Below are 55577 nucleotides of genomic sequence, written 5' to 3'. Positions count from 1 at the left end.
CGCCTCCTCCGCGAGACGTCCGGACAGCCGACCGGTCGTCTCCCGGTTGATCCGCATTCCCCGGCGCTCGATGATGGCGCAGATGAGCGCCAACTGATGCTCAAACGGCACCAGCACGGGGTTCACGCTCAACCGCTGAAGCTCTGCCTCCAGCTTCGGAACAAGGCGCGACGTCAAGATGACGTCCGCCCCGGCGTACGTCAGGTAGGACTTGTTCGTCAGGCTGATGTGCGCCCACCCGGTGTCTTTCGTCTTCCCGATCTTGTGGAACTCAGCAATCAGCTCCTTCTGCTGGTCGGGGGACAACGGGTCTATGTGATGTTCCGCGCGCTCCTTCAGCTTGTTGCCTACCCCGCCCTGGAGGCGCTGTCGGGGATCGCAGAGGTGGGCCAGGATGTAGCCGTCCGTCGTCTTCGGCCAGAGCGATTCGAGCGTGACCCGCGGAAGATGCCGTCCCATCACCAGGCAGTCGAAAGGAGCATTGAACATCAGCAGGCTCGGCAGCGTTTCCAGTGCCCACGCGGCAAGCTCCTGAAGCTGCCGGTTGTAGTCAACGGGAAGCACGTACGCGACGTCCTCCGTACCGAACTGGACCACCCGAAGGCGGAACCCGGGGCTGAAGGTGTCGAGCCCCGTGGCCTCCGTGTCCACCGCCACCCGTCGACCCTCGCGGGCCTGACCGATGACCCACTCCCGGAAAGCTCGGCGATCATCGTCGGACAGCACGACGTGGACCGGGACGAGCTGCTCCCGGACTGGGAACTCATAAGTGATCACGCTGTCTCCTTCTGCTGCCCGAAGATGTCCGTCCTGCCAGTGCTCAAGTCGGCCTGAGCCGTCTCCCCCGCCTCCGCCTGCCGACGCTCGGAGTCGCTGGCCAAGCGAATCCCGTCGAATCCCCAACGCCCGCTGCTCTTGCGCTTGCGGTAGCCGCGGGACTCCATCTCCACCCCGAGTGCCCAGCCGGAGAGCACTTCTTTCCGGCTCAGCCCGGCGTCCTCAGCCCAGTCCGCGTATGCCCGGCGAAGCTGCATCGGCTGGACGCGGGCGCCTTCCTCGCGGACGAGGCAAGCGGTGATGAACTCCTCCAAGCGGTCTTCCGACTCGCGGTAGTCAGTCGTCGCGGCCTGAACGGTGGACGGCTCTTCGAGCCCATGCGCGTACCACTCCGCGGCACCGTCAACGGCCCACGCGAGGATGCCCTCAGCCTCCCCCCGGAGCTTGGCTGCCAGCGACGGATCCGCGTTGGCGCCACGGAACACGGCTTCGAACGGGATCAGCTTGACCCGCCTCCACACACCGAGATCCTGCGAGAGGATGGCCGGCTTGTAGTTGCCGGCAACCATCAGCAGAAACCGCGGAACGTAGGTGAACGGGTTCTGATTCAGGAACCGGCACGTCACCGGGTCGCCGCCAGTCAGTTGCTTGACCAGCGCCTCAGCCAGGCGACTGTACTTCTCCGTCTCGGAGGCCGTGACCAGTCGGGCACCGCGCAGGGACGCCAGCTCCGGCGACGCCTGGCCAACGTTGACGCGCTGTTCGAAGGTGCTGAACTCCGTACTCTTCGTGATGCCGGTAAAGACGTGATTCAGCGCATCCAGGAACGCCGACTTACCGTTTGCGCCCTGACCGTGGAGGAAGGCGAAGCACTGTTCCGCAGTCGACCCGCTGACTCCATACCCAACGAGCCGCTTCATGTAGCCGGGCAGCTCCGGGTGGTGCGGGAAGACTTCCGCGAGAAACAGGAGCCACCGCTCCGCCGGCGCACCGGGGACATATCGCACCGCGAGCCGCTTCGTGATCATGTCCGCCGGGTCATGAGGGCGGAGCGTCTTCGTCGGCAGGTGCACCGTGCCATTCGCGACGCAGAGGAGTTCCGGGTCTGCGTCGAAGTCCGACGCGTTCGCCGGCACCCCGGGCACACTCGGCAGCTCCTTCAAGACGCCGTCGATGTGCCGGTTGGTGAGCGCCTTCAGCGCCAACTTCCGCTCCGCGTCGCCGCCCTCCGCGATCATTTCAGCGCCCATGCGGTGTAGCGCGCGACGGACAGCGTCCTGGCCCTGAACCCACACGGTGCCGTCCCAGACGAGATACCCGAGCCCGGACGCGTAGCGGACACCGCCTCCCGTCGACCGCATGTAGTCCCGAAGGCGCACGGCCAGGCCGACGTCCGTGCTGTCGAAGGCCTCCCGGGCCGACCCGCGCAGCACGGGGAGATCCGTCTCGTCCTCCACGAAAGCCGGGGCTGACGGGGTCGGAGGCTCCGGGTCGTCCAGATCAACGGGCTCCGCCAGGCGCACCGCGCGGTGCAGCTCGGCGGGGAAGGCGGCCGGGTCGTCCTCGCGCCAGTCCGTCAGGTCCCATCCTTCTGTCGGGATGGACAGACGCCTGCCCGCGATTCCCTCCGCCGTCAGCGCGCGCGACAGGCCTCCCGTGAAGCCCCTGCCAGCCCGGTCCGCATCCCCGGCGAAGACGACGTCACGCCCACGCAGCACGGTGACCAATTCCCGGACAACGTCCTTGTTTTGTGCGAGCCCGGCGCCGCGAATGATGACGGCGTCGTAGCCGCATCCCACGGCCGTCAGCCCGTCCCCCGGGCCTTCCGTGACGAGCACGGTGTCATAGCCGGAGCCGGCCGAGAGGAACCCCCATTTCGCCCACGTGCGCCCGTCCACGTTGGCGAGCGAGACCCATCGGGCTGGGCACCGGCCGGAGAGGTCACGCCCCTGGAGCCCCCGCACTACGCCGTCCACACCGGTCAGCGGGACCGTGATCCGCGGGAAGCGAGTGAATCCACGGCTCAGCCACTTCTGCGGGCGGTCGCCGGAGGCGGCGTAGCCGATGCCAAGTTCCTCCGCCAGTTCCAGGCCGACACCGAAGCGGCGCATCAGGTAGTCGACGGCCTCCGGTGACAACGCCAGCGCGGCAGCCGTCTCGTCCACGAAGAGGCGCAGCCCGGCTATCTCGCCCGGTCCGATCGACTCCGGCGGGGCGGCGGAGACAGTGCGGGTCGCGGTGCCTGGGGTGACGCCGAAGAGGTCCGACGGCGCCAGGCGGAGCGCCTTCAGGATCGCGTCCTTCTGACAGCCAGCCCGGCAGACGAGCAGGAGCTTCCCGTCTTCTCGCAGCGTTAGCTTCAGGCTAGGCGTCCGCCGGTCCGCGTGCACGGGGCAGAGAGCCAGGTAGCCGTCATGGTCCTCCGTGACGCCGGTCAGCCGGCCCAACAGGTCCGACAGTTGCACGTGCTCTCCTCTCCTCTGAAATGTGAAAGAAGGGGCGCCCTCCAAAGAGAACGCCCCGTGTTTGACGCGTGCGGCTCTAGGCGGTGGACTCTGTGAACGGAAGAGCCCCGACGGCTCCGGGTCCCAAATCGATTGCCCTGGGTGCCCGGAATGGTGTGGCATGTGGGCATGAGCAGAATGGCGCAGGTCATGGTGTTGGCCCGGTACGAGGACGAGGTGATGGAGCCGCTGACGCGGCCGGACGAGGCCCGCACCTGGCACGGCTGCTTCGTGCAGATCCCCTGGTTCGTAGGGGGCTGGCACATCGAGTTCGAGCGGTGGAACCGGCGCCACGGCGTGCTCAAGGACCTGGAGTCTCTGCCGTGGAATGAGCCCGCCTGCGTGCAGGTCATGCTGCACGACGAGGACGACGACCTGTTCGGTCTGTGGATGTTCCGAGGCGGTGCCCTTGTCGAAGTGGGCATCCCCGGCACCCAGCGGGTGCACATCGCTGCCCCGTCGCGGGACGCGGACCCTGGCTTCCTGGTCCGGATCGGCCTGGGCAGGGGAGAGGACCGACACTCGCCAGAGCACGTACAAGACCCGCGGTCGTGCTGGTGACCCGATCAAGACTGGGGTAGAACCGGATTCATCTAGCTCCGAACATGATCGCCCGGACAGGTCCTAGTCCGCGAACTCCAGATCCCAGTACTCCTGCGGAACCACGCGATAGGCCAGACCGGCGGATCCGCGTTCCAGACGGAAGATCGTCAGTACCGCACTGCGCCCTCGGTTGTACAGAATCGCCCGACGGGCGCCCTCCTTCGAGGGGTGTCCCTTCCACTCCTCGCGCCGCCACGACGAGTGGCTGATGTAGGTGTCCATGTCGGTCACTCCTCATGCGGGACTTCGTCCACGCTGACCACCTCGTCCAGAGTCAGCGAGTACTCGGCGTGCTTGTCGCCCCGAAGTAGTACGACCTCCACGACTGATTCCGAGCTGCGATCCCGTCGCCCGCCGTACATCAGCCAGCCCGTGAACCTGATCTGTGTCGCCATCAGTGCCCCTCTCCGTGGCGCTGGACATGGTCCGCATAGACCGTCGGCGCGATGGCCTGGAGGGTCTGCTCCGCGTCCCGGAGTCGGTTGATCAGGCGGGCGTCGGTGGCTACGTCCCGCACGACGTAGCCGGCCGCGACCCCTGCCCGGGGCCGCTTGACTACCGCGCAGCCGTATGGCTGGCCAGCGTGGATGGCTTCGCGGTTGGCTTGCGCGATGTAGTCGGCCAACGTGATGGAGCGCTCGGCCTTCAGCTCCGCGGCGTGGAGGTAGTAGCCGTCCACGTCGCCGATGTCCTTCGCGCCCATCTGGACGTTGCGGTGAGCGCGAGGATTGTGATGCTCGCGGACGTAGGCAGTCCACGCGGACTCCCATTCCGTGCCCTTGCGTTTCGATGGGTTAGCCATCGGCAGCCCCGAGAGCGATTCGCGCCGCGTCGTCGTAGCAGTCCCGTTCCTCGCGGCTGATGGGGTATTCCTCATCCTCGCGGAGCCGGGCGCCTTCGGCTGCAATCTCGCCCGCGATGTGCCTCCGGAGAACCGTCTCTAGCTCCTCCACGAAGTCCGCGTGGCGATACGCCTTGTCGCCGTACCAGCCTTCGAACGCCTCCCACACGGCCTCCGTGATGGCGCGCTCTTCGCCGTCGTCGGGGATGATGATCACTCCACGTCCTCCCACGTCGTCCGGGCCCGCTGGATGGTGGCGGAGAGAATGTCCTCTCGAAGGACGTACTCCCCGGCGTCGCGGTCGTAGCAGCAGGCGAGTGCGATCCGTTGCCCGGCGGCACTGCCTCGGGACTTGTACGGACCGGCGTAGGTGGTAACCGTCTCGCCGGAGTAGATACGCCGCGGGACGTCGGGGTTCCTGAAGTAGTGGAAGTCCGGGTTGTACTGCCACGCCCGACGCACGATCTTGACGCGGAAGACATCGCCTTCCGCCAGCATGGTGCGGCCCATCAGCGCTTCCTCTCCTTCAGGCACCCGCACAGGCGGTGCGCCAAGCCGAACAGCCCTGCCAGCAGCAGTACGACCAGCGCAAAGCAGCCGCCGGCCCAGAGCACGCACACGATGTAGATCAGCAGACCGTTCACTCCGGCTCTCCATCCGCGTGGATCACTCCTGCGCCGCGCGTGATCGCAACGCCGATCGCGTCCATGTAGCGCGGCCAGTCCCGGCGGTCCCGGGATCCGGCCGCGACGATGATCAGGTCACGCTCGCCGAGAGCCCGGACGTCACCGATTGCGGGGGCGGCGTCCGGGCTGATGATGGAGACGGCCATCAGCCGATGACCCTCGTCAGGGGGCCGAAGTTGTCGATGATCTCCGAGAGCGGTCGGCCCGTTCCGCGGGTAAGCGACACCTTCGGGCATCCGGCCGCGTCAGCGAGCCCTGTGAAGTGCCACACGTCGCCGTCCCGGTCGCGGTAGCTGGCGGTGAGGTCATAGGTGGTGTAGCGGTAGATGTAGGTCTCCGGGGCCTCGTCCACACGCTCCACACGGCGAGCGCTGATCCTGCCACCGTCAGGGAACTCCACCGTGAACGGGTGGAGTTCGCCCCCGCGAGGCGTCCACGATCCGTCGATGGCCGTGACGCGCCCGACGTGTCCGATCAGTTCCTCAGCGTAGGCGGCCTCGACCACCCGCACCCGGTCACCGATCTTCACCGGCTCGTCCGCCGGGGCCGGCGTCATGTACCGCACGGCGGACGTCTCGTGGCTGCCGTCCGGGTTCTCCACGACGTACCACGGCCGGCTGCTCTCGTACCGGTCACGGAACGGCCCGGCGGCCACCGTGCAGCGCTCCCCGTCGACCACCACGGCCGCGCCAATCTCGAAGGCTGGACGGGCCGTCAGCGAGTCACGATCGAACATCCCGTGCCGCCCGTGGTGGCTCTCCAGCTCCACGAGGTATCGGCACGCCTCGTCGGTGGCGACCGGCGCGAAGGGGCCAAACCTCACGACCCCCGCGCCGTACGAGCAGTGGTTCACCTTGTCGCCGACCTTGAACATCTGCTCCGTCACGCTGCGTCAATCTCCTCTTGTCCGTGCATGGCGAAGCCCCCGCATCGTCGGTGTGCGGGGGCCAGTGAAGCGGCTGGGTCAGGCAGTCGGGCTCTGGTAGCCCACCACGGCGAAGTGCTCGGCGGCGATCTCCACGACGTTGCGTGTCTTACGCTGGATGTCTCCACTGTCCCTGCCGGTGGGCTGGACCGTCAGCGTCTTGTGGGTCCGGCCCTTCGGGTCCCGGTAGGACGCGACTTGCCGGACGACGCCCTCAGACATGCGGACGCTGTTGGCCTGCCGGGTGCTGTAGACGATGACGGCGCCTTCGCGCACGTCCTGTCCGGTGAAGTCAGTCAACTTGCGTGCCATAGCTGTTCCTCTCCTCTTCGTGCTGCTGCATAAGCCACCGAAAGGCTTCGAGAGCCTGCGGAGGCACCACTCCGTTACCGATTTTGTGGAGCTGCTGCGCGCGGGTCAGACCCGGAACTCCGGTCACGTGGCCGTCGGGAAGCCACATCAGCCACTCCGCGAAGCACGCTGTCAGCCGTCGCCCTCCACGTGGCCCGATCTCGGTCGGGGCAGGCGCAGGGCGGTCTGACAACGCTTCCTGCCGTCGGATGGCGGGGAGGTAGTCGCCCCACCATTCGGCAGGAGATTCACGGCCGTTCTCAGGTTCAGTCCGCCGGCCCGGGTGGGGCTCGTCCCCGCTCCGCCCGCTCCGTCGCTCGCCGTCGGAGTAGGGAAGAAGGTATGCGGCTTCGTCCTCAAGGGTGGGGCCGTGCCCCCCCCTCTTCCGTCTGTCCGGGTGCTGTGGCGCACCGTTGCGCCCAAGGTTCGCGGTCGGCGTCTTCAGAAGAAGTGCCACCTCCGACAGGGGTCGACCGTTGGTCCCGAGGTTTGAGGCTCCCGACTTCCAGTCCCGCGCTGCCGGTGTCGGCAGCAAGTTGACCACTGCCCCGGGGAGCGCGTAGTCCCCACCGCTCCCCCGTTGGTTCGGACCGCCGTGCGGCCCGTCCGATGCTCGGGGAGTCGGGAGCATGGGGAGTTGCGAGTCCGAACCATCGGTCTCGGTGGTGAGCGGCTCCCACGGCGGAAGCCCGTAGACATGTCCACCGGAGGTCATACCCGATCGCGGCCAGGTCTTCAGCAACGACGTCGAGCCCGCGCGACCGGATCGCCGCGACGTTCTCCAGACACGCGAACCGGGGTCGTATGACGCGAACAGCTTCGGCGACGTTCTTCCAGATGCCGGAGCGGCCACCGCCGATCCCCTCTCTCTTACCCGCGTTACTGATGTCCTGGCATGGGAACCCTGCCGTGATGATGTCGACCCGGCCGACAAGCTGAGTCCAGTCGTACAAGGTGATGTCCCCGATGTTCGGCGCCTCGGGGAAGCGCTCGGCCAGCACAGCGGAAGCAGCCGGATCGGACTCAGCGACGAATGCCACCTGATCGCCGATCAGCTGCTCGACCGCCAACCCCAGCCCGCCGTAACCGGCGCATAGCTCTAGGATCGGCATGCTCTCCTCTGCTTCTGCACTACAGTTGAAAGCGCCCGGTCCTGCGGACCTCTACTCCGCGGGACCGGGCGCAGTCGTGGATCAGGCCGCGTCGGCCAGCTCCACCGGAACGGCGGCCTCGTAGGCGCCGAGAACCTTGATCACGGGCCTGGTGTAGTTCACGATCGTGCCCTTCTTCGGGCCCTTCTTGATCTTGAACTCGACCGGCTCCAGGGTGAGCGTCGCCCGTGCCGGCCCGCCGACCTGGTCCAGTGCCTCCAGCACCTCATGCAGGGTGGCGGCCAGGTCCCACGCGCCGGAGCGGAAGCGGAACAGCCCGAGATCCGGATCGTCCAGCAGCCGGAAGTTCGTCACGACGTTCGGCTTCGGAGCCCTGCCGATCTTCGCCTCCGCCTTGCGGGCCTGGAACGACTCCGGGCAGCCGCACGGCTGGCCCCGGCGCTCGTCATCCAGGAACTCCACGCCGTCGCAGTGGTGGATCAGCTCCGAACCGAACTGGCCGTACAGGCGCATGTCGGACGTGATCGCGGAGGCGCCGTCGATGATGATGTCCACGCTCGGCGTGTCGGTCAGCACCTCCAGCGTGTCCTCACCCTCCGTGGCCCACTCTTTGGGGGTGCCGCCGTAGAGAGCAGCGATGCGGGCGGCCACAACGGGATCGCCCGACGTCACCCGCCACTCGTCCAGGCTCTCCGGAGTCCGGCCGACCATACGGCCGGAGCGGAAGCGGCCCACCACGTCATCCGCAAACGATGCGCGGGGCTTCGGCTTGGCGTCCGGATCGGTGTCCCACAGTCGCAGTCCTGCCATGTTGTCTGCCTCTCGTTGACGTCTCGTCTGACGCGTTGCGCTCCCCGTTGGGGGCTGTAGCTGGGTTACTGTGCAGATCCGGATGTTTGTTTGCCTGGGCGGAAGGAAGTTCCGCTAGTCGACTAGCGCGACCTCACTCGTTGGGCCCCGTGTCCTTCAGTGCCTCGTCAGGGGTGATATCGCCGGCCGCCACGGCAGCGTGGAGGCACGCTGCCGTCCTCCAGCGGGTCATGCGCCAGATGGGAAGAGGCTCACCCGGATACCTCCGGGTCAATCAGGTCAGCCGCGTCCTCCGCGTCTGGAAGGTCTGCGCCGTGACCATTGCAGTTGGCGCGGATCTTCTCCGCCAGCTCGTGCGCGTGGGCCTGGAGAAGGTCGTCCAGCATCTCCGCCAGGCGGTCGTACTCCTCACCGAACCACCGGTCCAAGTCGCCATGGATCTCGGCGCGAACGGCTTCGACGGATCGACTCATCGGACACCCTTCTCCCAGAGCTCCCGGGCCTCCACCTGGCACTCCACACCGAGCCGGCGCAGGGTGGCCTGTGCGCGCGGCACCCAGTGCGAGGGCCAGTCCCCCACCTCCGCATAGGCCTGAACCTCCGCCGGGTCGACGCCCACAAGCCAGGCGAGGAAGCCAACGTCCATCGGCGGTCGCTGACGGATCAGAGCCTTCGTCGCCCCGTTGCTCCGGCGGGTGGTCGTCCCCTCCGAACGTTGGTGGGGATAGCGGGTCTCGCGGAAGCGACGGACAGGGGTCTGTGACTGCATTGCCGGTCTCCTCTCGGTGCCTCTATGCCGAAAGCCCCCGGCGCCGAAGCAGCCGGAGGCTCAAGGGGGTTGCAGTAGCGTCTACTTGGCGCTCACATTCGCGCCGCGGAGCATGCCCCAGCCGAGCAGGACGAGCAGCGTCGTCCCGTAGCCGAGCGCCGGGACAGCCAGCATGACGCCGTGGAGGGCGCCGACGCCGACCATGACGAGCCAGGCCCGGAGAGGGAGGAAGGCCAGGCCGACCACGCAAAGTGCGGCAACGCGCGCGAACGCCTCCGCCTGCGGGTCGGCCTTCTTCGCCGACTCCGCCAGGAACGGAGGCCAGCGAAGTTCGGCGGCCAGCTTGTCGAAGTCGTTCACGCCGCCCGCCTCTCCGTGCCGGTCTCCTCCAGGCCCGTGGTCCAGACCGGTCGGCCGAGCACCGTCTTCTTCCGCTCTCGCTCCCACTGAAAGATCGGCAGCAGAGAGAGGAAGACGTCGAGCAGATCGTCACTGCACGAGACCGGCACGAGCTTTGCGCCCTCCGGCCGGACGTGGAGGACGGCTGCCGCGTCGATGGCCGGCACCGGAATGGATTCGTTGGTGGCCGCGAGGATCATCCTGTCCGCCATGGCATAGGCCTTGAGCTGGAGTGCGACGTCCTCGTGTACGCCGGACCGGGTGGTCTTCCAGTCCAGAATCACCGTCTCGCCATCGATACGCGCGATGGCGTCGAAGCTGCCGGCGTAACCGTGCTCGTCCGACCAGACCGTCTCCTCCAGGTGCAGGAACTCCGGCTGCATCTCCTGCAGAAAGGCCGCGAAGTGCGTTGCATACCGGACCATGTCCGGGCCAACGCGTCCGACGCGCTCACCGCGGGCCAGGCGCTCGAAGATGTCGTGCGCCTTCGATCCGACGTCACCGGCCTGGCGGGTAACCCGGTCCGGCGCCCGCTTCAGGAAGTCGATCGCACCGTCAGGGTCGGTCCGGGCAATGCCCTGGACGTGCTCCCAGTGGGAAACTGCCGTCTCGGCGACGAGCTTCGCAGACCAGAACTTCAGGAAGTCCTTCGGAAGCATGCTGAGCACGCTCGTAACGCCGGGGACCTTCGTCGCCCCGTTATCCGGATCAATGTAGAAGCGGGACTGCCCCCGCTTGATGGTGGCTACTGCCATGCTGTCTCCCTCTGCTGTCGGGTGCAGAGGGGTTACTGTGCAACGCGGCCGGATGCGTTTGCCCCGGCGTCAAGATCTTTCGTCCTCCCCCGCCGGGGCCAAAAGGGTCCGAATAACCGCCCTTTTCCTATTCTTCTTAACACGCGTTAGAGAGACTAGAAATAAGGGGTTGGTACGGCACTTTTGCCCCTTCGGGCACGTCATCTCCCCGCCGGAGGGGGCGACGGGGACTATGTGTGACGAGTCAGGGGCAGAACGTCAGCGCTTGCCCGCCTTCCGGATGACAGCGCGGAGGCTCTGAGCATCTTTGATCAATTCGGCCAGCAAGGCGTCCAAGACGCCCCGTTGCTCCGGCGTCATGTCGTCAGCGATGACGTCGGCTTGCATGTCCCCGATCACGCGACCCAGCATCTTTGCCAGGCGAAGGTGGTCCGCAACCTGGCGTGCGCCCGGAGCCTCCCTCTGGCCGTCACCGTCAGGAACGAGCTGGCGCGACGTCTCCTCCGCTCGGGCCGAGACGACCAGGGCACGCGTAACGCTGCGACGATCCACCTGCCGCTCTTGGATCGATTTCTCTTTCAGGCCGAGCGCTGCAATCTCCTTCGGAGACACAGCTTCCCGCAGCACCTTCGAGATGTGATAGCGGACAGCCGTTTGCGTCTTCGCCTTGGCGGCTGGGGGAACGCCGGCGTCCCGGTAAATCTCGGCGGCCTTCTGCGTATACGCGTAGGACGAGCCAGCAGGATCGTCCATCGCGAGCCGGATCGACACCAGGACCACGGCGAGACTTCGTAGTACGGACGTATCCGCATGCTGGAGCTGGCTGTGCGCACGGATAAGGTCTTCAGCCTGCGACGTCAGCACGTCCACCGGCAGGGTACGAGCCTCGTCCAGTTCCACGAGAGCAGGAATCTTCGCCCGACGCGCAACAGCGCCACTGTTCCGGCGAGCAGGAAGTTTGGCCTCCGACACGGGGCCTCCATACATGATGTAGTAGGGGCGGCAGCCTACCAAGCACCTGCCGACGTACTGCACGGCACGGTAGTGCAGTTGGGTAGGTACGGCTCAGTCTTGGGCAGCCTTGAACGGCTGACGGCAGACATCACAGATGATCATCCCGCGGTCCAGTGTGCTGGGTGTCAGGGTGATTCTCCGGGGCTGCTCGCATGCGCATGCAGCCGTGATGCGCGTCCGTGTCTTGCCGGACTCCCGTCGTGGGGCAAGCGCCGGCAGCGTAGTGGTGATGGCTGCTTCCAGCTCCGTCAGAAGCTTCGGCGTTTCCGGATAAGCCCTGACCTGGTCGGATAGCACCACGTCTCGGAATCCGGATGATGCGGGAGCCAGCTTTCCGTCTGGCCAGGACAGACCGACGACTTCCGCAGCATCGGCGAACCTACGGTTGTGATAGCTGCCCCGGCGTGTTGTGTCGGAGACTTGGTTAACCCAGTTCAGCAGGTGGGCAGCGTCGTGCATCAGGGCTGTGAGCGTGGCCTCAGCCCCCTCCGCCAACGTGTCCCGGCTGACCACGACCTGTAGCGTAGAACCGTCGCCCCAGCGGGCGGGTCCATGGTCGGTCGACGGATGTTGATTCGTTACAGCGATGGCTGCTGCTGGGATACCCGGATGGCGCTCGCGGATGCTGTCCCATAGTCGGGCCAGCGCTTCCGTGAGAGGGCGGGCGGATGGTGGCGGCGTCATGGGCCGACAGTAGCCCTCTTGTGCTGCGCAGAACAACTACCGCCATATGGATGGCCTGAAAATGCAAAAAGCCCCGCCTTCCCGAGGACTTGGGAAGACGGGGCTTTCGAGACACTTACTCCTTACCCACGGGGGTCACCCGGGACCGGGTCTGCTCCCCCATGACTATCTGGAGAAGGAAGAGAACGACACCAGTGACCTGACCTGCGATGTTGCTGTTGGCCAGGGCTGGGACGAACACGGCCAGGGCGACGACTCCAGACATGACTGCTGCCCGCACCCGGGCCGGCTCGGTAGCGAGCATCGTCCGCAGCCAGGCCACAGCGTTTAGTGCGATGAGCTGAGATGCGGCCTTCATCCGCGCGAGGATCTTGGACATTTGGCCCCCTATTCGTAGGCCCGGCCGTAGTGCCGGGCGGATTCCGCGTCGTAGACGCGCTTGTGGAAGAGCTGGACGGCGGACTCCAGATCGGCCACGGACCCGGCGTTGATGATCGTGTAGTCCGCGTCCTCCGGCCCGAGCGCGCCCTCTGATTCGTGGACGAGGTGAGGGATTCCGGGACGGTCGATGTAGAGAAGGTGGAAGCCGTGGGAGCGCAGCATCTCCGCCTCGTTGCGGTACCGGACATCAGTGACCACGGCCGCGCGGCCCAGGTCGTTCATGACGTTGACCTCCGTCAGCGCGGCGTGAATCCAGATGCGCGGGTCAACCTGACGCATTGCGGCGCCAAGTTCCTGGAGGAGACGGCGGACTTCCGGGATGGCCTTCGCCATCTCCCAGCCGTCCCACCGCACAACCTCACTGAGCCGGTGCTCGGTGGTTTCGCAGCCGTCGCCGCAGGCGAACGTCTGAACCACCGGATCGACCCGGAGCGCCGCGTCCTTCAGCGCGTCAGCGAATGCCACCCGCTGGTAGCCGCGTTCCCGCACGAGCCAGGCACCGGCCGTGTCCTTGCCAACACGTGCCCTGCCGATGATGCCGATATTCATGCTCCGCCTTCCGTCGATGCCTGACGGAAGGCGTTACTGTGCAGCCCAGGGGATCCGTTTGCCCCGGCCTCAGTCTTCTGCCCCGCGGATGAGCAAGTGCTCGGCATCGTGTCCGGCCTGCCAAGCCCGCACGTCAGTGACGCTCTCGCGGATCTCGGCGACGTCGCTGCGCAGCTCGTCACGGACGGCGTCAATCCGCTCGGCCAGGGATGCACCCAGCACGGACACACTTTCGCGGGTGGCGGCACCCTCCGCCTCCGCTGCTCCCCGGGCGCGACGGAGGCCGAGCACGGCCGGCACCGTGGCAGCCACCACGACGCCGGCCGCACTGATGAAAGCAATCACGATCTCTGGGCTCAACCCATCAGCCTCCGCCAGGTCTCCGGGCCCGGGTAGCCGTCAGCCGCGGAACCGTGCCACCCCTGCGAGCGCTGGAATGCAGCCGTTGCCCGGCGGTCGGCATCGGTCCAGGTCGGACCCGGACCCTGCTTGTAGTAGGTGCCGTAGCCGTGACGGACAAGGGCCTGGCCGAGCCTCGTCACGTACGAGTTCACCGCACCGGCGTGGAAGTACCGGTCCCCCGGCCACGCGGTCGGTGCCGAAGCCGGCTTCGACGGTGCAGCAGCCGGGATGTCCCGGCCCTGGTCGGTGACGAGGAACGCCCAGGTGGTCGGCCCCGGGATGCCGTCCGCGTCCGCCCCGCTCCAGCCCTGAGCAGCCTGGAAGGCGGCGACGGCCTGACGGTCGGCGTCGCTCCAGCGTGGGCCAGCGCCAACGGAGTAGAAGCGTCCGCCACCCCGCTTGATCAGCATCTCGCCGAGCCGGGTGACGAAGGAGTTGTCGGCGCCCGGGCCGAACTCGTCAGTGCCGGGGAAGGACGACGCCGGAGCGGGAGTCGATGGCTGCGGTGCCGGGACCGGCGTCGGTGCTGGCGTCGGCGCCGTCGGGGAGGTTGGTACCTGCCCGGGAACGGCCGGCACGGTGACGACGTCGCCGGGCTGAATCACATCGGGGTGGCTCGCGAGAGGTGGATTCAGACTCAGGATCACCGACAGCGCGACGCCGGCAGCAGCAGCGATACCTGCGAGGGTCTGCCCGGCCCTGACAGTAACGCTCTTCGTCGCAGGAGCGGGTGCCTGCGTGCCGTCGAGCACCCACCGCGCCTCCACCGCCCGGCGCGGGCCCTGCGCGAAGTCGGGGTGGCCGTAGCCGTAGACGTAGGCATCCCGGCGACGGCGAACCTTGCGGTAGACGCCATCGCCCTCCGCGCTGCCGTTGTCGTTGGTGTTGCCTTCGATGGTGGTGATGGTGTTCTCGTCGTAGTCCACGACGAGACCAGTGTGCGACCCACCGCCAGAGCCAAAGAACACCTGCGCGCCAACACTCGGGTACTCGCTGAACCGGTCTCTCGTGCGGAACCATGCGACCCCGATCGAGCAGGAAGCCGTGCGCGGGTAGACATCGGCATTCCCCGACTTCAGCGCCAGCCAGGACACGAAGACGGCACACCACGGCTCACCGTCGTCGGACACCCATGCCTGACCTGGAACCTCGGCCGCGTACTTTTCACGATTGTTCCAGCTACCGTTGGCGTTTCGGCCCTCGTGGTACCCGACTTCGGGCACCGCCACCGCGATGATTGCTGCGGGGGACGTCGACATACTGGCCCTCCTCAGGGCATAGAAAAAGCCCCTGCGCCGGATGGCGGGGGCTGCAAGAGCAGGCGGTGCAGGGGTCAGGAGACGGCGTCGTACTCCATCTGGACACGGAGCGAACCACCGGGCGCCCACGCGAGCGAGCCGCTTCCGCCCTGGCCGGTGCCAGACGTGCCGGGGTAGACCCAGCCCATGTCCCACATGCGGTAGGTGAAGATGCTGGCTGTCAGGCCACCGGAGTCGATGACGGGGATCAGCGTGTGCCAGGCCGAACCGGTACCGTCGACATGTCGACCGGAGCCCTGCCGGTTCTTCGCCAGATCCAGGGAGTCAGCGGCCGGTGTCGGCAGCGCCAGCAGCACCGCACCGGTACCGAGCGTAGAGCCGGCACCACAGGCCAGCTTGGCCTCCAACTCGACTCGGATTCCCGTTCGGCGGTATCGGCCGGTGGAGAGGCTGGCACCCAGGTTCTCCATGGTCCAGACCGGCGTCCACGTCACCCAGTCGCCCTGTGCGACGAAGCGCGTCCATGCGGCACCGTCGTAGATCTCCTTACGCTTCTCCGAAACGAGCCAAACCTCCATCCCTGCAACGGGGTTCGTGATTGCAGCGTTGCGAGCGGCGGCATTGGCGAATCGCATGTTGATCTTCGGAGCGGCGGCTTCGACAAGTGCGCTGCCAGCCGCCTCCGCGTTCGGTGCGTCGCTCAGCTTCGGGTACGGCAGCCCCTGCTGAAGGGAGTCGGTACCGGGCATTCATCCTCCTTCAGAGGTCAGACGAGTGCGCCGACGACGAGCCACGTCCCGGCCGCGTTGCGGGTGGCCATGACGGTGTCACCGACGGTCGGGCTGTAGCTGGCGAGCCGGCGGACGTTGGCCACGGATCCAGTTGCGGTGCTGATCGTGACGACGCCGGTTCCGACGGCCGTCACCGTGGCGAGCATCCACGCGGCTGCCTGGTCTTGGACTGTGCGGTCCACGGTCCGCTGGATGGCTGTAGCGAGATCGGTCATGCGGGCTCTGCCTTACTGCCGCGGAGGGTCAGAGAGAAGTCGCCTTCGACGTCCAATGGGACGCTGAAGCTCTGCGCGAGCACTCTCTCCTGTCGCCCGCCGACATATGTCAGTCGAAGGCAGTCGCCCGCCTCCAGCGCGGGATTCGGGAGGCTGCTGATGGACGTCTCGACGTTCGGTGCGATGGCGTCGCGCAGCATGGAGGCCGCCACTGCGCTGCACTGCGCGGAGGACGTCAGCAGTCCGGAGCTGTAGAAGCGCGGGACTCGTCCGTACGGCCCTCCCCACCGTGTCGGGCTCGTGGGGTCGGTGTCCTGGACCATGGCGGATACGGGCGGGACCCCGGAGACGGCGCTCTCTCCGCTGGCTACAACGGCGTTGTAGACGCCGGCTCGGGCAAGCTTCCGGCTGGCAGCGATCAGGTTGCCCGTCGGCCCCTCCGCCACGTCCCACACCGGGGTGGCCGTGAAGAGGTCCGGGACATCAGCAATGACGAAGCGTCCCAGCACGTCTACGTAGCACTCGGCGTGCATGCTCGTGGCGAGTTGTCCGACCGCATCCCAACGGTCAGCCTGAGCGTCCCAGACCACCACGGCGCACGCCTGATCGCGGCTACCCGCAGTCAAGTTGACGACCACCGCGCCCGGCAGCGTCTCCTGAATCAGCGCGGTAATCGCTGCGACGGTCGAAGCGTAGCCAGCCGTCGACCGGGGCGCCGTGAATCGGTCGTCCTGGACGGCTGCCTCCAGGGTCTTGCCCGTCAGGGTGACCGGTCCCATGTCCACGTCGCCGCTCGGCTCGTCCAGGCGGAAAGTCCCCAGCGGGCAGAGCTCAACGGTCCCGTCGGGAAACTTGATTCCGCGGCTGACCACGAGTTGTTGTCCGTAGACGGCCAGCGGGTCTTCTGCGTCCCACGGCAGATACGCCGGGTCGGCGACGGTGAGGGAGAGCGTTCGGCGCACTTTGCTTCCCCGGTCCACGGTTACGGACCCGCCCTCGATGGGCAGGTCCGTTACGGTGGGGACTCCGGCCAGGAAGCCGTCAACCCGGACTACCACCTGGTGTGGCGTCGACAGCGCTGCGAGGAGAGCCGCGCTCACGGGATACATCAACTACCTCCCACTCCGGTGAGGACGTCAAGCCAGGTGCGGGATCCGGCCAGGACTTCGGCCCACGTGGCCCGGCTGTCCTTGACGGTCTGCCAGGTTCGGCCTGCGGAGCCGACAAGGCCGCCGATCGGACGATCCACTTCCGTCAGCGCGAGCGTCCACTCCCGGTCGGGCTGGAGGGAGTAGTCACTGGGACGGCCCTCGTCCAGGTCCCCGACCTGGAGGTAGACGTCCGCCTCACCCCATCCCGGCGGCCACTGCGCAAGCAGCGTGTGCCCGGACTCCAGCAGCCAGACGAGCGCCTGGCGCTCCGTATCGGTCGCAGTGCTCAGGACAACGGAGCCGGTACGGGACGAGCGGACGTCGGTCAGGATCACCGGTCGCGCCCGGCCGCGGATGCTGTGTGCGCCTTGCCGTGCCGCGCGCTTCCACGTCGGCATGGTGGTGACCACGGCCCGCAGATTCCGAGCAGGGAGCGCCGGATCCTTCAGCACCACACACAGCGGGTCGGGGTGTTGCAGAGTGAGCCAATCGACGGTGTACGCCGTCCAGTCCGTACCAGCTGGGGCCGTCCACGCCTTCAGGTAGTACGCCACAGGCACACCTAGCGGCGCCTCGTAGTCCTCCACGATCGTGGCGTCACCCGTCGTCGTCTCCGACACCAGGTCACCGGAGTAGCCGCGAACCGGAGTCTGCATACCGTCCGGCGTCGTCCGCCACAGCCCCCAGCGGTTCCGACCGTCCGTGGTGAGCCCCTGGACGTGGATCACCGCGCCGTAGCCCGCAGTCGTCGGCTCGGCCCACGCAGCAAGCCCGCCGGCTGCCAGGAACGCCTTGTCGACATACCAGACTTCCCCGGGGCTGGCCCCGCTTCGCACGATCGACGGCCGGACGGAGACCGCTCCGGTCGGGGCCAGGTCGGATGTGTAGCTGTACGTCCAGGTAGACGACGACCCTGCGGTGATCCCGGAGGACGTCTGCCGGATCGTCTGCCCGCCCGCGTTCACCCAGTCCAGGCGCACCGTGTACGTCAGCCCGTCAACCGGCGGCCGCACCGACGGACGGAACCGGTACGCCTGGCCCGCCGTCACCGGGATCGGTGCAAGCGACACCACGGCGTCCGCGGTGCCCGTGCACGTAAGAGCGAGGGACGTCGAGCCCTCCGCGGCCTGAGCCGTGCTGGCAGCGATGGACCCGCCACCGGAGGCCGTCCAGCCTCCAACCCCGCCCTCCATGGAATACGGACCGTAGCCGATCAAGTTCCCGGGCTCGTTCGTCACCTGGACGGCTGCCGCCTGATCAATCAGCCACGTCTGCCCGACGGCAGAACTGGCTGCCCGGATGACGAGCTGTGCCTTCGTTGCCCCCGTCGGGGCACTGCCGGCCACGCCCACGCGCGTCCAGTTACCCGACGGCAGCGAAGGCCAGCTCCCGACTGCAGCCGTGCCGACAGGGCTCGATGAGGCGTCCTGCCAGCGCAGCTCCGCACTGACCGTGCCTGTCTGCCCGGGGTGCACCCACGCGTACGCCAGGTACTCCGTGCCGGCCGTCACCGGAACGGCCGTGGTGCCGACGTCGGCGGTGCCGCTGGAGGCGGTCGACGTCGCCAGCAGGCTCCACCAGCCCTCCAGTGCTGCCGTCGAACTGCGGGTCACGGTGGCACCCGCCAAGGCGGTCCAGGCCGATCCGTCCTGTTCCACACTCTGTGCGGCGTAGGTCATCAGGTTGCCGGAGATCAGGGCCGGCAGGCCGAGCGCGACGGCGTCGAACAGTGCCGCCTGTCCGGCCGTCAGTCCCATGACGTTGATGCCCACCACGGCGTACGTTGCACCGGCCGGTGCCGTCGCGATCAGGATCGGGGGTGGCGTCTGGAACGCCGTGCTGTTCGCCAGGCTGCTGCTTGGCGACGTGGAGTAGGAGAGCGGGGATCCGCCCGACGGCGCGTTGTACCAGGCGATGAACACGTTCACGCTTCGGCCGGTGGCAGCGGTCTCCAGCGCGGCGTAGCCGTACGCGGTGTAGACCTGGCCGGCCGTCACCGCCACGCGCGTGACCGTCGTGGCGGAGACGGTGTTGGTGGCCGTTGCCGTGAGCTTCAGGGACGCGGAGCCGGTGTAGCCCCGCGTCCCCAGCGCCAGCGTGGTGTTCGTGCCCGCAGACCACCCGGTCGTGGTGGTCTCGACGTCGGAGACGGAGGCCGAGAGGAGATTCGTACTGACACTCATCAGAGCCGCCTTCCGATCGTCAGGGCATTCGCTGTCGCAGTTTCCGCACGCGACACCTCCACGCGGACAATGTCCGTGATTTCGCGATCACCGACGTACACGTGCGCCTCCAGAGAGATATCCCCGGAGCCGTGAAGCCCGCCATTTCGGATCGCGTCCCACTGACCGGACGTGAAAACAGGTTCCGGCCTGCCCGTGTGGTTGTAGACGAGACTCGTTCCCACCGGGAGATATCCGCCGCTGTCGTAGCCACCCGGCCGGTTGAGCGCACTCAGCGAGCCATACCGGTGGATCGCGTAGTTCAGGCCGGCGTAGACGTTCGCCAGGGGGTCGGTCGAGGTTCCGAAAGAGAACGGCCCCGTCCCTGCGAACGGACCGGCGTAGGCGCCGAAGGTGGGGCCGATTACCTGCATCAGGCCGACGGACGGTGTCCCGGCCGCCGCATTGGAGTCCCAGTTGTTGACGATCGTCGGATTACCGCCGGATTCCTGGTTCATCCGCCGCAGGACTGTGTCCAGCCACGAATCGGGCTCTCCCAGCATTGCGAGTGCCTGAAGAACTGTCGGCGCCCACTGCTGTACTCCGGATCCCCCGTTGCCAGCCGGCTGCTGCCCGGATCCGCCCCCGAGAAACCCGACGACCTTGTCCTTCAGGCTCGTAAGGATCCTCTCGGGAATCCCGGCAACCGTCTTCGCGATCGGCGAGTCACCGACTTTAGCGAAGAGGTCCCGAACCGGCTGTGTCAGCTTCTCCCAGAGCTTCCCCGGGTTGCGGAGGAAGTCAGCGCCATCCTTCGCCCAATCCCACGCGGTACCGGCCGCCCCCTTGATCCCACCCCAGATTGTGCCGAGGATTCCGCCGTCTTCCATGAGCTGGGAGCCGGCGGCAGCATGGAGCGCGATGGCCCGGCTGCGGTACTTGGGGTCCGTCGGGATGACGTACTCGGGGTAGTTCGGGTTTCCTTCGCCGACGATTGCAGTCGGACGGTTGGTGACCATCGGAACTGCGGGACCCCAGCCGTTTCCGACGGTGCCGCCAGCAGCGAGCAGTTTGGGAGCGTCTGGCAGCTTGGGGAGGTGAACGAAATCGGCAACCTTGTCCCAAACGGCCTTGATGCCGTCGGTGTAGACGCTCTGAATCACGAAGTTGACGGGCTTCTTCGTGATGTCGATCAGCTTGCCCCAGGCCTCGCCGATCAGGTCCTTCGCCTTGCCGAAGGCGTCGCTGACCGGGGTGAGCGCCGACTTGATAGCCTCGAACGCCGGCTTCAAGGCATTTTCCCAGAGCCAGCCAGCGGCCGTTGCGATCCCGTCGAAAGCGGGCTTGATCGCGTTCTTCCACAGCCACGTGGCTGCCGTTCCGATTCCTTCGAATGCGGGCTGCAGCACATTCCGCCAAAGCCAAAGGCCAAGGTCGCCGAGAGCCTTGAAGACGGCTATCCACGCGTCAATGTACGGCGATATGACCCATTTCCAAAGCCACGTCGCCAGCGTCGCAATAGCCTCAAAGGTGGGCTTGAAGGCGTCCCGCCAGAGCCACATCACGACGGCACTCAGAATGTTGAACGCGATCACGAGCGGACCGATTACGACCGTCACGAGGATTGCGAAAAGCACTTGCGCAGCTTCCCAGATGAACCGGAAGGCCGGGCCGAGCGCATTCTCCCAGAGCCACATTGCCGTGGTTCCGACGGCCTGGAGCGCTATCCAGATTCCATCGAACGCCGGCTTCAGGGCGTAGTTCCAGACGAATAGGGCGGCGACCTTGATCGCGTCCCAAGTCGCCAGAACGGCCGTCCGGAACCATCCCCAGTGGTTGTACGCGTAAATGACTCCTGCGACTAGGGCAGCAATCGCAAGCACGATCAACTCGATAAGCGGAACGATACCCGTCAGCTGCATCGCAGTCGCCAGTGCGCCCGTTTCCGTTGTCGCAACGGCCGTGACGACGTTGTATGCCGCCATTCCGGCTGCCGCACCAAAGGCAACGAGCCGAGCGATTTTGAACGCCGCGATTCCAATCCAAAGCGCCTGAACAAGAATCGGGAAGTCCGTCGCCAGATTCGACACCGCCTCTGCCAGCCATCGGACGCCGTCAAGCACGGGGCCGGACAGTGGCGACAGCGCTTCGGAGATCGAGAGCACGGCAGATGCAATGGCGCGTAGCGCTGGTCCAAGTTTGGGAGCAGTGGAGTCCACGTACGCCAGGAATCGCTCGAATTCCGGGCTGCCCTTCAGGCCGGCCCCCCAGTTCGCGAAGCGGCCCGTCATGGACTCCATTCGCGTGACGATGCCGTCCATGTGCGGCAGGAAGGCGTCTACGATGCCCGCCATTCCCTTGAGGACGTTTCCGAACGCAACGCCGAGACCGACGATTGCCGGCTCGGCCGTCTCGCGGATGTCCGCCTTGAAATCTACCCAGAACGGCGACTTGAGCTGTGCGGAGGCTTTGTCCATCAGCGTGCCGATGGCCCGGGCGGCGCTCTCGGCGAGCGGGGTCAGGCCGGGGAGCGTCCCCTTCGCCGCCTCCACCCCGCGAACGAAGATCGGAAGGACATCGGGTGCCGCACTGTCGGCCCACTGTCTGAAGGCCTGGCTCAGGCCACGCGGACCGGCGATGGCGTCGAAGAGCGCCCGCGCCTGCGGGGAGAGCTTTCGGAGCGCTTCGTCATACCGGTCGGCGGCCGACACGGCGCTGCCCATGCTCTTCTCCGTCGACAGCATTGCCTGCTGCACGCCGCGCTGCGCGGCAGCCACAGAGTCCGCGGCCGTCTGTGCGGCGGTTGCGGCAGCACGCTGCGCCTGAGCGACGCGGTCCTGTGCGTCCGCTACGGCACGGGCGGACGAGGATGCGGTCTTCGCGGCAGCAGCCTGTGCGTCCGCAACAGCGCGAGCCTGATCGGCGGTCGTCCGCTGCGCCTTCGTCAGACGGTCCTGCGCCGCTACAACGACCTGCGCACCGTCAACGCCGGCGTCGGCAGCCGCCTGCGCCTCCGATTGCAGTCGCGCGTAGTCAGCCCGTTGGTCATTAGCGTTCTGCACTGCACGGTCGTAGGAGAGCTGCGCCTCGTCGCGCTGAAGCTGCGTTGCCTGCGCGCCAGCTGCCTGGACGGCTTGCAGCTCTTGATGCGCCTTCGTGACTCGGAGAGTCGCCTCCCGCTCGTCCAGGGCACCGTTTGCAAGGCGGGTCTGGTAGTCCGCAAGCTGCTGCGCAGCGGTCTTTCGCGCTGCCGTCAGCTCCTCTTGCGCCTGCTGTTCCGTCCTTTGCGCGTCTGCGAGAGAGCGCTCAGCGTCCTGGACACGACGGGCCGACGCCGCTTGCTCGTCTGCCGTCCGTGCAACTGCGTCCGCGAGAGACTGCTCTGCCTGCGCAATCTGCTGGGCCGCGCTCTCCGTCTGCTGTGCGGCGGACCGTCGCGCCGACGCGAGCGACTGCTGTGCACCGGCCAGCGAGAGAGCGCGCTGCTGCGCTGTGACGTCTGCATTGACGCCGGCAACCGTCGCAGAAGTCGCCTGCTCTTGCGCCGCCTTTCGCGCCTGGAGGGCGGTTGCCACTCCCTTGATCGCAGGAACCGCAGCAAGTCCAAACGCGCCAGCCCCGGCACCGGCTGCCGTGAACGCCGCTGCCAACCCACCGATGCCGGCAGTCAGGATGGGAACGGCCGGGATAGCGGCGAGCGCAGCAATCTGGATGCTGAGCACGAAGACCGCGGACGTCGCAGCCGACGTGTCGACTCTGATCGTGGCCCGCTGTGTGTCCAGGGCCGCGACGGTGGCGGAGACTGCTGCCAGTTCCGCCTCCGCCCGGGCCGCGTCCGCCCGGACGTCGATGCGGACGCCGGCCGTGTTCAGCTCCGCAAGCCGTGCCCGGAGACGCGTCAGAGCTGCCAGTGCCTCCGCATCCGAGAAGTGGGCGTCGGTCGTCAGGCGCTCCGGGATCGTGGCCAGCTCTGCGCGCAGGGTCGCGAGCCGAGCCTCCGCCTCATCGGTGGACACACCTACGTCGACCGCCGGCAGGGCAGCCGTGGCCGCCCGCACCTGAGCTATCAGCCGCTCGCGGAACGCTCCCGCCGGGCGTAGTTCCACGTCGTGCGGCGCGGCCGTGATCGCGGCGATCTCAGCCTTGACCTCCGCCAAAGCCGCGCGGGCCGTGGCGGTGTCGATCCTGACAACCGGGCTGGGGTGTCGGCTGCCTAGCTGACGAAGCTCCGCGTCAAGATCCGCGACACGGGCGGATGCCGTCGCAGCGTCGATGTCGATACCGATCCGCCTGCCGGACAGCTCCCGCAGCCGCTCCCGCACACGGGCGAGATCGGCGTCCACCTGCGACGTGTTGGCGTCCACGTCGAGCTTTGGCATCGACCGGTAGGCAGCCTGGAGCTTGGCCTTCAGGGACCGGGCGAACGCGCCGCCGACCCGGTCACCGTCGCGAACCGCGGGGGCTTCGGCGCGGCGGCCGCCTTCCCGAATCGCGTCCGGCAGCGCCTCCGCGATCCTGCGCTGCATCCCGGAAGCGATCTCCTGCCCCAGCGTCCGGCCGACGCCTTCACCGGCACCCGCCAAGCCGGCGCGCAAGGTCTCCCCCATGCGCTCGCCGAGTACGCGTCCGGCCTGGAGGCCGACACGGTCAGCGATCGGGAGAATCGCCGCCTTCAGCTTCTCGTGGAAGGTCGGCAGGACGGGGATGACGTCCACACCTGCCTGGCCGACGATGTCCAGCGCCACTACGCCTCCCGGGGCTGCTCGTTCCTGAGCCGCGGATCAAGGGCGCGGCGCTGCTCATCCGTCAGACGACGGCGCGTGGTGTTCTTCGGAGGGATCCCGGGACGCGGGGTCGGATCGGGCATCTTCGGCTTCCCGCCAGCGGCCGCCACTGCGACGGCTGTCTGCACCCGGACTGCGTCCAGCAGAGACGCGAGCAGCAACTCCGTCCCCGTCCACGGGGCCAGGTCCGGACGGGCACCCTGAGCTGCCTGCTCGCGCTGCTCGGGCGTCAGCGCATTGCGCATCGCCGTCTTCGTCGCACTATCCGGCGGAAGGTGTTCGATCAGGATTCGGAGCCGGCGCATCGACAGCCGTCCCCGGTAGACGTCGAGGAGATCAATCCCACGAAACGCGAGATCCGCCTCTAGCGCTTCCGCGTGGTCCTGGAGGACGCGGAACGTGCCCCAGACTTTCCCGGAGCCTCCCCCGCCGCCGACATGGCGCGGGCGGTGAAGTCGCCGATCTCGTCCATGGTGGAGTCCAGCTCCACGAAGGTTGCGACGTCGTCTGGGTGCAGCGCAAGCGCCGCCCAGCCGTCGAAGTCGGCTGTCCGCAGAGCGCGGAGGAACGACGGCCGCCACTGGCCGACGGGCAGGACTCGCAGAGGCACACCGTCCAGGTTGATGGCGACGTAATCGCCCGTCGCCTCGATTTCCTGAGCGTCGACAGGGGTCAGAGTAGTGTCAGTCATGCGCGCGGGTCTCCTAAGTCAGATGCGATGCGCGGGTCTTGAAGTGAAGCGGGGCCCGGACCCGCGCAGATACGGGCCCCGCTGGTCATCAGGAGAAGAAGCCCGAGACGTCCACGCCGCCGTAGTCGATCGTTCGGCGGACGGCCGGCGCGTTCGCAGCGCCCTTGTAGAACGTGGCAGTCATCTCGACCGCCCACACGTCCTCCGTCTGTGGCTGCTCGTCGCCCCGCTCGGTCACCTGACCGTTGGGCATGTAGAGCCTCACGCGCTTGGCACCGTCGATGGTGTCGAACAGCCACGCGTACTTCAGGTCGTTGGGCTTGTCCGGAAGGTCGTACGCAGCGATACCGGCCGTTGGCTCCAGAGTCGAGATCGGGACGTCGTCGTAGAGCGCCCTGATCAGGGGATTGATCGCCTCCTGATAGGTCAGCTTCACCGTCTTTGTGCTGCGAGTCATCAGCGTACGGATGGGCTCCAGCGACCCTGCGGCCTGAATGTCCTTCTTCTCATCGCTGATCTGGAAGGTACCGCCGCTGGTCGTCACCCACCCGAGGCACTTCCAGGCCGCGGACGGTGCGGCAAATCCCGTTGGCGACGCGGTGTCGCGGGGCGCCAGGTACGCCAGGTAGTCGGTTGCGCCGAACGTGAGATCGGCATTGCGGGTGTCGGTCACGCGCCCTCCCCGGGCATGCGAAAGCCGTGCTAGTCGACTAGCGCGGCAGTAATTCAGTTGGTCAGTAGGCAGCCGGGTGAAGCGCGATCGTGACTGTCAGGCCGATGCGACGAAGCGCCGGATTCTCATACGGCCGCCGCTTCGGCTCGGCGTCGATCGACGTCTCGGAGACCACGGCGCCAGGCTCGGCCGGTCCCCGCCAGGTGATCAGTGCGTCTCGGATTCGGAGGGCCAGGGTGCGAGCGGCCACGTAGTCGGCGGCGTACACGTCCACGTCGACACGGGGCCGGGCAGAGAAGCGAGCCGCCAGGCCACCGACGGTCGCCACCTGGACGACCGGGAGCACATCCTCCAGGTTGGCCGGCAGCTCAGTGCACGACCGGACGTCGAATCGGGCCCGGAGCCATCGTGTGAGCACAGCCTCCACGTCCACGGGGTCAGCCATCGATCACCCGCGCGGCGTCAAGGGCGGTTCGCAGGACGGCGTAGCGCTGCACCTTCCCGTTGCCGTACTCAACGTCCCGGGCGTAGCGGGCAGTGTTGATCAGCCGAGATCCGGCGCGTAGGCGCGGCTTCCCGCGGAACGGGACGTTCTTGGTCACCGGCACAACGGCGAATGAGTTCTGGTACTGCCCCGGGTGCGGGTCCGTCGCGGGGTCTCCCACAGGCGACAGGAACTCTGCGATCCGCTGCATTCGCTGCGCCGCCTGTGCGGTAGCGCGTTGCACCCCGGGGTTCTGAAGGAGTCGTCCGATGCCGTTGTAGCGGCCGGTGTAGGTGCTGCGGTGTCTCGCCATCAGCCGCTCACCGCCGTCAGGTTTGCTTCCACATGGGCTAGTTGGCCCGGGTACTCGGATGGCTTGCCGTGAACCTCGTACGTCGTCCCACGGTGCCGAATCTGATCGGCAGGCTGGAGGTCCGTTCCAGCCGGGGCGAAGAGGACACGGATGATGGCCACCTGGTCGCGCGCCTCCACTACCTCAACCGTCGCAGCCGTCTGACCGGAGGGCGGCAGAACACTGCAATCCGCTAGCTCCGTCTCCACGGCGACGCCTCGAACGTCGTTACCGTAGGCATCCTGGGACACGCTCCGGCGAATACGGACCACGGATTCCTGCACGTCAGGGCCTACCACGCAGTGCTCCGTATCCCGGCGCTTGGTTCGGCGTCGCACGGGCCGATGTTCAGCATCCCGGCGCCGCCGGACCGGCCCACCGCTCGCCGGATCCGACGGAGTTCCTGCTCGGTCAGCACGATGCCAGTCAGAGCATCCGTGTAGCTCTCGCTCACAGCGCCAGCAGTTGCCGAGCGGAGACCGCCCGGGTTCGTCAGCCCGCGAGCCGCGACGGCCAGAGCGACGGACTTGATCCCTGGCTGCGGAGGCTCGGTGAGCCGAGCGCCAACCTCTCCGCGGATCGCATCGTCCGTCATCTCGTGGATGAGCGCGTACTCGGCGTCAGTAACGGCCCGGCGGGTGTAGGTCCGAAGGTCAGTCGCGCTGAACAGCATCGGCGGCCTTCCGTCGGGCCGAAGCCCGCTTCGTGGCGGCCGGCGGCTTCACAGGATCGGGGGTCGACTCCGGCGCCCTGTCCGGCGGCTCCGCCCACGCCTTCGGGTTGGTGATCAGTGGGAACACCCACGCAGGGACTTCGTCGTCAGGGCCGAGCATCACGGCCCGGCCGGTGTCATCCTGGACGTGGACGTAGGTGCTCAGCCGAGCCATCAGAGAACGTCCGCGACGAAGGTCCGGTCCGGGTCGACCGCCACCGGCAGGACGATCGCGGTAGCGCGGGTCCAGACGGTCTGCGGGTCCTCCGTCTTGTAGCCGCCCACGGCGATGCCGGCCGCGTCACCCGCCAGGCCATACCGGGGGTCGTCCCCCTCCACGGGGACACCCCACAGGGTCTTGCCGATGGTGTCACCCGGAGCAGGGACGAACGCGATCTTGTCCTCCGGAGTCACACGAGTGGAGACGCCGGCCACGCTCACCCGAGCGTCGTAGATGACGGGGGCCGGGAAGCCATAGTCCTGGAGGACGGCGTCCAGCATGCTGGAGGTCAGCACAGACGGCGCCGTCGCACCGGTCGTGGACAGTCCGCGGAGCTGGGCGTTCCGTCGCAGCCAGTTGTAGATCTTGAGCGACATGATGGTGTTCGCCGGTCGCTCGCCGTTGGTATCTACGTACACCTCCAGCCAGGCCGACAGGTCGGCGATGATGTCCGCCGTCGGGTCGCTCCAGACCTTCACGGCCGTGACGCTGTGCGCGGCGTTGCGGCCGAAGTCGGCGGTGAGACCCACGAGGCCGTTCTCTGCCAGGGTCACGCTGCCGTTGAACAGCGCCGAGCCACGCGCAAGCTCTACACGCGCCTCGATCTGGCGGGCCAGCCGGACACCGTCGTCCATCATCGCGTCCCGGATCTCCGCCCGCTGGCCGTCAAGGCCGCGCCGACGGATCCGCTCATACTCCCCCACCGGGATCTTGCGGGAGATCGGAGGCAGCTCACCGGTGATCCGGCTGGAGCCCGGCCGGGTGGCGATGTCCGACTCCGCGTCCCACGAGCGGTACCCTGCCGCCTCCGTCAGCCCGCCGCCCCCGCGGGACAGTCGGTAGGTCAGATCGTTGATCGTCGCATTCGGGAGCCAGCGCTCCAGGGTGAGCTGATTCTCTGGCCGGTCAGCCAGGGCAGCACGCACATAGCCGGTCAGCTCTGCCGGCGTGGCGTACTCGGTAATGAGCTGCATGCTCTACCTCTCAGACGAAGATGATGCGGCCGGCCACGTCCGCCTTACCGGCGCTGTCCACGGCAACGGGAAGGCGCGACTCCGCAATGAAGCAGTGGAGGAGAATGTTCGCGGCGGGACTCGTGGAACCGCCCGTCCGAACGTCGACCGGGGTGAAAAGGAAGCCCACGAGAACTTCGCGGCCGTCCGTCGCGGCGTTGTCGTACAGTCCGTACTTCCCGCTTGCGGAGACCTTGCCCAGTGGAAGGCCGGACTTCAGGAACCCCTTCGGGTAGTGAGTGCCGCTGACGAATCCCTTCGTCAGGTCGAGCTGAATGGAGCGCGGCGCGTCGGTGCCGTGGGCACTGCCCAGCCAGTCCCGCCGATCCTGCGTGTAGCTGTCGTTAGTGATGCTGATGTCCACGTGTCCTCCGTGGTCAGGTCGTCAGGAGCGCTGATTGCGCTGCCGATAGAGGTCCGCGCCGGCCTGGAGAGTCCCGGCACCGCCGACGTCGCCGCCCCGGTTACCGCCACTTGGCGGAGGCGTGGTTCCGCCAGCACCGGAGCCACCACCGAAGGCAGCCCGCAGTGCGTCCGCGTCGGCCTCCAGCTCCTCACGCGTGCCACCCTGGAGCCGCCCCGCCTGCTCCGAGGTCAGTCCCTTCGCGCTGGCCACCTCCAGCAGCAGCACGCGGCGGGTCGCGGCCTCCGCGTCAGCGCGGGCCCGAGTCGCAGCTGCCTCCGCGTCGTCCTTCTCCTTCTGGAGTCGCTGCGTCTCGCTCAGCTCCGCGGTCTTGCGGGTGGCCAGCTCGGCGGAGTCAGCCCGGAGCTGCGTCACCTCCTCCGGAGTCGGAGCAGCCTTCGCGACCGTCTCCCAACGGCGGGAGTGGTGGCGCCAGTACGCCGCCTGGTGCTCGTGGCTCATCTCGGCTACGGGCGTGTTCTCCGGGAAGCCGTTCGGGCCGACGGGGTTACCGCCGCCTCCGCCGTTGCCCGCGCCGGGGTCGTTGTCGTAGAGAGTCCAGGGCTGCGAGTCGAGCAGCGAGTGAACTGCGGAGCGGGCCAGAGTGCGTCGGCGCATGCCAGTAACTCCCCTGTCGGGATAGATGGTTGATGTGTCCATGTCGGGCTATGTCGGAAGGCGGATGTCCTCCGGCCCGGTGAATCGCTGGCCGCGGAATCCGAGCACTGGGCCGATCTCGCCGTGGTTGTTCGCAATAATGATCTTGCGGTAGTCGACCGCGCGGCCGCCCCGGTCGGACTTGCCGAGAGCGGCCTCCACCGCGTCGTGGATCGCTTCCAGGCGCTCTGCGTCGACCACCTGGCCCGGGTCGTAGTCGGCCCGGACGGTCCGCACCCCGCAGTCGCAACCGGGGTGAATCGGCAGCAACTCGGCTTTGCGGTAGCGCTGCGTGGACGCGATCATGCAGAGTGCGCAGTCGTGCTCTCCGCGCAGCTCACGAACGTAGTACGTCACGGCTGGCTGCTGCTCCAGAACGGCACGGGTTGCATGCGTCCGTGCAAGCTGAAGATCGGTCTTCGCCAGGGTCTCCAGCCGATCGGCCCCGCGCTGCTGGGCAACGTCGAACGGCTCCCCGTCGGCCAGTGCCTTCCACGTGACCTTGAACGGCCGACGGTAGACGTCTGCCGGCTCAGTGCCATTGCGGGAAGCCGCTCCGGTGACCTTGTCCAGATCCAGCGTGACCCGTGGCGACGTCATCCCCAGTACTTCCTTGTGCATCTGCTCCAGGTAGCTGGCCGTCAGGGTCGCGATATTCCGCTGACCAGCCTGGATGACGGGCAGGGCCCGTTTCTGGAAGCGGGACACGTCGCCCTCGCGCCAGGACCCGAGCCCCCGCCACTGGCTTGAGAGGTGCCGCAGCACGCTCGCCCACGTCGCCGAAACTGCGGTGTTGTAGCGGAGGCCCGGGTCAGGCTGCCTGCGCGACGTCGCCACGACCGATCACCGCCCGAGAGTCCTGTGGCGGCTGGCCCGTCGGGAGCGGAGTCGGCTCCGCGGCCGGAGCGAGCATCGCATCGTGCGCGCGGTCGATCTCCATGCGGCCTATCTCCTGCGGCGTGTAGCCCATGCCCTCCATGCGCTGCCTCCACGGAACACCAGCCGCACCGTGCTTCACGGCTGCGTCGGCCAGCTCCGCCAGGGTGCGGGACTCCGGGTCGCGCCAGATCGTCTCGGCGTCGTAGGCCACAGCACGTTGCTCGTCGCCAAGCACGCGGAAGGCCAGGCGCATGACCTGTTCCCAGCTTTCGCCGAAATTTCGCTGCCTATCCCTGACCTTCGAAACGAGGCCGGTCTCCGCAGCCTTCAACGCGTCGCCACTGACATTCACTACCTGACCGAGTAGATAATGCGGCGGCGTGCGGGAAATTGCGGCGAGATCCTGCGTCGCTGATTCCACAGCCTTGACGTACGGGACCAAGTCAGTTGAGGCGAATTCTCCGAAGCGAACTTCGTGATCGTCGGTTGTCCACAACGACTTGATATCCAATTGGAAGGGCTGGATCTTCTGTCCCGTGACCGGATCCTCGTCCACCTCCAGACCGGCGGCCCACCTCTGCCGGAACGCCCCGTAGCGCATTGCAGCGATCAGGTTGATCAGCGAGAGGTTGATCCGGTCCTGAATCGGCAGGATGTCCTCATGCTCCGCGAAGCCTGTGATCCGCCGGTTCCGACGGTTCACGAAGTCCACGGCCGGCACTCGCCCGAGGGGGTTCGTCGCTGTGCCGTCCGTAGTTCCGGGAAGCATCAGCGGATCCCATGTGCGCAGTTCACTCCGCAGCACGGCGAAGCCTGCCGCCTCCCGGCGGGTGGCGAAGTAGTGGATGCTGCCAGGCAGCCAGAGCGTCGCCCGGGTCATGTTCGTCCAGTCGTCGCGCCAGAGTTTCAGTGCTGCCGCGATCCGGCGCCGACTTCCCTGTTCGTACTCCACGGCGAACTGCCGTGGAGTCTCGTGCGTGATGACCGGTCGACCGTCGGTTCCTCGCTCCACGAGGGCGTAGGCCCGTCGCTGCACGAGAGCACCGTAGTGGATCAGGTCCGAATCGGCGTCCAGGTGGTTTTCCTGCCAGATCCTGTTAGCGTCCTGATCGGCGGTCTTCCCGCCGTCAACGCCGAACCGAAAACCGTCGACACCAAGACGTTCAGCCGGCGCGTCAATGACGAGTCCGGCCCAGTTCGCACGGGCCAGCTTCATCCACTGTTTCGTGTCTCCGGGAGCGATCCCAGGGACTTCCGGAATGGGCGGGTCGCCTGTGGCATAGTCCCACAGGGTCTTTAGCTCGTCAGCCTCGGATATGATCCGATTCCCGAGCCGAGCCAGCCACCATCCAGGGGACTGCGGCACGCTAGCGTCTACGGCCATGCGGCCCCCTTTCTAGAACGCGACGAGCCGACCAGACTTCTTCTTCCGCTTCGTAATGCCGAGCGCGACGGCGTCAGCGCGGCATTCGTAGGCCAAACACGCGGCCATCGCCGCATCGATCTTCTTCGGGCTCTTCGCGTGTTCCTTGCCTATGCCCAGCGCATTTCGGCCCATGAGCCGGCGCCTGGCATTCAGCACATGGCGGGTCAGGGTGCCACCGAGACGGAAGGCGGAATTCGTCTCAGTCTCGTCAGTGTTCAGCGCGCCTGCATACGAGAGCCCACGGTCTTCCACGGCCTCCCGGAAGCGATTGAGCGCCTGCTCCATCGCCGTCGGCCGGTTCGTCCACCACTCCATCGGGCGGGCCTGCGTGGCACGAACGCGGAGGCCGTCGCCGTGATCCCGCGTCCAGGCGTCCACGTAGTCCTGCCAGTGCGGCGGGTCCGCGTAGAGGCCGGCTACCTCGTACCGGTCGAAGGCCTTCAAGACCGCAGCGTCGACTTCGTCGCGCGGCACCTGCCAGCCTTCACCCTCGGGCCCTTCGGGCCGCTCCCAGACGCCGAGAACCTGGAGGTGCCCGTCCCAGACACGGCAGGCGCAGAGCGCAGTCGCGTCGTCTCGGATAGACCCGTCGAATCCCAACGTGACGAGGTCCCCCGGAGCCAATTCCTCCGCCCGCCGACAGGCTCCCCATGCATCGGGGTCCATCCACGCGTCCGAGGCAACGGTGCGGCTGTTGAGGAAGTACCTTCTACCGTCCGCACTGTCATTTCGAGTGTCGTAGAAGTCATCTACAAGCGAATCCAGGTCGATCCACTCCATTGCGTCGCCATAGGCGTCAATGAGAGCGGCCCGGAGGGCATCCTCGTTCTTCAGATCCTTGCACTCGCCGTACCGGTGGTCGTAAAGCAGCCGACTCCGGCCGCGCTTCTTACGACCTTCGCGGATTGCCTCCGCTTCCTCGTATGTGCGCTCAGCTACGGAATCTTGGCCGGGCGCGAACATGGTCGTGGTTTCGAGATACCACGTCTGCGCGCCCTTCTTGCGCTTGCGTAGGTTACGCGTAACCGTCGCGTACATCCGACGAAGTTCCGGCGTGTTATAGAGGTGGGTCTCGTCAAAACAGACCCACGTCTCCTTACCGCCATCCTTTGAGCTGGAGGACGCGGTGGATGGCATGATCTCCCCACCGTCAGGCAGGTTGATCCGGGTAATCCCGACGTCCACGCCGGGAATCAGACTGAGGGGCGACGCCTCATCGGTCAGATTGAAGTAGATCGTGTCAAAGACGTTGCCCGTCTGCCCTTCCTCCGTCGCCATAATGCGGAGGTACGGAACCTTGACGGGCTGGCCCATCGGCTCGCCAGCCTCGTAGACGTACGAGAAGCCGAGACCCCACGGGTCTTCGTAGACCTCACCGCCCTCCGCCCAATCCAGGAACCGGGCGGGGCCGAAGGCTTCGAAGAGACCGATGCGGGCGCCAAGACCCGACTTGTCGCAGCCCTTCGGGCGGCTGAAGAACGCGGAGTCGTAGAGCAGCCTGCCAGCGCCGTCAACGGCGTAGCAGTCGGCGACGAAGCCGCTGTACTCGTCGCCGTGACGAATGGGCTCACCCTGGACGTCGCCAGGGCCGTGACGAACGAAGAACTCCATCCACGCGAGCGCCATCCACCCGAGGGAGGCGCTGCGATCGTGACCGGGGGCGCGCACGACTGCGCGCGGCACGGTCCTCCTAAGCTGTCAGGCGGGATCGACGGGAGGCGATGTCGGTCACGCCGGCCGACGTCGGCGGGGCCGCTACTCGGGCCGAACCGGGCACCTCAACCTGGATCTTCAGTCGCATCCGGTCCTCCGGTGTTGCTCCGAACTTGGCGGCGCGCAGACGGACTTCAGAGGCGAACTCCCACCGGCCCTTCGCCCACATCGTGTGGTGCATCAGGGCCGTGTCGATCAAGAAGAGCCAGTCCGTCGCGGTGAAGGTCTGCGCCTGCGCCGACGTCCTCCAGGACTCCCACCACAGCTTCGTCATCGGGTGCCAGTCGACGGACTCCCCGTCGTCCTCACCGAGCACACCCTCCGGCAGCTCTGGGCCGCGCAGTTCGTCATCCGGTTCCAGGGTCACGAGCGGGGCAGGCTCTCCGTTCCGCCGGCGGCGCTTTGCCGGGTCCTTCGGGGCGGGTCCACGACCGGCCACTGGCACCTCCTTCCATGGGTGCGTGTTTGCGGACTGACTGTGAGTCACATAAGCTGCTGCCCATCGAAGTGCACACTCCGCAGTATTTGGGCCGGGTGTTAAACCCTGCCGTCAAACCCGATTGGGCGGCGAGGCAGCACGTCGCATGCTATATCTACCTTCGTACCTTCGTACCTTCGTACCGAGTCAGGGCTGATTCCCTGACTTGCCCTTCGCCTGAGAGACGCACCACCCCTGACTGCCCAGACTTGTGGGAACGGGGGCAATCGGGGGCACCTCTCGGTTTTGATCACTCACTGAGTGGTCAGGCCGAGCATGCCCCATCGCAGCCTGACCACCCCTGACGGGAAGTTGGAAGGCTGTTGGAAACCGTGGGCTGGGCTGCGACCATCGTCGGCTTCATCGGCGGGTGCGTTTGGGTCATCGGGCAAGCGCTCGACTCGATCCCCACGCTGGCTACGAAAGCGATCAAGGCCGTTCGTGCGCTCCGCCGCCTTCGGCGGGAGTTTGGCGACAGCTCCGACGCCGCGCTCAGCGAGATGGAATCGGGCGGAACCGGAGACCAGGTAAGCCACAAGACCGGACAGGTCTCCAAGCCTTGACGGGCAGTCGCCATGTCGGCGGCCCGTCACGGTGATGTAGCGGCCCGTGCCGTAGACCTCCACGGCTGTACCGTCAGGGCGCCGAATTCGGCGTCCCTGGCGGACGTCCGCGCGGCCCCAGATGTGCAGCCCGGTACCGGACGGGGACACCTCTACGTAGGTGGTGCCCGCGCCCGCCACGATGGGCACCGCCCACGACTCCAGCGAGCCGTCAGGGCGGATGCAGTGGTCCAAGTCAACGCACGCGATGTCGTCGGTGTCGCTCAGCACGAAGCCGAGCCCGACGCCAGCCGTTGAAGCGGCAGCCTCCGTGTATGGGCTCCACGTCCGCAGGTCAATGCTGCTGGCTGCCCTGCCGGCGGTCGTCAGCGGGACCTTCGCGGAGCTGTAGCGGACCCACCTGGCGCGGGTCGTCAGCTCGTCGGGGAGCGGGGCGACTTCAGCGGCACGAGCCTTCCGCGCACGGTAGGCCGCCTGCTTGCACGCCACGGAGCAGAATCGTGCATGCCGACGCGCCATCACCGGGAGCGGCTGCTCGCAGTGCTCGCAGGTCGGGGCGACGGCCGTCTTCACGGTGTCCATTCTAGGTGGCGCGCGTTACGCTTTCAAGGCTCTGACCTGCGAAAAAGTAGCTAGGCGCGCGTTACGTCGCACCATCAAAGCGCTGTGCACCCGTCTGTCGGTTAGGGGTCGCAGCCACCCCGGCGGGTCGGCGGTCGGCCATCCATGAGGCGGCTATACCCCCTCCCGCGCCACTTCCCCAGACCCGTACAGACAGCCAGGCCCAGCACTCTTACGATCCCCAGGGCCGGCCAGAGGGGGCCACCCCCTGGGTTAGGCCGACCTAACCTGAGGCGCTTTGAAGCCAAAGGGTTGACGCAGCGCCGGCGGCGTGCTAACGGATGGCTCGCCCCTGATCATCACCTGACGTGGCATGAGCACGAGCGTCACGGTCGTGGGTTCGTCGTCCCCGCCGGCGCGCACACGTGGTGCCTTCGCCAGGGTCCCAACGTCGACCCCGTTGACCCGCACCACGCTAGGCATCACGCCGTCGCCCTCGTGGTCAGGCTCCACGATCTCCACCCACGCACCCTTGCTCACGCCTGCCACCCCGGCGCTGGCCGCGCGGGCCAGGACTTCAGCGCCTTGGCCTCGTCGCTCCAGTAGAGCGGTACGCCTGCCCACGGATTGCCGGAGGCGAAGGTCTTGTCCGTGACGAAGACGTTGTGCACTCCGTGCCCACGGGCCAGGCCGATAGCCTCTCGCACCTCCGCCTGACTGGCCTCGTACACGAGGTGGGCCAGGCGCTCCGGCTCATGCTCCAGCACCCACGAGGGCACCGAGAGGTTGCGGTAGGTGGCCATGTCGCCTTCGTACACAACGGCAACGTCGGCAAGGTCGAGGTGTCCCGGGCTGGGCAACACGCCGTAGTTCAGGACGACGTACTTCATGCCCAGCTTCCGCAGCCCCAGGATGGTGACCGACGTCGGCTGCACGCTGGCACCGGAGCTGGGCACGCGGTCCAGGAAGACGCAGTCAATCCCGCGGCTGATCCACGTCGAAGCGTCCTGGTTGACGGTGAAGTCACCGCCGACGCGGTTGCCAAAGTTGTAGTCAACGTACCCGCAGACCTTCGTTGCGCCCTTGGCCCTGATCGCACGAGCGGCGTCGTAGAGGACGGTGTCTTCCGAAGCGCCCGGGCCGCTGTCCTGGTTCAGCACGACGTACCTAACGGGCTGATCCTCAGTGGCGAGAGCGGCCCAGGACCGGCCATCGATCCCGGGATGCACGTACATCGGGATGCCGGCCGCCATGGTGTCGATCGTCATCAGTCCTCCAGCGCGGGATGGAGCGCCGTCGGGCGCGTGGTCCGGACAGCTCGTTGGCCGGCTGCCGTGCCGCCCTCACTGGCGGACTTCTGCCGGTGGCACCACCCACACAGAGAGCGGAGATTGTCATCCGAGTGGTCGTCACCGGGGACGATATGGTCAACGTCGGTCGCACGGGCCGAGCACCTCCGGCCAGAGCTGAACACGCTCGTGCAGCGGTAGTCGTCCCGTCGAAGGATCCTTCGACGGATCCGGGCCCACTCCGCGGGCAGCCGCTCGCGCCGGTCACTCGTCGTCCAGGCCAAGGCTCTGCCCTCCGTCCAGGGTGTCGGGTACGCTCCCGCGCATGGGGATCTTCGGAAGGAAGCGAACGTCGTCGTCCGACGTCGACCAGCTAGCCGCGACAGCGTTCAAAGCGGGCCAGACGATCTACGTCCGGAAGATCCACCGCGTCCCCGGCGACGTGGACGGCCGACGACTGTCAGCCGCAATCCAGCGCATCGAAGCAGCCGGCTTCCGCATGGAGCATCAGCACCACGGGGGTCAAGGACTCCAGCAATGGGTGGAGATCACGTTCCGCGCAGTGGAGCTGAAGGTCTAGAACGCAAACAGCCCCGCTCCGGATCACCAGGCAGGGCGTGTGAGTTGGTGTGTCAGGAGCGGAACGCGCGGATCTTGATTTCCGCGTGGTCGACGTCCACCAGCAGCGCGGAACCGTAGTCCGCGGTCGAGTAGGGGCCGAGCAACTTCGTCACGCCGGCCGCGACGGAGACGGTCCGAGCGCCGGTCATGGTGACGCCGTCCACGGTCTTGGCCATCTGGAGCGTGACGGTGCGCGCCACGGTGCTGCCGGAGTTCTCCACGAGCAGCAGTGTGCGGCCGTCGTTGGCGACTGTGTGGCCGTTCGTCGGATCGCCGACCGTCGCAGCCGGGACGACCGCGCCAGCCTTGTCGGACGTGGTGACGTTGATAGTGCCGCGTGGCATGGTACCTCCAGGGGCGTCATGGGTGGATTGATCACGGTCCGTGGCTACCCAGCGCTCGACGCCTGCGGTGGCGAACCGTTCGGCCCGATCTGGAGCGTCAGCCGTATCCACCACGAACAGCACGTCCGCGGGCGGTAGCCGCTCTTCGTCCGGACAGTCCGCACGGTAGACCGTGACTGCCGGCCGGAGGATCGTCAGAGGGCTCTCGGCAAGTAGGACAGTGACGCCAGTGTCCGCACGCCATTCAGGCCCGTAGGAGGCGTCCAAGATGTTGGCCAGGTGCCGCGCAAGGCGTCGTCCGTGCTTCGTCACGGGCGGCTCGGGTGCGGGCTCACCGTCGACAATCTCAAGGACCGTGTCGTCGTCCACAGGCACAGCCTAGGTGTCCGCTCGAAGTCTGGTCGGCAGGGCTCGAACCTGCGGCCTCCCGCTCCCAGGGCGGGCGCTCTGCCATCTGAGCTACGACCAGTAGCCACCCGCACGGCCAGACCGACCGCTCTGCACAGGCAGGAGGAATCGAACCTCCGCATGCGGGTTTGGAGTCCGCCGCTCTACCACTGAGCTACGCCCATAGGGACGTCAGTGCGCCTGACGTCGGCGACCGACCCCAAGCCGGCGTGGTGCCGCACGAGAGATTCGAACCCCCAACCTCCCGGACCTGAACCGGGCGCCTCTACCAAGTTGGGCTACTGCGGCATGCGAAAGCCCCAACCGCGCGCGGGCCGGGGCTTCAGTTCACGATCAGGCGCCTCGTCCTCCGAAGATCAGGGCGAGCACGCGGCGGGCCAACTGGCCCGTTCGGTCGTCGCGTACTCCGGCAATCGCCAGGGCAGAAACGAGGCAGGCGAGGACTGTCGAGCCGTCAGGAACCGAGGTCATGGCGGCACTCTAGCTACCAGACGCGTCATCACACAAGCGTGGATATGCTCAGCATATTGGAACGATATCGCGAAACGCAAGTCTCTCGGCCAGATCTCCGCCGAAAGCCCCACTCCACCGGGAGGCGTGCATGGGCGTCGCCACGCCTGTAGTCCTAGCCGGTGCCACCCCAACGCCTCTACGTTGAGAGGGTGGCGGGCTGCTGTTACCTCCACAGGACTGCATGACGAGCCGTCGCGGACAGGCCGCGCAATGATCAGTCGCATGCGCTCAGCCGCTGCACTACCCACCCCGCGCTCCCGACCGGACTTGAACCGGCGGCCCTCCGCTCGGCAGGCGGACGCTCTGACCACTGAGCTACGGGAGCAGTCGCCGGGCCGCCTCCGTCCCCGTGCGCAACCCCGTAGGGCCCGCCTCCGTCTCCGGCGCGTTCCGGCTCGTCCCTGCGCCCGGAGTCGAACCGGGGTCGACGGGGCCACAGCCTGCCGCTCTGCCACTGAGCTACGAAAAGTGTGGACGGCCGGCCGCTCTACCGGGCTCTACCCGGAGGAGAGGCGGGGAGCGCTCGGGAGCGTTGCCGGCCGCCACGGAGGAGAAGTGGACGCCGCGCCATTCGCCAGCGTCGCGGTCCTTCTTCCTCCTACTGGAGTTACTGTGCAGCCGTTCCAGTTGACGCCCAATTTGGGCCTGTTTGAGCCTTGGGCAACTGCAGCCGTTACGCGACCGTTACCGTCAGCGCACCGGCGTCCTCCCCTGCGGGTCCAAAGTGCCTAAACAACCGCCCTTTTCCTATTACTCTCTACTCGCGTTAGAGGGTTTAGAAAAAGAGGGTTAGTACGGCACTTTGGACCCCTCGCCGCCCGGCGGAGGAAGGATGATCACGACGACTCGTCAGAAGGCTCCCACGGGTCGGGCTCGTCCACCCAGTGGATCTCAACTCGACTTTTCCCGTCGAAGACGCGGACACCCCGCTTGCTCTTTTTCACCACGACCCGACGGATCGCCAGACGCAGCAAGTCGCGACGCAGTTGGTGATCCGCCATCTTCCACGCGTGCCGGCACGTCTCGTCGTCGCGCAGGAAGTTCACGCTGAGCCGCTTGGGAGTGGCTGCTTCGACGTCGGCATGCGCCTGCTGCAATGCTGCCCGCGCCTCCCTTTGCAGGGCAGGCAGATGGGTGTCAAAGGGAGGATCGAAGAGACCGGCTGCCTGCTGGTCAACCAGACGCTTGACGCTCGCTTGCGCGGTCGCGAGAGCCGCCAGGGCACTTGCTAGCGCTTCCGCGTTCTCGGGGTCCTGGAGGCCGGTGTAGCGCTCCGCAGCGATCACTAGCAGTAGGTCATCCGGATCAGCGTTGGTCATGCGCGTGTGCCACCGGTCGATCACGAAGTCTTCCAGGGCCTCGCGCCTGGCCGACAGTGGCGACTCGCAGAGCTGCAAGGACTTATGACGTGCGCACTGGTAGTCGACGCCACTGCACGTGCCCGCCCCGCGACACCCAGCGCACTTTGCCAGGTCCGTGAGCAGATGGGATACGCCCTCGCTCCGCTCGCCTCCGCGGTGCAAGCCCTGAAGGGTCTGCCGCGCACGCCTGACGTGCTCCGCCGGCACAGGCTCCACGCCGTCCCCCAGCACGCTCACACGCTGCCCAGCGGCGTTCCGGAACGGGATCGGCTTTGATTTCGGGCTCTCTGGGCGATGAGTGATCTGCCAACCTTCGTACACAGGATGGTGAATCATGACGGAGACTGTCGACACCTGCCAGCGTTTGCCCGAAGGTGATGGAATAGGGTTCGGTCCGCTGTTCAAGCCCTTACAGACAGTGCGCGCTCCGAATCCCATGGCGATGGTCTTGAAGATGTGAAGGACAACCTTCCACGTCTCCGGGTGCGGATACAGGCGCTTGTCTGGACCGATGGTCCACCCGTAGGGAACCTTGTTTCCCCACTGGCCGCGGATGCGCATGGCCTCTTTGGTGGTTCGGATGTTGTGCGAGAGCCGGAACGAGTACTCGCGTGCCTGTTCGGCGCGGTCGATGATCCACCTACGGTCGCGTTCCGCGGAACTGTCCAGTCCCTCGTAGTGGAACACCACTCGCGCTCTACCGAGGATGGGGCCGATGTCGTCAATGCCCTTGCGGGTGAACCGGTCCATGGCGAAGCACCACAAGGACGGGACGTCACCGCGGAGCACCGCCGACAGTGCGCCGTCGAACGCTGGCCGCTTGACGTCGGACCATGCGGATAGGTTGTCTACCCACACCTCTCGGACCCGCTTACCCTCGCGAGCGGCCCACGCTCGGCCAGCGTCTTCCTGAGCCTGGATTGACGTCAGGTCTCGGGGGTCCCCGACCCGCACGACCTTGGATTTGCGTAGGTAGAGGTCAACCTCGTCCGGGTTCAATGAATGCTCCCTCCCTGGCTCTGGAGTATCTGCCGGTGGACCACATCTGTCTAGGGACCATGCGGGGCGGACTGGTGGTCCAACAAGGGCTTCGTCTACGCCGTGCTGGACGTCAACGGCGTGCGCACCCACGTGGTCGGCACCCACCTGCAGTCCACCGACGCCGGCTGCTCGGCCGGCCAGCCGGCGGCGGTCCGGGCGGCGCAGCTCAAGGCGATGAAGGCGTTCATCGACGGCAAGAACATCCCGGCCGCCGAGCCGGTGGTGATCGCGGGCGACCTCAACATCAACTCGCACGACACCGAGTACCCCGCGCTGCTGGCCAACGCGGGCGTCGCGCCGGCGGACACCCGCAACGGCTGGGCCAACTCCTTCGACACCGTCGACAACTCGATCGCCGCGTACCGCTACCCCGGCGAGCCCCTGGAGGACCTCGACTACGTCCTCTACCGGGCCGACCACGCGCGCCCGGCGAACTACACCAACACGGTGGTCCGCTTCCACAGCTCGCCGTGGACGGTGAGCAGTTGGGGCAAGAGCTACACGTACGACGACCTCTCCGACCACTACCCGGTGACGGCCGGCTGATCGGCGTCCCGGTCGGCGTCCTGAACGGTGCGGGACTCGGGCGGTGCGGGATTCAGCCGGTGCCGGCGAAGCGCCGGTAGGCCGGTCCGAGGGCGGCCTCCAGGGGACGCCCTCGGACCGTGAGGCCGGACGGGCCGAGCGCGTCGAGGGCATCGGGAGCGGAGGCACCGGCGTGGGCGGCGGGCTCGGTCTCGTCCGCCGCCGGGATGCGCCCCTGCCAGAAGGTGTCCAAGCAGTCGGACAGCGGCCGGTCACCGGGGGCGGGACGATCCGCGGGTGCGGGGCGGTCGCCGGGGGCGGGACGGTCGGCGGATCCGGGGCGGTCGGCGGGTGCGGGGCGGTCGGCGGGTGCGGACATCGGGGGGTCACTCTCCGATCGCGTCGGCGGACAGGGTCAGCAGCTCGCGCAGCCGCTCGGTGGACAGTTCGGCCAGCCACTGCTCGCCGCCCGTGCCGACCACGGCGTCGGCGAGGCCGCGTTTGGCCGCGAGCAGGCCGTCGATCCGCTCCTCGACGGTACCGACGCAGACCAGCCGCCGCACCTGCACGTCGCGGCGCTGCCCGATCCGGTGCGCCCGGTCGGTGGCCTGGTCCTCGACGGCCGGGTTCCACCAACGGTCGAGGTGGATCACCTGGTTGGCGGCGGAGAGGTTGAGGCCGGTGCCGCCCGCCCGCAGCGAGAGCAGGAACACCCTTGGGCCGTCCGGACGTTGGAAGCGCTCCACCAGGTCGTCCCGCCGCCCCTTGGACACACCGCCGTGCAGGTACGCGACCTCCTCGCCCAGCCGCCGGCGCAGATAGGGCTGCAGCATGCCGCCGAACTCGGCGTACTGGGTGAAGACCAACGCCCGGTCGCCCTCGGCCAGCGCCTCCTCCAGCAGCTCCACCAGCCGCTCCACCTTGCCCGACCGCCCCGCCAACCCGGTACCGTCGTGCAGGAGTTGGGCCGGGTGGTTGCAGACCTGCTTGAGCCGGCCGATCGCCGCCAGCACCGCACCCTTGCGCTCCACGCCGCGGATGCCCCGGAGCCGCCGCAGCAGGTCGGCGACCACCGCCCGGTACAAGCCCGCCTGTTCGGCGGTGAGGTTGCAGCGCACCGTGAACTCCTGCTTCGCGGGCAGGTCCTGGGCGACGACCGGGTCGCTCTTGCTCCGGCGCAGCAGGAACGGGCCGGTCAGCCGCCGGAGCCGGGCCGCCACCTCGGCGTTGCCGGACTGCTCGACCGGGATCGAGAACCGCTCCCGGAAGGACTCCGCGCTGCCGAACAGCCCCGGGTTGACGAAGTCGAGGACGGCGTGCAGCTCGGCGAGCCGGTTCTCCACCGGCGTGCCGGTGAGTGCGATCCGGGGCCCCGAACGCAGCGACCGCAGGGCCCGGGACTGCCGGGCCACCGGGTTCTTGATGTGCTGCGCCTCGTCCGCGACGATCCGCCGCCAGCGGATCCGGCGCAGCTCGGCGACGTCCCGCTGGACCAGCCCGTAGGTGGTGATCACCAGGTCGGCGGCCGGGTTGGGTGCGGCGCGGTCGGCGCCGTGGTGGACGTGCACGCGCAGGCCCGGGGCGAACCGGGCCGCCTCCCGTTGCCAGTTGCCGACCAGCGACATCGGGCACACCAGCAGGGTCGGCCCGCTTGCACCGCGTTCCCGTTCCAGGGCGAGCAGGGCGAGGGTCTGGACGGTCTTGCCGAGGCCCATGTCGTCGGCGAGCACCGCGCCGAGGCCGAGCCGGCCGAGGGCGTCCAGCCAGGCCAACCCCCGGCGCTGGTACGGGCGGAGGGTGCCGGTGAAGCCGGCGGGGAGCTCGGGGATCCGGTCGGCGGGCCCCGGCCGGCCGGCCAGCAGGTCGCCGATCGGTCCGGTGGCGTGGACGGCGGTGACGGGCAACCCGTCCACGGCGGCGCCGTCGTCCACGGCCAGCCGGAGCAGCTCGACCGGCTCCATCGTGCCGCGCCCGTGCTGGGCCAGGAAACGTACAGCGGCGGCCAGTTGGGCCTGGTCCACCTCGATCCAGCGGCCGCGCAGCCGGACCAGGCCCTGCTGCGCCGCCGCCAGCTCGGCCAACTCGTCCTCGGTGAGGGTGAGTTCGCCCAGCGACAGCTGCCATCGGAAGTCCAGTACGGCGTCCCGGTCGATCCGGGCGCCGCGCTCGACCGCGCCGGGAGCGGTCACCGGGGCCGCGGTGAGGGCCAGTCCGAGCCGCGGGCGCCGCTGCCACCAGGCCGGGAGCAGCACGCCGAAGCCGGCCCGGGTGAGGGCGGGCGCGGCCTCGCGGAGGAAGCGCAGGGCGCCGTCGCGGTCGAGGTCGAGGCCGGTGGGGCGGTGACCCAGCAGGAGGGTGCGCAGCGGAGGGTGGACGCGCGCGGCGCGGTCGAGCTCGTCCAGGTAGGCCGCCGCCGGGTCGGGGACGGTCCGGGCGAGCGCGGCGTACCCGGCCCGCTCGGACCACAGGTCGGCGGCGGGCACGACCAGGGAGGGGCGGTCGGCGGCCTGCACCAGCAGGTCGAGCCGCCAGGAGTCGGTGGCGGGGGCGTCGGCCCGGTCCTCCGCGTCGTGGCCGAGCGGTTCGGTCAGCCGCAGGTTGAGCCGGACCGGGCTGTCGGCGGGCCGGGCGGCCCGCCAGGCGGCGAGCCGCTCGGGCAGGTCGGCCGGCGGCGGCGACGGCAGCCCGCCGTCGCCGGACCAGAGGGCGGCGAGCCAGGGCTCGGCGGGTGGTGCGAGATCCGCGAGGGCGGCGCGGGCCTCCCGGTCGACCAGGGTGTCGAGCAGGTCGGCGGCCAGCCCTGTGCCGGTGGGCGCGGCGGTCTCGGCGTGATCCGCTCCCGGTCGGCCGGGCGGCTGGTGCTCGGCCCGGCAGACCGGCGGGCAGCCGGCGGCGAGGGCGGCCAGCTCGCGGCGGGCCGGGGCGTCCGGGGCGGGCCGCCAGCGGGCGTACCAGTCCCCCGGCCGCACCTCCTCGATCACGGGCAGCAGCAGCCCGCGGCCGACCAGCCGCCAGGCGAGGTCGTGCACGGCGGACAGCCAGCGCAGCGAGGCGCCGTAGCTGAGCTCGACGGACTCGCGCGGCCTGGCGGACCCTCCGGGCTCGCCGAACTCGCCGAGCTCGCCGCCGGGTAGTTCGACGGTGGCTCCCGGCCAGCGCGGGTCGTGCAGCGCGCCCAGCAACTGGACCGCCTCGGTGGGCTCGAACAGCAGGGTCGGCACGCGCCAGGGGCTCAGCGCGACCCCGCGCGGCGCACTGCCGACCGGCAGGTCCAGCGAGGGGACCGGCCGGTCGCCGAGGGTCGGCAGCAGCAGACCGGTCCAGCGTTCGGTGCCCTGCCCGGCCAGCCAGTCCAGGCCCGGCCCGATCGCCCCCAGCAGCTGCGCCACCTCCCCGGCGGCGCACGCGAACGGATGGGCACCGCCCGCGGCCCGGCGGGCCGCCGGTCGCCCGGCCAGGTACGCGCGCGCGTCCTCCGCCCACAGCGCGAGGCGGCCGTCGGCTCGCCAGAGCGCGTGCAGGGCGTACATGGGGTGGGCCTTCCGGGCGGTGGGACAGCGGGCTTCCCACCCTAACGTCGAGGTCTGACAACCGACCGGGGCGGCGGAGGCGGCGGCAGCGGGACGCGAGCGGGCGAGGAGCAGCCGGCCTGGCATCCCTTCGCGGCGCGCGGGACAGCCCCGGCAAGATCGGACGACCAGCCGAGGCGGCAACCCGGGAACGCGAGCGGGCGGGGAGTCGCCAGCCCGGCATCCCCTCGCCGCACGCGGAACAGCCCCGACAAGACCGGACAACCAGCCGAGGCGGCAACACAGGAACGCGAGCGGGCGGGGAGCAGCCGGCCCGGCATCGACTCGCAGCTCGCGACCCGGGACAGCCGGGGCCGGCGCAGTCCGACAACCAGCCCGAGCGACGCAGGGACGTGAGCAGGCAAGGCGCACCGATCCGACATCGGCTCGCGGCCCGCGGGACAGACCGCCGCGAGATCGGACGACCAGCCGAGGCCGACACAGGAACGCGAGCGGGCGGAAGCAGTCGGCCTGGTATCGGCTCGCGGCTCGCGGCTCGCGACCCCGGACAGCCGTGGCCGATCCGACATCGGCTCGCGGCGTAGGGCTATCGGCGTCCGGCACGGTATGACAACCGACCGGGGCGGCGACGCGGGGACACCGACGGGCGGGGCGCACCGGTCCGCCGTCGGCTCGCGGCACGCGGGACAGCCCTCAGGCGAGGTCGGACGACCGGTGACCAGGCGGGGCGCAGCAGGCCCGGCCTCGGCTCGCGCCCCGCGGGCCGGAAGTGCGAGCGTCGGCACGTGCCCGGTCAGCGACAGGAGCGGGCCGCGGCGGTCCCGGCCGGCCTCAGCCGCTCGTGTCGCCCCCGGACGCCTGTCCGGCCTCGCCGGCTCCGGCGGCCGTCGCGCGGAAGTGGCGTACGGCGAAGGCGCCGAAGAGGCGGGCGGCGGCCGGATGGTGGGCGTCGCCGTCGCGGACGAGGCACAGTTCGCGGTGGCAGCCGGGATCGGCGAGCCGCACCCAGCTGAGCGGTGCCCGGACGTCCGACGCCCGTGCCATGGCGGGCAGCAGGGCGACGCCCATGCCCGCGGCGACCAGGTTGACGACGGCGCCGGGCTCGTCGCCCTCGCAGACGATCACCGGTTCCACGCCCGCCCGCGCGAACAGCCGCTCGGCGAGGACCCGCTGCCAGTGGCCCCGGCTCGGGGTGACGAACGGCTCGCCGTCCAGCTCCGAGACCGGGACCTCGTCGCGGCCGGCCAGTCGGTGGCCCTGCGGCACCGCGAGCAGCACGTCCTCGCGCAGCAGCGGTTCGGAGACCAGGCCGGGCCCCACGAGCGGCTGGGAGGCGACGCAGAGGTCCACCTCGCGGGTGCGGAGCCGGCGCGCCATCGCGTCGACGGAGGACTGCCGTGCCCGCACCTCGATGCCCGGGTGGGCGACCCGGAACCGGGCCAGCAGGTCGGTGACGGTCAGCAGGGTCTCGGTGGCCAGTGTCACCCTGCCGCCGCCCTGCGCCACCTCGGCCAACTCGCGCTTGCCGTCGTCCAGTTCGCCCAGTGCGCGGTCGACTCGGCGCAGGAAGGCGGCGCCGTGGTCGTTGAGCCGGATCCGCCGGCCCCGGCGGTCGAAGAGCCGGACCCCCAACTCGGCCTCCAGCCGGGCGATCGTCCGGCTCACCGAGGGCTGGGCGACGCGCAGTTCCTCCGCCGCCCGGCTGATGTGCTCGTGCCGGGCCACCACCTGGAAGCAGCGCAAGGCGAGCAGTTCCACTGCCGCACTCCCCCTCGTCCGGGCGGTCGCTCATATCCCCTGAGGCATCGTCTCATGCCCGATCCGGTCTTGGAGTTGATGAACGCGGCTCACCTAGCCTCCAGGAGGAGGCGCCACGACCGGCGCACACCCCTTCACCCCACTCACCCGAGGAGCCGTCCACATGGCCGCCGACGCGGTTGCCCCGCCCCAGCACCACGCCTCGTTCGAGAACTACGTCGAGGGCGTCCTCGCCGAGCTCCGGCGCGACCCCGGCCGGCCCGCGCTGGTCGCCGCCGACGGCCGCACGATCACGGCCGGCACGCTCCACGACGAGGTCCGGGCCGCGGCCGCGGGCCTGGCCGCGTGCGGCGTCCGGCGCGGGGACAGCGTGGCGTTCCTCACCGGCGACCGGCCGGAGGCCGTCGTCGCGCGCTACGCCGCGAACCTGCTCGGCGCCCGTGTGCTCTTTCTCGGCGCGGGCATGTCCGCGGCGGTGCAGGCGGACATCGTGGCGAGCGTGGACGCCACCGTGCTGCTGGTCGATCCGGAGTGCCGGGCAGCGGCCGAGGCGCTGCTCGCCCGGGTGGCGGTACCGGCTGTGCTCACGCTCGGCACCCCGTTGCCGTCCCCGGGCGCGACCCCCACCACAGAACCGGCCACAGAACCGGCCCCAGGACCGGCCACCGGTCCGACCGCACAGCCGGCCGCCGAGCGGGCCGCACAACCGGCCGCGGACCCCGTGCGCCCCGAGGACGACTGGTGCCTGCGCTTCACCGGAGGCACCACCGGGACGCCGAAGGGCATCCCGATGGCGCACGGCCCCTACCGGCAGCTGCTCGACCGGCTCGCCGGCCGGCTGCGGGCCGACGCACCGCCCCGCGCCCTGGCCTGCACCTCACTCGCCCACATGGCCGGCATCCTCGCCGACGCGGCGCTGCTCGCCGGGGGCACCGTCGTGCTGCGGCCCGGCTTCGACCCGGGCGACGTCCTCGCCGCGCTGGAACGGGAGCGCATCACCGACGTGTGGCTGCTGCCGCCGCTGCTGTACGAGCTGCTGGACCACCCGGCCGCGGCCGGGGCCGACCTGTCCGCGCTCCGGCGGCTCTTCTACGGGGGCACGGTCGCGTCCGCCGAACGGCTGCGGCAGGCCGCCGCGTTGTTCGGACCCGTGCTGCACGGCTGGTACGGGCAGACCGAGGCCGGTTCGATCACCGAGGTCGGCCCGCACGAGCACGGCATCACCGGCCCGGGCGGCCGGATCACCGCCGGCCGGGCCGAGCCCGGGGTGGTCATCGAGATCCGGGATCCGGCCGGGGCCGTGCTGCCCGCCGGCGAGAACGGCGAGGTCCACGTCCGCACCCCCATGACGATGACCGGCTACTGGCGCCGCCCGGACCTCACCGCCGAGGTGCTGCACGAGGGTTGGATCCGCACGGGGGACGTCGGCCACCTCGACGCGGCGGGCTACCTCCACCTGGTCGACCGACTGAAGGACATGGTCGTCGTGGTGGGCGGCCACGTGTACCCGGCGGACGTGGAGCAGGCGCTGCTCGCCCACCCCGCCGTCAGCCGGTGCGCGGCCTTCGGCGTCCAACGCGCCGACGGGACCGAGGAGTTGCACGTCGCGATCGTCCCCGCGGCAGGCCACCGACCGGACGGCGGCCCGGTCCGCGCGTTCGTCACCGAGCGGCTGGGCCCGATGTACGCACCGGCCGCCGTCCACGTGGTCGAGCGGCTACCGCTCACCGAGGTCGGCAAGCCCGACCGCCGGCTCCTCCGCGCGACGCTCGCGTCCGGACGCACCTGAGCAGGTATGTCGACATCAAGTATCTTGACGTCGAGATTCATCTCCGGCAGGCTGCTCCCCGGACACCGGAACGGGAAGGGCCACGCCATGCGACACCACGGGAACGGGCTGCTGACGCAGCTGCGCCGCCCACCGGGCGGGCGGGACGGGCGGATCATGCTGCTCGCCCAGTTCCTGGACCGGGCCGGCACGGGCGTCTGGGCCGCGTCCTCGGTGCTCTACTTCACCTTCGTCACCCGGCTGGACGCCCGGCAGGTCGGCCTGCTGCTGGGCGTCGCCGCCGTGGCGGGCATCGCCGGGTCGCCGCTGGCGGGCCGGCTGGCCGAACGGTTCCCGGTCCGCGGGCTGCTCATCGGCAGCCACCTGCTGCGACTGGGCACGATGGGCCTGCTCCTGGTCTGCGACGACTTCGCCGCACTGCTGCCGGTGATGGCCCTCACCTGCCTGGCCGAACGGGCGGCGAAGACGCTGGAGATGCTCTTCGCCACCCGCGCGACCGGCGAGCGGCGGTCCACCTACCAGGCGCTCACCCGCAGCGCGGCCAACGCCGGGTACGCGCTGGGCGCCGGGGCCGCGGCGATCGGCCTGGCCGTCGGGACGGAGGACGCCTACCGCGCACTCGTCCTGGGCAACGCCCTCTCCTACGCGCTGACCGCGGCCCTGGTCGCCCGCACCCGGGAGCCGCGCGACGCCGGACGGGTCGCCGCCCGGGCCGGCGAACCGGGCACCGGCGGGCCGGCGCCGGCGCCGAGCCCCTGGCGGGACGGCGGCTACCTGCGCTTCGTCCTGCTGGACATCCCGATGAACCTCGACGACTCGGTGCTCAACGTCGGGCTGCCGCTCTGGCTGATCAACCACACCACCGCGCCGCACGCCTTCGTGCCCGCCTTCCTCGTGATCAACACCGTGCTGGTGGTCGTCCTCCAACTGTGGGTCTCGGCACGGGCGGAGGGCCCGTACCGGGCGGCGGCCGCTGTCGGCCTCTACGGCGTCGCGATGCCGGCGGCCTGCCTGGTCCTGGCCTTCGGCACCGGCGGCGGGGCCTGGTCCGCCTCGGCCGCCCTGCTGGTCGCGGCGGCGCTGGTCACCGCGGCGGAGCTGCTGCGGTCGGTGAGCTCCTGGGAGCTGGCCGTCTCGCTGGCCCCCGACCGGGCCCGGGCCTCGTACCTGGGCGTGGCCGGCATGTCCCAGTCCATCCAGAAGTCCGCCGGCCCGCTGCTGCTCACCGGCGCCGTGATGGCGGCCGGCCCGGCGGGTTGGCTGGGCCTCGGGGCGGCGGTCGCCGGGCTCTCCGTCGTGCAGCGGCGGGCCTGCCTCCGGCGGTTGGCCGCCATGCGACCCGGGACCGGGGCGACCCAGGCTCCGACCGGCGCGACAGCGGTATGACGGCTCATCAGAAGCTGGTGCTGGCGGGGTCGTTGCGTCTGGCGATCGGCGTCAGGGGAGTTTGGCCAGGGCCTTCCTCATCAAGTCCTCGGCCACGCCGCCGGGCGGGAAGGGGGTGTCGCCCGAGGCGAAGAACTCGACCAGGTACCCGCCCTTGGCCGTGGTGACCTTGTCCACGACGGCGGGGGCGTAGGTGGTTCCGCCCTCGGTGCAGGTGTACGTCTCCCGGCGGGCCACCACGTCGCCGCCGATCGCCGGGGCCGGCAGGGCCTTGACGGTGACCACGCAGCTCTGCGCGTCACCGCTGAACTTGATGTCCGCGGTGTACGACGCGCAGTCGCTGATCTGGTCCCGGATCGCCTGCATCGTGCGGGCGATCGTGGCCTCGTCGGCCTTCCTCAGCCCCTCGTTGAACTCGTAGCTCACCGCCGAACCACCCGACCCGCTGCGGTAGAACTCCGCCGTGTCGTCCCGCGTGTGCTTCCACTTCGCCTCGCGGTTGCGGGCCTCGCACGGCCAACTGCCCGCGGCGGGGCGGCCGTAGCCCATGTCCCCGGCGCCGAGGTTCTCCGAGTATCCCGTCGGCAGGTCGCCCTTGTGGAGGAGCTTCGCCCGGATCTCCCTGGCCGGGGAGAAGTAGGGCACCGCGATGGCGGCCGCGACCCCGGCGACGATGACGACGAGGGACACGGCGATCACCACCCACGGCCACCGCGCCGGGCCCGCCGGGGCGGGCGATGGGGGTGCGGGCGATGGGGACGACGCCGAAGGCGCAGGTGCGGGCGGCTCCGAAGCCGCGGGTACGGGTGCGGGGGTGGGGAGCCCGGCGGACGCGTGGACGACCCCCGTGGACCCGCCGCCCCACCCCGGATCCGGTGCCGGCACCGACACCGGAACCGACGCCGGAACCGGCACCGGTTCCGGCGCCAGCGGCTCGGGGCCGGGAGCAGCGGCGGACCGCGCGAGCAGCGCCGCGGCCGCGTCGAGCGTGAGCCTGCGCTGCGGATCCTTGGCCATCAGGCCCGCGATCACCGGCGCGAGCGCACCCGCACGGCTCGGCGGCGGCGCCTCGTCCGAGACCACGGCCAGCAGGGAGGCCGTCGGGGTGGCGCGCTGGAACGGCGACCGGCCCTCGACGGCCTGGTACAGCGTGACGCCGAGCGAGAACAGGTCCCCGGCCGGTCCGTCCTCCTCACCCTGGACGCGCTCGGGCGCCATGTACTCCACCGACCCGATGACGGCGCCGGACACCGTGAGCGCGGTCTCCTCGGACCGCAGGGCGATGCCGAAGTCGGCCAGCAGCACCTGGCCGTCGTCGGTGAGCAGGATGTTGGCCGGCTTCACGTCCCGGTGCACGATCCCCGCCGCGTGGGCCGCGCCCAGCGCCGACAGCATCGCGGACCCGATCCGGGCGGCCTCCCCGGGCGACAGCGGTCCGCCCGCCGCCAACCGGTCCGCCAGCGAGCTCCCCGAGACCAGCTGCATCACCATCCACGGCACGCCGTCCGCCACGACCACGTCGTGCACCGCGACGACGTGGGGGTGGTCCCGCAGCCGGGCGGCACTGCGGGCCTCCCGCTGCGCGCGCGCCAACCGCTCAGCGGTCCGGGCCGGACTCATCGAAGGCTCCAGCCACACCTGCTTCACCGCGACGTCGACGTGCAGGGTGGTGTCGGTCGCCTGCCAGACCTGCCCGAAGCCGCCCGCCCCCAGGCGTTTGACCAGCCGGTACCTGCCGGCGATCACCACCCCCTCGCGCGCCTCCTCGCCCGCCCCGTCGCGCACGGCCCCCACCACGATCCCCCCTCGTCGACCGGCGCCATGCTATCGACCACCCGTCAGCAACCCAACGCTCCCGGGCCGGCCCACCGGACCCTCGCCGGGAGCGCGCCCGGAATCCGAACCGGAACAACCCCCGCGGGAACTGACCCGTCTGGCCCATCTGGCGTGCGGTCAAAGGGGTTTGTACATACGTTGCGGTTCGAGGGGGCAACCCGAACGAAAGGCGAACACTCCATGGCCGGCAAATTCGAGCTGTACACCGACGAGAGCGGCATGCACCGGTTCCGTCTCAAGGCGAGCAACGGATCCGTCGTGGTGACCGGTGATCCGCAGGAGAGCCGGGACGACTGCATCAAGAGCATCGAGTCGATCCGCAAGCTCGCGCCCTACGCGGAGCTCAAGGAGGCGGCGGCCGGTCCGGCCTGAGCGTCCGGGCGCCCGCCGCGTCCGGCGGGGTGAGGACGGGAACGCGGGTCGGTGGTGCAAATCGCCGACCCCCGTTCGTTTGTACGACAGATCCCTTTGGCCGCGTGCACGCCGGGCCCGGACAGAACTCAGGCATGCGCGTCGTCATCGTCACCGAATCCTTTCCGCCCGAGGTCAACGGAGTCGCCCACAGCGTGCTGCGGACGGCCGAGCACCTGGTCCGCCGGGGACACCAGCCGCTCGTCATCACCCCGGCACCCGCGCGCGGCGCCGACTGCCCGCCGCACACCTTCGGGGCCGGGCCCGCCTCCGAACTGCCCGTGGTCCGGATCCCCTCCGTCCCGCTGCCCGGCTACCCGCAGGTGCGGATCGCCCTGCCGAGCCGGCAGCTCGCCACCGCCCTCGCCGGACACCGGCCCGACCTGGTCCACCTGGCCAGCCCGTTCGTGCTCGGCGCGCGCGGCATGCAGGCCGCCGCCCGGCTCGGCGTCCCCGCCGTCGCCGTCTACCAGACCGACCTCGCCGGCTACGCGCACGCCTACCGGGCCGGGCGCGGGCTCGGCGAGGCCGCCGCCTGGCACCGGATCCGCGCCATCCACCGGGCCGCCGCCCGCACCCTCGCGCCGTCCACCCCGGCGGCGCAGGACCTCACCGCGCACGGCGTGCCCAGGGTCCAGCTCTGGCCGCGCGGCGTGGACTCGGTCCGCTTCCACCCGCGCCACCGCGACGAGGCGCTGCACCGGGCGCTCGCCCCCGGCGGGGAGGTGCTGATCGGGTACGTCGGACGGCTCGCGCCCGAGAAGCGGGTCGACCTGCTGGCCGCCGCCTCCGCGCTGCCCGGCGTCCGCGTGGTGATCATCGGCGACGGGCCGTCCGCGCCCGGGCTGAAGGCCGCGATGCCGGGTGCGGTCTTCCTCGGCCGCCGCACCGGCGAGGAGCTCGCCCGCTGCTTCGCCACCCTGGACGTGTTCGTGCACACCGGCCCGCTGGAGACCTTCTGCCAGACCATCCAGGAGGCCATGGCCAGCGGCGTCCCCGTGATCGGCCCGGCCGCCGGCGGCCCGCTGGACCTCGTCGCCCACCACCGGACCGGGCTGCTGGTACCGCCCCGGGACGGTGCGGCCGTGGCCCGGGCGGTCCGGACGCTCGCCGACGACCCCGGCCTGCGGGCGGTCTACGGGCGCGCCGGACGAGCGGAGGTGACCGCCCGCTCCTGGGAGGCGGTCGGGGACCTGCTGCTGCGGCACTACGCGGAGGTGCTCGCCGAGCACCGGGGCACGGCGGCGGTCGCTCCGGCGCGGGCGGCCGGCACTCCGGCGCTGCGCGCGTCCGCGGTGGCGGACGCGTCTGCGGACACGGATGCGGCGGCGGCTCCGGTGGTGGCTCCCGTGGCGGCGGCTCCGCAGGTGGCTCCGCAGGTGGCTCCGCGGGTGGCTCCGATGGTGGAGGAGCTGTCGGCATGACCGGACCCCGGCGCCCACTGCGGATCGTCCGGGTGGCGAACTTCGTCACCCCGGTCTCCGGCGGGCTGCGCACCGCCCTGCGCCACCTCGGCGCCGGCTACCGGGAAGCCGGGCACGTGCCGGTGCTGCTCGTGCCCGGCGAGCGGCGGTCGGAAGAGGAGACCGACCAGGGCCTGGTCGTCACCCTTCCCGGGCCGGTGCTGCCCGGCAGCGGCGGCTACCGGCTGCTCACCGACCGGCAGGCGGTCGCGCACGAGCTGACCAGGCTCGCGCCCGACCGGCTCGAGGTCTCCGACCGCACCACCCTGCGCTGGACCGGCGGCTGGGCCCGCCGGCACGGCATCCGCTCGGTCATGGTGTCGCACGAGAGCGCCGCAGGGCTGCTCCGCGCCTGGGGCCTGCCCGGCCCGCTGGCCGGCGCCGCCGCCGACCGGCTCAACGGTCGGACGGCACGGGCGTACGACACCGTGGTCTGCACGACGGACTGGGCGGCCGCCGAATTCCGCCGCCTGGGCGTACGGAACCTGGCGCGGGCACCGCTCGGCGTGGACCTCGCCACGATGCGGCCGCCCACCGCCGACCAGCGGGTCGACGACCGGGCCCGGTACGCCGAACCCGGACAGGCGCTGCTGGTGCTCTGCTCGCGGCTCTCCCCCGAGAAGCACCCGGAACGAGCCGTCGACGCCCTCGCCGACCTGCGCGCGCGGCGGCTGCCGGCCGTCCTGGTGGTGGCCGGCACCGGACCGCTCCGGTCCCGGCTCGCTGCCCGGGCCGCACGGCTCGGGCTGCCCGTCCACTTCCTCGGGCACGTCGGTGGGCGGGACGCCCTGGCCCGGCTGCTCGGCTGCGCCGACGTGGTGCTCGCGCCCGGACCGGTGGAGACCTTCGGCCTCGCCGCGATGGAGGCGCTCGCCTGCGGCACCCCGGTGGCGGTCAGCCGCTCCTCGGCGCTCCCCGGGCTGGTCGGCCCGGCCGGGGTGGCCGCCGAGGACACCGGTGCTGGCTTCGCGGACGCCGTCCTCGAACTCCTCGCCCGCCCGGAGGCCGACCGACGCCGCACCGCCCGCATCCGGGCGGAGCAGTACGGCTGGCCCGCCGCCGTCGCCGCCTTCCTCGCCGCCCACGCCGCGGAACCGGTCACCACCCTCGGCACGGCACCACCGCCGCCCGGGCACAAATGACCACCCACCCACCGCGAGTGCGAACAAGGGCCGGCGCGCACCCCCAGGACGGGAAAGTCGGACGGGCCGACTTCCCGTGCACGAACGCGGCGTGCGCGGTGAAGCCGGAGCAGGAAGTCGCACGAGCCAACTTCCCGTGCACGCACCCGGGGTGCGCAGCGGAGCGCGGAGCAGGAAGTCGAACCGGCCGACTTCCTGTGGCGGTGGATGTGGGGACGAGGAGCAGGAGGCGGACAGTGAGCACGGTGGTGGCGGCGGGCCAGGGCGGGGGGACGGTTCCGGAGCGGGTGGCCGGGCCGGTGCGGTTCGTGGCGCTCGGGGACTCGCTCACCGAAGGGGTCGGCGACCCGGTGGCCGAGGGGTGGCGGGGCTGGGCGGCCCTGCTCGCCCGGTCGTTGGCGCCGGCCGGGGTGGGCGTCGAGTTCACCAACCTCGCGCGGAGCGGCGCGCTCAGCACCGATCTCCGCGCCGAGCAGCTGCCGGCCGCGCTGGCGCTGCGTCCGGCAGTGGCGGCCGTCGTGGTCGGGGGCAACGACACCCTGCGGGCCGGGTTCGAGGTCGGCCGCACCACCCGGGAGCTGGACACCACCCTCGGTGAGCTGTCCCGCGGCGGCGCCCTCCTGCTCACCGCCTGCCTGCCGGACCCGGGCGCGCTGCTGCGCCTGCCGCCGCCGCTCGCCCGTCCGCTGGCGCGCCGGATGCGCGCGGTGAACACGGTGGTGCACGCCCTCTCCGCCCGCCACCGCGCGGTCCACCTGCACATCGCCGAGCTGCCGTGGTCGGGGCGGCGGCAGCTGTTGAGCGTGGACCGCCTCCACCCCAGTGCCGAGGGCCACCACCTCATCGCCCGCCGCTTCCACGACCTGCTCACCGATGCGGGCCGGCCGCTCGGTCCGGCCCCGGCGGCGGAGCCGGTCGAGGCGCCGCCGGGCCGGCTGGCCGACCTGTGGTGGATGGCGACGCGCGGCACCAGCTGGGTGGCCGAGCGCAGCACCGACCTGCTCCCCGGACTGCTCGCGCTGGCCGCCGTCGAGGGCTTCGCCCGGCTCCGGGGCGCCACCGGCCGCCACGACGAGCAGATGGCCCGTGCCGCGGAGGCGGCGCTCGCCTCGCTCGGGTGAGCGGGGCTCGTGGCTGGGCAGGTGAGCGGAGCAGGTGAGCGGAGCGGGTGAGCTGGGCAGGGTGAGCGGGGCCGTGGGCCGGTCGGGTGCGTGAGGCGCTCGCGTGAGACGGCTGTCCGCGGCCGGAGCGCGGAGCTAGTGCCGCATCAGGCAACGTTCGCCCCGTCGATGTGTCGTCCGGTTGCTGCGAAGGGCGGCACCGGGCGGTCAGAATGATCACGTGGCTGAAC

The 55577-nt window shown here is 69.4% G+C and carries 57 protein-coding genes, 5 tRNA genes and 1 pseudogene (1 of these 63 running past the window's edge); 9 read left to right on the top strand and 54 right to left on the bottom strand.

Annotated features, from left to right (window positions below; genetic code table 11):
* Both ACFVHB_RS20185 and ACFVHB_RS20180 read right to left on the bottom strand, forming a co-directional pair.
* On the bottom strand, positions 1-777 hold the 5' portion of the coding sequence (locus ACFVHB_RS20185) for a DNA polymerase (RefSeq protein WP_380323680.1). Its footprint begins 1152 nt before the window's first position; the window shows 777 of its 1929 coding nt (coding positions 1-777); the start codon lies at positions 775-777; the stop codon falls past the left edge of the window.
* Positions 774-3242: a phage/plasmid primase, P4 family gene (locus tag ACFVHB_RS20180; protein WP_380323677.1), complete on the bottom strand. Its 2469-nt coding sequence runs from the start codon at positions 3240-3242 to the stop codon at positions 774-776. The genes ACFVHB_RS20185 and ACFVHB_RS20180 overlap by 4 nt, the downstream gene beginning before the upstream one ends.
* Positions 3243-3410: 168 nt before the next feature.
* Here ACFVHB_RS20180 and ACFVHB_RS20175 point away from each other — a divergent pair, with 168 nt between their 5' ends.
* Positions 3411-3842 carry a hypothetical protein gene (locus ACFVHB_RS20175; RefSeq protein WP_380323674.1) on the top strand — a complete coding sequence of 144 codons (432 nt, stop codon included), beginning with the start codon at positions 3411-3413 and terminating at the stop codon, positions 3840-3842.
* Between the two features lie 63 nt (positions 3843-3905).
* Here ACFVHB_RS20175 and ACFVHB_RS20170 read toward each other — a convergent pair whose 3' ends face one another.
* The 41 genes from ACFVHB_RS20170 to ACFVHB_RS19970 form a co-directional block, all read right to left on the bottom strand.
* Entirely contained in the window at positions 3906-4106 is a 201-nt protein-coding gene (locus ACFVHB_RS20170) for a hypothetical protein (protein WP_380323671.1), read from the bottom strand.
* Positions 4107-4278: 172 nt separating this feature from the next.
* A complete protein-coding gene (locus ACFVHB_RS20165) occupies positions 4279-4587 on the bottom strand; it encodes a hypothetical protein (RefSeq protein ID WP_380323668.1) in 309 nt (102 codons plus the stop codon).
* Positions 4588-4678: 91 nt separating this feature from the next.
* The gene (locus ACFVHB_RS20160; RefSeq protein WP_380323665.1) at positions 4679-4942 is read right to left on the bottom strand and encodes a hypothetical protein; all 264 of its coding nucleotides are present in this window, start codon (positions 4940-4942) and stop codon (positions 4679-4681) included.
* Positions 4939-5235, bottom strand: coding sequence for a hypothetical protein (locus ACFVHB_RS20155; protein WP_380323662.1), 297 nt, complete (start codon positions 5233-5235; stop codon positions 4939-4941). Before ACFVHB_RS20155 ends, ACFVHB_RS20160 begins: the two co-directional genes overlap by 4 nt.
* Positions 5235-5369, bottom strand: coding sequence for a hypothetical protein (locus ACFVHB_RS20150; protein WP_380323659.1), 135 nt, complete (start codon positions 5367-5369; stop codon positions 5235-5237). Before ACFVHB_RS20150 ends, ACFVHB_RS20155 begins: the two co-directional genes overlap by 1 nt.
* The gene (locus ACFVHB_RS20145; protein ID WP_380323656.1) at positions 5366-5557 is read right to left on the bottom strand and encodes a hypothetical protein; all 192 of its coding nucleotides are present in this window, start codon (positions 5555-5557) and stop codon (positions 5366-5368) included. Before ACFVHB_RS20145 ends, ACFVHB_RS20150 begins: the two co-directional genes overlap by 4 nt.
* Entirely contained in the window at positions 5557-6297 is a 741-nt protein-coding gene (locus tag ACFVHB_RS20140; protein ID WP_380323653.1) for a phiSA1p31-related protein, read from the bottom strand. Before ACFVHB_RS20140 ends, ACFVHB_RS20145 begins: the two co-directional genes overlap by 1 nt.
* A gap of 78 nt (positions 6298-6375) precedes the next feature.
* Positions 6376-6648 carry a hypothetical protein gene (locus ACFVHB_RS20135; protein WP_380323650.1) on the bottom strand — a complete coding sequence of 91 codons (273 nt, stop codon included), beginning with the start codon at positions 6646-6648 and terminating at the stop codon, positions 6376-6378.
* Between the two features lie 395 nt (positions 6649-7043).
* A complete protein-coding gene (locus ACFVHB_RS20130; protein WP_380323647.1) occupies positions 7044-7799 on the bottom strand; it encodes a DNA cytosine methyltransferase in 756 nt (251 codons plus the stop codon).
* Between the two features lie 81 nt (positions 7800-7880).
* Positions 7881-8609, bottom strand: coding sequence for a hypothetical protein (locus ACFVHB_RS20125; protein WP_380323644.1), 729 nt, complete (start codon positions 8607-8609; stop codon positions 7881-7883).
* A 251-nt stretch (positions 8610-8860) separates the two neighbouring features.
* On the bottom strand, positions 8861-9082 hold the full coding sequence (locus tag ACFVHB_RS20120; RefSeq protein ID WP_380323641.1) for a hypothetical protein: 222 nt from the start codon (positions 9080-9082) through the stop codon (positions 8861-8863).
* Positions 9079-9255 carry a hypothetical protein gene (locus ACFVHB_RS20115; RefSeq protein WP_380323638.1) on the bottom strand — a complete coding sequence of 59 codons (177 nt, stop codon included), beginning with the start codon at positions 9253-9255 and terminating at the stop codon, positions 9079-9081. The genes ACFVHB_RS20120 and ACFVHB_RS20115 overlap by 4 nt, the downstream gene beginning before the upstream one ends.
* A 204-nt stretch (positions 9256-9459) precedes the next feature.
* Positions 9460-9738, bottom strand: coding sequence for a hypothetical protein (locus ACFVHB_RS20110; protein WP_380323636.1), 279 nt, complete (start codon positions 9736-9738; stop codon positions 9460-9462).
* The gene (locus ACFVHB_RS20105; protein ID WP_380323633.1) at positions 9735-10532 is read right to left on the bottom strand and encodes a hypothetical protein; all 798 of its coding nucleotides are present in this window, start codon (positions 10530-10532) and stop codon (positions 9735-9737) included. Before ACFVHB_RS20105 ends, ACFVHB_RS20110 begins: the two co-directional genes overlap by 4 nt.
* A gap of 258 nt (positions 10533-10790) precedes the next feature.
* Entirely contained in the window at positions 10791-11432 is a 642-nt protein-coding gene (locus ACFVHB_RS20100; protein ID WP_380323630.1) for a hypothetical protein, read from the bottom strand.
* A gap of 165 nt (positions 11433-11597) precedes the next feature.
* Positions 11598-12059 carry a hypothetical protein gene (locus tag ACFVHB_RS20095; RefSeq protein WP_380323627.1) on the bottom strand — a complete coding sequence of 154 codons (462 nt, stop codon included), beginning with the start codon at positions 12057-12059 and terminating at the stop codon, positions 11598-11600.
* A gap of 286 nt (positions 12060-12345) precedes the next feature.
* Entirely contained in the window at positions 12346-12609 is a 264-nt protein-coding gene (locus ACFVHB_RS20090; protein ID WP_380323624.1) for a hypothetical protein, read from the bottom strand.
* An 8-nt stretch (positions 12610-12617) separates the two neighbouring features.
* On the bottom strand, positions 12618-13220 hold the full coding sequence (locus ACFVHB_RS20085) for a hypothetical protein (protein ID WP_380323621.1): 603 nt from the start codon (positions 13218-13220) through the stop codon (positions 12618-12620).
* A 69-nt stretch (positions 13221-13289) separates the two neighbouring features.
* Positions 13290-13580 carry a hypothetical protein gene (locus ACFVHB_RS20080; protein ID WP_380323618.1) on the bottom strand — a complete coding sequence of 97 codons (291 nt, stop codon included), beginning with the start codon at positions 13578-13580 and terminating at the stop codon, positions 13290-13292.
* Complete coding sequence (locus ACFVHB_RS20075; RefSeq protein ID WP_380323615.1) at positions 13577-14881, bottom strand: peptidoglycan-binding protein; 1305 nt, start codon at positions 14879-14881, stop codon at positions 13577-13579. The genes ACFVHB_RS20080 and ACFVHB_RS20075 overlap by 4 nt, the downstream gene beginning before the upstream one ends.
* Positions 14882-14955: 74 nt before the next feature.
* Positions 14956-15630: a hypothetical protein gene (locus ACFVHB_RS20070; protein ID WP_380323612.1), complete on the bottom strand. Its 675-nt coding sequence runs from the start codon at positions 15628-15630 to the stop codon at positions 14956-14958.
* 17 nt (positions 15631-15647) lie between these two features.
* Entirely contained in the window at positions 15648-15806 is a 159-nt protein-coding gene (locus tag ACFVHB_RS20065; RefSeq protein WP_380323609.1) for a hypothetical protein, read from the bottom strand.
* A gap of 77 nt (positions 15807-15883) precedes the next feature.
* On the bottom strand, positions 15884-16996 hold the full coding sequence (locus ACFVHB_RS20060; RefSeq protein ID WP_380323606.1) for a DUF5047 domain-containing protein: 1113 nt from the start codon (positions 16994-16996) through the stop codon (positions 15884-15886).
* Entirely contained in the window at positions 16996-19221 is a 2226-nt protein-coding gene (locus ACFVHB_RS20055) for a hypothetical protein (RefSeq protein ID WP_380323603.1), read from the bottom strand. The genes ACFVHB_RS20060 and ACFVHB_RS20055 overlap by 1 nt, the downstream gene beginning before the upstream one ends.
* Entirely contained in the window at positions 19221-23945 is a 4725-nt protein-coding gene (locus ACFVHB_RS20050; protein WP_380323600.1) for a transglycosylase SLT domain-containing protein, read from the bottom strand. The genes ACFVHB_RS20055 and ACFVHB_RS20050 overlap by 1 nt, the downstream gene beginning before the upstream one ends.
* Positions 23945-24229, bottom strand: a complete 285-nt coding sequence (locus ACFVHB_RS20045) for a hypothetical protein (protein WP_380323597.1) — start codon at positions 24227-24229, stop codon at positions 23945-23947. Before ACFVHB_RS20045 ends, ACFVHB_RS20050 begins: the two co-directional genes overlap by 1 nt.
* Positions 24230-24348: 119 nt before the next feature.
* Positions 24349-24675, bottom strand: coding sequence for a hypothetical protein (locus ACFVHB_RS20040; protein ID WP_380323594.1), 327 nt, complete (start codon positions 24673-24675; stop codon positions 24349-24351).
* An 88-nt stretch (positions 24676-24763) separates the two neighbouring features.
* Positions 24764-25348 (bottom strand): phage tail protein, encoded by a 585-nt coding sequence (locus ACFVHB_RS20035; RefSeq protein ID WP_380323591.1) that lies wholly within the window; start codon positions 25346-25348, stop codon positions 24764-24766.
* Positions 25349-25409: 61 nt separating this feature from the next.
* Positions 25410-25793: a hypothetical protein gene (locus ACFVHB_RS20030; protein ID WP_380323589.1), complete on the bottom strand. Its 384-nt coding sequence runs from the start codon at positions 25791-25793 to the stop codon at positions 25410-25412.
* On the bottom strand, positions 25786-26145 hold the full coding sequence (locus tag ACFVHB_RS20025; RefSeq protein WP_380323586.1) for a hypothetical protein: 360 nt from the start codon (positions 26143-26145) through the stop codon (positions 25786-25788). Before ACFVHB_RS20025 ends, ACFVHB_RS20030 begins: the two co-directional genes overlap by 8 nt.
* Positions 26146-26476: 331 nt before the next feature.
* Positions 26477-26857, bottom strand: a complete 381-nt coding sequence (locus ACFVHB_RS20020; RefSeq protein WP_380323583.1) for a hypothetical protein — start codon at positions 26855-26857, stop codon at positions 26477-26479.
* A gap of 213 nt (positions 26858-27070) precedes the next feature.
* Positions 27071-28090 (bottom strand): major capsid protein, encoded by a 1020-nt coding sequence (locus ACFVHB_RS20015; protein WP_380323581.1) that lies wholly within the window; start codon positions 28088-28090, stop codon positions 27071-27073.
* 10 nt (positions 28091-28100) lie between these two features.
* On the bottom strand, positions 28101-28493 hold the full coding sequence (locus ACFVHB_RS20010) for a head decoration protein (RefSeq protein ID WP_380323578.1): 393 nt from the start codon (positions 28491-28493) through the stop codon (positions 28101-28103).
* A gap of 21 nt (positions 28494-28514) precedes the next feature.
* Positions 28515-29150, bottom strand: coding sequence for a hypothetical protein (locus ACFVHB_RS20005; RefSeq protein WP_380323575.1), 636 nt, complete (start codon positions 29148-29150; stop codon positions 28515-28517).
* A gap of 48 nt (positions 29151-29198) precedes the next feature.
* Positions 29199-30026, bottom strand: a complete 828-nt coding sequence (locus tag ACFVHB_RS20000) for a hypothetical protein (protein ID WP_380323572.1) — start codon at positions 30024-30026, stop codon at positions 29199-29201.
* On the bottom strand, positions 30001-31284 hold the full coding sequence (locus ACFVHB_RS19995) for a phage portal protein (RefSeq protein ID WP_380323569.1): 1284 nt from the start codon (positions 31282-31284) through the stop codon (positions 30001-30003). The genes ACFVHB_RS20000 and ACFVHB_RS19995 overlap by 26 nt, the downstream gene beginning before the upstream one ends.
* Before the next feature lie 180 nt (positions 31285-31464).
* Positions 31465-33177 carry a terminase gene (locus ACFVHB_RS19990; RefSeq protein WP_380323566.1) on the bottom strand — a complete coding sequence of 571 codons (1713 nt, stop codon included), beginning with the start codon at positions 33175-33177 and terminating at the stop codon, positions 31465-31467.
* A 7-nt stretch (positions 33178-33184) separates the two neighbouring features.
* Positions 33185-33574, bottom strand: a complete 390-nt coding sequence (locus ACFVHB_RS19985) for a hypothetical protein (RefSeq protein WP_380323563.1) — start codon at positions 33572-33574, stop codon at positions 33185-33187.
* 365 nt (positions 33575-33939) lie between these two features.
* Positions 33940-34821 (bottom strand): hypothetical protein, encoded by an 882-nt coding sequence (locus ACFVHB_RS19980; RefSeq protein WP_380323560.1) that lies wholly within the window; start codon positions 34819-34821, stop codon positions 33940-33942.
* 524 nt (positions 34822-35345) lie between these two features.
* Positions 35346-36077, bottom strand: coding sequence for a spherulation-specific family 4 protein (locus ACFVHB_RS19975; RefSeq protein WP_380323557.1), 732 nt, complete (start codon positions 36075-36077; stop codon positions 35346-35348).
* Positions 36077-36283: an HNH endonuclease gene (locus ACFVHB_RS19970; RefSeq protein ID WP_380323763.1), complete on the bottom strand. Its 207-nt coding sequence runs from the start codon at positions 36281-36283 to the stop codon at positions 36077-36079. Before ACFVHB_RS19970 ends, ACFVHB_RS19975 begins: the two co-directional genes overlap by 1 nt.
* A 140-nt stretch (positions 36284-36423) precedes the next feature.
* Between ACFVHB_RS19970 and ACFVHB_RS19965 the strand changes: the two genes are divergently transcribed.
* Positions 36424-36678 (top strand): hypothetical protein, encoded by a 255-nt coding sequence (locus ACFVHB_RS19965; protein WP_380323555.1) that lies wholly within the window; start codon positions 36424-36426, stop codon positions 36676-36678.
* Between the two features lie 52 nt (positions 36679-36730).
* Here ACFVHB_RS19965 and ACFVHB_RS19960 read toward each other — a convergent pair whose 3' ends face one another.
* From ACFVHB_RS19960 to ACFVHB_RS19930, 7 genes are all read right to left on the bottom strand, one after another.
* On the bottom strand, positions 36731-37432 hold the full coding sequence (locus tag ACFVHB_RS19960) for a hypothetical protein (protein WP_380323552.1): 702 nt from the start codon (positions 37430-37432) through the stop codon (positions 36731-36733).
* A gap of 27 nt (positions 37433-37459) precedes the next feature.
* Positions 37460-37532: transfer RNA gene (locus tag ACFVHB_RS19955), tRNA-Pro, on the bottom strand.
* Positions 37533-37564: 32 nt separating this feature from the next.
* Positions 37565-37635 (bottom strand) — tRNA-Trp (locus ACFVHB_RS19950).
* Between the two features lie 46 nt (positions 37636-37681).
* A tRNA-Leu gene (locus ACFVHB_RS19945) sits at positions 37682-37759 on the bottom strand.
* 477 nt (positions 37760-38236) lie between these two features.
* Positions 38237-38309 (bottom strand) — tRNA-Gly (locus ACFVHB_RS19940).
* A gap of 74 nt (positions 38310-38383) precedes the next feature.
* Positions 38384-38448, bottom strand: a tRNA-His gene (locus ACFVHB_RS19935).
* Positions 38449-38820: 372 nt separating this feature from the next.
* Positions 38821-40299, bottom strand: coding sequence for a recombinase family protein (locus tag ACFVHB_RS19930; RefSeq protein WP_380323760.1), 1479 nt, complete (start codon positions 40297-40299; stop codon positions 38821-38823).
* A 105-nt stretch (positions 40300-40404) separates the two neighbouring features.
* On the opposite strand from ACFVHB_RS19930, the pseudogene ACFVHB_RS19925 reads away from it, so the two are divergent.
* A pseudogene (locus tag ACFVHB_RS19925) lies at positions 40405-40932 on the top strand (sphingomyelin phosphodiesterase); the annotation flags it as partial.
* 52 nt (positions 40933-40984) lie between these two features.
* Here ACFVHB_RS19925 and ACFVHB_RS19920 read toward each other — a convergent pair.
* The 3 genes from ACFVHB_RS19920 to ACFVHB_RS19910 all read right to left on the bottom strand — a co-directional run bounded on the left by ACFVHB_RS19920 (position 40985) and on the right by ACFVHB_RS19910 (position 46199).
* Complete coding sequence (locus ACFVHB_RS19920; RefSeq protein WP_380323550.1) at positions 40985-41290, bottom strand: hypothetical protein; 306 nt, start codon at positions 41288-41290, stop codon at positions 40985-40987.
* 7 nt (positions 41291-41297) lie between these two features.
* Positions 41298-44441 carry an SNF2-related protein gene (locus ACFVHB_RS19915; RefSeq protein WP_380323547.1) on the bottom strand — a complete coding sequence of 1048 codons (3144 nt, stop codon included), beginning with the start codon at positions 44439-44441 and terminating at the stop codon, positions 41298-41300.
* Positions 44442-45272: 831 nt separating this feature from the next.
* On the bottom strand, positions 45273-46199 hold the full coding sequence (locus tag ACFVHB_RS19910; protein WP_380323544.1) for a LysR family transcriptional regulator: 927 nt from the start codon (positions 46197-46199) through the stop codon (positions 45273-45275).
* Between the two features lie 163 nt (positions 46200-46362).
* On the opposite strand from ACFVHB_RS19910, the gene ACFVHB_RS19905 reads away from it, so the two are divergent.
* Positions 46363-47988, top strand: coding sequence for a class I adenylate-forming enzyme family protein (locus tag ACFVHB_RS19905; RefSeq protein WP_380323541.1), 1626 nt, complete (start codon positions 46363-46365; stop codon positions 47986-47988).
* 87 nt (positions 47989-48075) lie between these two features.
* A complete protein-coding gene (locus ACFVHB_RS19900) occupies positions 48076-49374 on the top strand; it encodes an MFS transporter (RefSeq protein WP_380323538.1) in 1299 nt (432 codons plus the stop codon).
* A 51-nt stretch (positions 49375-49425) separates the two neighbouring features.
* Here ACFVHB_RS19900 and ACFVHB_RS19895 read toward each other — a convergent pair whose 3' ends face one another.
* Entirely contained in the window at positions 49426-51159 is a 1734-nt protein-coding gene (locus ACFVHB_RS19895) for a serine/threonine-protein kinase (protein WP_380323535.1), read from the bottom strand.
* 231 nt (positions 51160-51390) lie between these two features.
* Here ACFVHB_RS19895 and ACFVHB_RS19890 point away from each other — a divergent pair, with 231 nt between their 5' ends.
* The 4 genes from ACFVHB_RS19890 (at position 51391) to ACFVHB_RS19875 (ending at position 55347) form a co-directional block, all read left to right on the top strand.
* Positions 51391-51582 (top strand): DUF1508 domain-containing protein, encoded by a 192-nt coding sequence (locus ACFVHB_RS19890; protein WP_360193463.1) that lies wholly within the window; start codon positions 51391-51393, stop codon positions 51580-51582.
* A 134-nt stretch (positions 51583-51716) separates the two neighbouring features.
* Positions 51717-53045: a glycosyltransferase family 4 protein gene (locus tag ACFVHB_RS19885; RefSeq protein ID WP_380323532.1), complete on the top strand. Its 1329-nt coding sequence runs from the start codon at positions 51717-51719 to the stop codon at positions 53043-53045.
* Positions 53042-54226 carry a glycosyltransferase gene (locus tag ACFVHB_RS19880; RefSeq protein WP_380323529.1) on the top strand — a complete coding sequence of 395 codons (1185 nt, stop codon included), beginning with the start codon at positions 53042-53044 and terminating at the stop codon, positions 54224-54226. Before ACFVHB_RS19885 ends, ACFVHB_RS19880 begins: the two co-directional genes overlap by 4 nt.
* Positions 54227-54462: 236 nt before the next feature.
* A complete protein-coding gene (locus ACFVHB_RS19875) occupies positions 54463-55347 on the top strand; it encodes an SGNH/GDSL hydrolase family protein (RefSeq protein ID WP_380323526.1) in 885 nt (294 codons plus the stop codon).
* Positions 55348-55577 lie beyond the last annotated feature (230 nt).

The sequence above is a fragment of the Kitasatospora sp. NPDC127111 genome (assembly GCF_042677465.1).
Classification (GTDB): Bacteria; Actinomycetota; Actinomycetes; order Streptomycetales; family Streptomycetaceae; genus Kitasatospora.
Note: the sequence above shows the minus strand (reverse complement) of the source record. Positions and strands in the feature narration are given on the sequence as shown.

Excerpts from the sequence above, each read along its gene's own strand:
- ACFVHB_RS20175 (WP_380323674.1), top strand. The coding sequence starts at position 3,411 with ATGAGCAGAATGGCGCAGGTCATGGTGTTGGCCCGGTACGAGGACGAG.
- ACFVHB_RS20170 (WP_380323671.1), bottom strand. The coding sequence starts at position 4,106 with ATGGACACCTACATCAGCCACTCGTCGTGGCGGCGCGAGGAGTGGAAG.
- ACFVHB_RS20165 (WP_380323668.1), bottom strand. The coding sequence starts at position 4,587 with ATGGGCGCGAAGGACATCGGCGACGTGGACGGCTACTACCTCCACGCC.
- ACFVHB_RS20155 (WP_380323662.1), bottom strand. The coding sequence starts at position 5,235 with ATGGGCCGCACCATGCTGGCGGAAGGCGATGTCTTCCGCGTCAAGATC.
- ACFVHB_RS20145 (WP_380323656.1), bottom strand. The coding sequence starts at position 5,557 with ATGGCCGTCTCCATCATCAGCCCGGACGCCGCCCCCGCAATCGGTGAC.
- ACFVHB_RS20135 (WP_380323650.1), bottom strand. The coding sequence starts at position 6,648 with ATGGCACGCAAGTTGACTGACTTCACCGGACAGGACGTGCGCGAAGGC.
- ACFVHB_RS20130 (WP_380323647.1), bottom strand. The coding sequence starts at position 7,799 with ATGCCGATCCTAGAGCTATGCGCCGGTTACGGCGGGCTGGGGTTGGCG.
- ACFVHB_RS20125 (WP_380323644.1), bottom strand. The coding sequence starts at position 8,609 with ATGGCAGGACTGCGACTGTGGGACACCGATCCGGACGCCAAGCCGAAG.
- ACFVHB_RS20120 (WP_380323641.1), bottom strand. The coding sequence starts at position 9,082 with ATGAGTCGATCCGTCGAAGCCGTTCGCGCCGAGATCCATGGCGACTTG.
- ACFVHB_RS20115 (WP_380323638.1), bottom strand. The coding sequence starts at position 9,255 with ATGGACGTTGGCTTCCTCGCCTGGCTTGTGGGCGTCGACCCGGCGGAG.
- ACFVHB_RS20105 (WP_380323633.1), bottom strand. The coding sequence starts at position 10,532 with ATGGCAGTAGCCACCATCAAGCGGGGGCAGTCCCGCTTCTACATTGAT.
- ACFVHB_RS20090 (WP_380323624.1), bottom strand. The coding sequence starts at position 12,609 with ATGTCCAAGATCCTCGCGCGGATGAAGGCCGCATCTCAGCTCATCGCA.
- ACFVHB_RS20085 (WP_380323621.1), bottom strand. The coding sequence starts at position 13,220 with ATGAATATCGGCATCATCGGCAGGGCACGTGTTGGCAAGGACACGGCC.
- ACFVHB_RS20075 (WP_380323615.1), bottom strand. The coding sequence starts at position 14,881 with ATGTCGACGTCCCCCGCAGCAATCATCGCGGTGGCGGTGCCCGAAGTC.
- ACFVHB_RS20070 (WP_380323612.1), bottom strand. The coding sequence starts at position 15,630 with ATGCCCGGTACCGACTCCCTTCAGCAGGGGCTGCCGTACCCGAAGCTG.
- ACFVHB_RS20060 (WP_380323606.1), bottom strand. The coding sequence starts at position 16,996 with ATGTATCCCGTGAGCGCGGCTCTCCTCGCAGCGCTGTCGACGCCACAC.
- ACFVHB_RS20055 (WP_380323603.1), bottom strand. The coding sequence starts at position 19,221 with ATGAGTGTCAGTACGAATCTCCTCTCGGCCTCCGTCTCCGACGTCGAG.
- ACFVHB_RS20045 (WP_380323597.1), bottom strand. The coding sequence starts at position 24,229 with ATGCGCAATGCGCTGACGCCCGAGCAGCGCGAGCAGGCAGCTCAGGGT.
- ACFVHB_RS20040 (WP_380323594.1), bottom strand. The coding sequence starts at position 24,675 with ATGACTGACACTACTCTGACCCCTGTCGACGCTCAGGAAATCGAGGCG.
- ACFVHB_RS20030 (WP_380323589.1), bottom strand. The coding sequence starts at position 25,793 with ATGGCTGACCCCGTGGACGTGGAGGCTGTGCTCACACGATGGCTCCGG.
- ACFVHB_RS20025 (WP_380323586.1), bottom strand. The coding sequence starts at position 26,145 with ATGGCGAGACACCGCAGCACCTACACCGGCCGCTACAACGGCATCGGA.
- ACFVHB_RS20020 (WP_380323583.1), bottom strand. The coding sequence starts at position 26,857 with ATGCTGTTCAGCGCGACTGACCTTCGGACCTACACCCGCCGGGCCGTT.
- ACFVHB_RS20015 (WP_380323581.1), bottom strand. The coding sequence starts at position 28,090 with ATGCAGCTCATTACCGAGTACGCCACGCCGGCAGAGCTGACCGGCTAT.
- ACFVHB_RS20005 (WP_380323575.1), bottom strand. The coding sequence starts at position 29,150 with ATGCGCCGACGCACTCTGGCCCGCTCCGCAGTTCACTCGCTGCTCGAC.
- ACFVHB_RS19995 (WP_380323569.1), bottom strand. The coding sequence starts at position 31,284 with ATGAAGCTGGCCCGTGCGAACTGGGCCGGACTCGTCATTGACGCGCCG.
- ACFVHB_RS19975 (WP_380323557.1), bottom strand. The coding sequence starts at position 36,077 with ATGACGATCGACACCATGGCGGCCGGCATCCCGATGTACGTGCATCCC.
- ACFVHB_RS19965 (WP_380323555.1), top strand. The coding sequence starts at position 36,424 with ATGGGGATCTTCGGAAGGAAGCGAACGTCGTCGTCCGACGTCGACCAG.
- ACFVHB_RS19920 (WP_380323550.1), bottom strand. The coding sequence starts at position 41,290 with ATGTCCGCACCCGCCGACCGCCCCGCACCCGCCGACCGCCCCGGATCC.
- ACFVHB_RS19915 (WP_380323547.1), bottom strand. The coding sequence starts at position 44,441 with ATGTACGCCCTGCACGCGCTCTGGCGAGCCGACGGCCGCCTCGCGCTG.
- ACFVHB_RS19905 (WP_380323541.1), top strand. The coding sequence starts at position 46,363 with ATGGCCGCCGACGCGGTTGCCCCGCCCCAGCACCACGCCTCGTTCGAG.
- ACFVHB_RS19900 (WP_380323538.1), top strand. The coding sequence starts at position 48,076 with ATGCGACACCACGGGAACGGGCTGCTGACGCAGCTGCGCCGCCCACCG.
- ACFVHB_RS19890 (WP_360193463.1), top strand. The coding sequence starts at position 51,391 with ATGGCCGGCAAATTCGAGCTGTACACCGACGAGAGCGGCATGCACCGG.
- ACFVHB_RS19885 (WP_380323532.1), top strand. The coding sequence starts at position 51,717 with ATGCGCGTCGTCATCGTCACCGAATCCTTTCCGCCCGAGGTCAACGGA.
- ACFVHB_RS19880 (WP_380323529.1), top strand. The coding sequence starts at position 53,042 with ATGACCGGACCCCGGCGCCCACTGCGGATCGTCCGGGTGGCGAACTTC.